The following is a 57,671-nucleotide window of genomic DNA, read 5'->3' as shown; positions in this document are numbered from 1 at the left end:
GCTAAAACCAAAAGCATTCTAAGCTTAAATGAACCAAGGCGCGAAAGGCTTACATCAAAGAGTTTTGACTTATAAAATTCACCCTCATTTAAAAATATCTCCCACTCTTTTAAAAATGCGTAGTTTTCCTCGTCGCCTAGGTAACTTTTAATGTTTTCATACTCTAAATCTAGAGCCTTTTGCACAAAATAGATAGGCTCGTTTGCATGTTTTTGCTCGTTTAAAAAGCTTAAAAATACATCCAAATCTCGCTTTTTGTTTGTCGAGTTTGCAAGCATTTTAAAATTCTCACCAAAAAAAAGTGTCACTTTCTCATCAAAAACGCCGTTAAAAATTTTAAGGATCGACCTAACCTTTCTTAAATTTATGCGAAGTTCATGCAAAACTTCTTCATCTTTGTCTATCAAATACTGGCTTTTTAGCCTTTTTATTACTTTAAAAATACTAACAAAAAGGACTCTTAGCGCCTCGCCGCTTTTTAGATTTGCAGCAAAATTTGGCAGAATTTCTTTTTCTTTTATAATCTTATAGGCTCTTTTGTAGTCGATTTGTTCATTTTCATTAGCATGGATGGCAAGAAATTTATTCTTATATCTTTTATCACAAGTTACGTCACTTAGGCAAAAATTTTCTAAAAATGGTGGTAGATTGAAAAAGACGGCCTCATTTTCATCGCTAAATTCGATTTCAAATGTACAAAGCCCGTTTAGTTCATTTTTAAAAATATCGATATTGCAAGGATTATTATTTAGTTTAAAAATATATCTATCTTTTAAGATGACGCTACCGATGCGATTTTTAAGAGCCTTTTTAAACTCCGCTTTTTCACAAAATTCTTCATTTTCTTCTCTAATTAGATCTTTGCCGATCTTTACAGTTTTGATAAATTTATCCTCTTCGCTTCTATAGCGAATCTCTTCATTTTGCGTTATCTTGGTATAAAACTGAGAAATTTCAAGATGTTTAAAGACTACTCCAGCTTCTTTTAAAAAATCTAGAATTTGAGAATTTTTGAGTAAAAATTTACGCTCTATCTCTAAACTCACATTTTTCTCCAAAATTTTTTGTTCATTTTAGCAAGTTAGTGCTTAAAACAATGAGAAAGATGCTAAATTTAGGCTTATTTTAAAAGTATTTTTATTAGAAAAAAAGATGGAATTTATGTTGCTAAATAGCAACATAAATTTTATTTACAGTGTTTACAGCTTTTTACGCTAGCTACGATATTTAGACGTTCTATTATATTTCCAATCTTCTTTTCTAGTGCCTCTTGATATTTGCCAAGCTCAGCATCATCGTAGCTCACGTCCTCGACGCTTCCACAGCTTTCGCAAACTACATGGATATGTGGATATTCGTAGATGTCGTATCTAGCCTTTTGATTGACGATATTTACTTCGACTACGAGACCTTCATCTTTTAAAGTATTTAAATTTTTATAAACCGTTGCTAGAGAAACCGATGGGCTCTCTTTTAAAATTTCATCATAAAGCTCATCAATCGTTGGATGCGTGTGGCGATCAAGAATTCTTAAAACGCTAAGGCGTTGTGGCGTGACTTTTAGCCCAGATTGCTTTAATAATGATACGTATTGCATAATGCTTTTCCTTGTTTTTATTTTGGCTTATGCTAGCAAAAATAATATTAAACGTTACTTTATTAAATGATATTAATTATTTTCTAGTAAATTTTTGGTAATTTGCTCGGCACTTATACCAAGATACTTCTCGACCTCAGCAGTTGAACCATGGGGGATAAATTTATCTTCATACTCGAAGCTAATGACGCTTATATTTGAAATTTTATTTTCTTGTAAAAATGCACTTATTATCTCACCAATACCGCCTTTTTTGGCACTATCGCTAAAGATGTACCACTTTTTAGTGCGTTTTGTGAGATCCAGTAAAAGCTCACTATCAAGTGGTTTTGCAAAGACAAGGTCAACTAATACCACATCAAGCTTGTCAGCTAGTAAATTTCTAACCAAATTTGCCCTACCAACGCCGTTGCCATAGCCTAAAAATACAATATCACTATTTGCATCAGCTAAAATTTCACCCTTGCCAAACTCAAGTGGCTGAGCTTCAAACTCATCTCTTAAGATAAACGCTCCACGCGGATATCTAAATGCGCTAACACCCTTGTAAGAGTAGGCAAACTCCATAACATTTTTCATAGTCTCTTCGCATCTTGGGGCAAAAAGAACCATGTTTGGCACAGCATTTAAAAAGCTAATATCAAACGCACCTTGATGCGTTTCGCCATCTTCGCCCACTATGCCCGCCCTATCCATCGCAAAGGTGATATTTAAATTTAAAATAGAAGCGTCATGAATGACCTGATCATAGGCTCTTTGCATAAAAGTCGAATATATCGCGACAAATGGCTTAAAGCCCTCTTTTGCCATGGCTGACATCGAGGTAACTGCGTGCTGCTCAGCTATCGCCACGTCCCAAAAACGATCTGGAAATTCTTGTATCAAAGCATCCATGCCAGTGCCTGTTGGCATAGCGGCTGTGACACCTACAATATCACTATGCTCTCTTGCCATCTTTAAAAGCTGTTCGCTAAAGATCGCAGTGGCTGACTTGTTTGACTGTCTTTTGATAAATTCGCCACTTTTTAGATCAAATGGCCCAACTCCGTGCCAATTTTCATAATACCCCTCGGCAAATTCATATCCTTTACCCTTTAGCGTCTGCACATGCACGATGACTGGCTTTTTCATACTTTTAGCTGTCTCAAAGGTACTAAGAAGCGCCACCAAATCATGCCCATCAACTGGGCCTATATATTCAAGTCCAAGCTCTTCAAAAAACATGCCTGGAGTAATTAGCCTGATACCCTCCTCCATGCGCCTAGCCATATAAGCTGCTGAATCTGGCATATAGCTTAGAAATTTCTCAACTCTGCCTTTAAATTTTTGATAAAACTGACCTGCCATCATCTGGCTTAGATACTTACTAAGCGCGCCAATGGGCTTACTAATGCTCATCTCGTTGTCATTTAAGACGATAACGCAAGGGTATTTTCTATCGCCCAGCTCATTTAGCGCCTCGTACGCCATGCCGCCACTTAGCGAGCCGTCACCTATGACAGCCACTGGCAAGCGATCTTCGTTTTTGAGTTTTATCGCCTTTGCAGCACCTACTGCGAGCGATATGGATGTCGAGCTATGTCCTGCTACAAAGTAGTCAAATTTACTCTCGCTTGGCTTTGTATAGCCACTGATGCCATTAAATTTTCTAAGCGTATCAAAGCTATCCCAGCGCCCAGTTAGTAGTTTATGTGCATAGCTTTGGTGGCTCACGTCAAAAACAAATGGATCTTTTGTGACGTCGAAAATTTTATGCATTGCAACGATGATCTCAACCGCACCGATATTTGAGCTAAGATGTCCGCCATTTTTACTAACAGTGGCTAAAATTTTATCCCTGATGTCATGACAAAGTGCATTTAGGTCATCAACATCTAAGCTTTTTATGTCTTTATTCATTATTTACCAACATTTTTAGCTTTTCTAGCCTTGTTTGCATTGTTGCATCAATATTTCCGCCATCACTTATAATAACCACGCCACCTTTGCTTATAGCATCATCAGCGCTTATTTTGACGTGTTCATTCTTACTAAATTGCTCTTTTATATATTCGCTATCCTCAGGATTTACGCGAATTTCTATATTTTTGACGTTACTTAGCTCTTTTATAAGCGAGCTTGCTAAATGATGAGCGATCTGATTTGAAGAGGTTGAAATTTCTTTATCGATTACTTCTTTTGCGATTTTTATAGCAGTTTGCCCGAGCTCTTCTTCGATCTTCTTTAAAAACTCATCAAATTTAACGTACTGCTCATCTAGCTTTGCAGCTGAAGTGTTAAATCTAGCCTCTAACTCATTTATCCTTGCTTCATTTGCTGCATTTGCCTGGGCGATACCCTCATTTTTACCATCTTCTTTTGCACGAGAAATTTCAGTCTCAAGGCGTTTAGCAAATTCGCTCTCTTGATTTTCTATTTGCATTTGAAGTTTAATGATGTTGCTACTTAGCTCGTCTGTTTTTTTAAGCAATTCTTCAATAAAGCTTGACTCGCCTGCTTGCTGTATTTGTTGACTTTGAGCCTGAGAAGCAAAGTGGTTTTGTGGGCTTGCTTGTGTTTGGTGGCTAGCTTGAGGAACAAAATTTTCACCCTTTTGCCCAAAATTTTGCTCGCTTAGCTCTTCACTAAGATTATTTTCTTCTATCAATACAGGAGCACTATCTGCGGCTCGCTCTCCAACTCCAAGCACCTTAAATCTGTAATTTTCTATAAAGTGAGCCGGAGAAGTCTCACTGGTTATTACGCTGCTTTTCATTCTATCATCTCATCTGCCTCGCCGACTTGGAATACACCTTGATCAGCTAGAGTTTGCACTGTCTCCACTATACGCCTTTGGGCCTCTTCAACATCTTTTACACGCACCGCGCCAAGATATTGCATCTCCTCTTTAAAGGCTTCTGCTGCACGCTGAGACATATTTGATAAAAATTTATCCTTTATGCCATCGCTTGAGCCTTTAAATGCGACCATAAGGTCTTTTTTATCGACATTTTTAAGAATTTCTCTAATCGCAGTTGCGTTAAGGTTGATAATATCTTCAAAGGTAAACATAAGCTCTTTAATCGTTGTTGCAAGTTTATCATCGCTTTGTTCGATGCGTTCGATCGTGCTTTTACTAGCTTTTTGTCCGAGTCTATTAAGCACTTCTGCCACAGCTCTTGGACCGCCAACTTCAACTTTGTATGATGTAAGACTTTCGAGTTTACCCTCAAGCACGGTTGAAACACGCTTAATTACCGATGGGCTAATATCACCAAGATTTGCCATTCTAATGACAACTTCACTTCTTAGCTCATCTGAGAAGAAGCTAAGCGTTTCAGCAGCACTTGTTGAGTCCATGTGAGCTAGTATTAGTGCTATGGTTTGAGGGTGCTCTTTTATGATAAAGTCTGCAAGCTGTTGTGGTTTTATCTTATCAAGATAGCCAAAGCTTTTTGAGTTTTCCATGCTTTTTGCAAGCTTGTCTAAAATTTTCTGAGCAGCCTCTGGACCAAATGTGCGGTATAAAATTTCTTTTGCGTACTCTAAACCGCCACTTCTCATATATTGATTTGACTGCATTAGCGCGTAAAATTCTTCTAGCACGGCACTTGCAACTTGTTTGTCTATATTTTTTGCAGTTGCAATATAGCCTGAAATTTCAGTGATGACATCAACATCCATGTGAGAAAATATAAGAGCAGTTGCCTCTTCGCCAAGCTGAATCAGCAAAATAGCAATCTTTTCAGGCATCGATAGATCATCATAAATCATTTTTTGCTTGTCATTTAGCTTTATTGACATCAAATTTCCTTACGCATATTAAAGTCGCTGTCATTTTTTACCATATCTTGAAGTAGCATTGCTATCTCTTCATTTCTTTCTGTGATGACCGCTCTCATTTTCTCAAGTAAAACATCATATTTTAGTTCATCTTCATTAAACTCGCCACTAAGCCCTAGTTGTTCTTCAACCTTTTTGCGAGCAGCTTTAAATTTCTCAAGTGTATCTTCAGCATCTACCTCAATATCCTCAAGACCATCTTGAACTTGTTCCTCTTCTTCTTTTGTCTCTTCAAGCATCTTTTGCATAAATGGCACAATGACTTTTTTGTAGAAAATATAAAGCAACAATGCTGCAAAAATATATTTTAATAGCGGCATAAATGGCACTACATAGTTATTCACAAAGCCATCCATCTTCTCGCTAGTGCTTATATCTTTGCCAGTTTTAAACTCAAAGTTATCTAAGCTTACTTCATCGCCCCTATTTTGGTTATAGCCGATTGATTGTTTGATTAAATTTGTGATTGATTCTCTTTGCTCTTTGGTAAGTGGGGCAAATTCAAGCTCGCCAGTTGGCTTGCCGTCGCTATCTTTTTTACTCTGATAAAGCCCATCTATAACGACAGCTGCACTTACTCTGTTTATGCTAGCAAACTGCCCTTTAATGCTTGTTACTTTCTTTGAAATTTCATAGTTTGTCTGCTGTGAGCTTTTGTTGTACTGCTCTTTTAAAGTGCTGTCATCTAGCCCTTGAACAGGGCCAATGTTGCTAACCGCACCTGGGACACCACCTACTTCATTTGGTGCTGAGCCTTGACGCTTTTCTTCGATATTGCTTTCGCTTCTAACGACGTTATTTGGGTCATAAACTTCACTTTTTGTATCTTTTTTGTCAAAGTCAAAGTCAATATTTACCTTTGCTACGACCTTATCTGCTCCGCCTACGATAGGAGCTAGCACATTTACGATCTTTTGCTCGTAATTATTTTCAAACTCACGTTTATAGCGTATCTGCTGAGCTATAGCCTCACTATCAAACTCACCATCTTCATCGCCAAGTGCGACTCCGTCTTGATTTACGATTTTTACATTTTCTGTGCTCAAGTTTGTAACAGAGGCAGCGACAAGGTTTTTAATACCAAAAATTTGCTTCGCATTTAAACTAACGCCTGGTTTTAGCTCAACGACAATAGAAGCGGTCGGCAGTGCTTGTCTTTCAGTAAAGACGCTCTCTTTTGGTATGGCTATTCTTACGGTTGCTTTTTGGATAGAAGAGAGACTCTCGATCGTTCTAGCTAGTTCGCCCTCAAGCGCTCTTTGAAATTTTACTCTCTGCTCGGCATCAGTCGCTCCAAATTCTTGCTTGTCAAAAATTTCAAAGCCGATTTTACTCTCTTTTGGTATTCCAAGCGTTGCAACAGCTATGCGCTCTTTATAGACATCGCTCGTTGGCACAAGGATAGTGCCTTCGTTTGCTAATTTATATTTAATGCCATCTTTGTTTAGCTGATCAAGTATTAAGGCAGAATCATTTGGGCTAATATTTTCAAAAAGGACGCTGTAGCCTGCAAAATTTTCATTTTTGCTTTTATAAAGTGTTAAAAATACCAAAAATGCCACGACCAAGACGATCGAGCTAGCTGCAACTATTTTTTGCTTTAATGAAAGCTTTTGATAAATTTGACTTATTTGATGAAGTAATGCTTTAAAATCCATATTCCTACTTTAAAATTTGCTTTAATTCTTCAAAAACTCTATCATTTTGCCAGCTAAGGCCGATGGTGATTCTCACCGCATTTAAGGCGTAGCTTTTTAGATCTCGCAAAATTATACCCTTTTTTAGCATCTTTTCGCATATCTGGCTTGATTTTGGCTCGTTAAATTTAAAAGTTATGAAATTCGTATAGCTTGGGATAAATTCTATGCCATTTTGCTTTGCAAATTCTTCATATCTCTTCATTTGCTCGAAGTTATTTTGCATGGTTTGCTGCACAAACTCATCATCTCCAAGTGCTACTATCGCTGCTCTTAAGCTTGGAGTTGTGATGTTAAACGGAGCTCTTAGTTTTGAAAGAGCGCCTATGATCTCTTCATTTGCCACGCCGTATCCAACGCGCATGCCACCAAGTGCATAAGCTTTAGAAAATGTTCCAAGATAGATGGCATTTTTAAATTTCACCACCTCGCTTGGCTTTATCTCTTTTTTGCTATCTTTAAATTTTGCAAATTCATTGTAGGCACAATCAAGCACAACAAGCGTATTTTCATCAACGCTTTTTATAAATTTAAAGACCTCATCTGCGTCCAAACACTCGCCCAAAGGGTTATTTGGCAAGCAAAGAAAGATGACAGAAATTTCATCTTTATACGCATTATAAATTTCTAAAAACTCACTCAAATTATGCTCCACACTCTTTGTGCGGTAAATTTTAGCCCCAGTTTGTTTTGCATAAATTTCATACATCGCAAATGTCACGCCAGCCATCAAAACACCACTTTGTTTGTTCGCCTTTGCGTGAAGCGCGTATTCTATGATCTGGTCGCTTCCAGAGCCGATGATTAGATTTTTGCTAGTTACGCCAAATTTCTTAGCCAGTCCCTCTTTTAGCTCAAAGTAGCTATCGTCTGGATAGAGATGCGCTTTTTTAGCAACCTCTTTTAGCGCCTCTTCTACACGTTTGCTAGTGCCAAAAGGATTTTCGTTGCTAGCTAGCTTTATCACATCTTTTGCCTCGATGCCAAACTCTCTAACCACAAGCTCAATCGGCTTTCCAGCCTCGTAATTAACTAAATCATCTAAAAAATCATTAAACTTCATTACTCTTCTCCGTTTAAATAACTCCCTAACCAGCTTATCTCAGCACCGCTCTCTTTTGCTAATTCAAAGGCATTTTGCACCTTCTCATCGTCGATATGCCCTTCAAAATCAAGATAAAACATTGACTTAAACTCGCGTTGCTTAATAGGGCGTGACTCAAGTTTTGTGATATTGATATTTTCATTTTTAAAGATAGAAAGCAGATCAGCAAGGCGTCCCGGACTATGATCAGTCTTTGCAAGGATCGAAGTTTTCGAGTTTTCAACTCTTGCGTTTTTAAAATCGCTAAGAATGAGAAATCTCGTTCTATTTGCCATATTGTCTTCAATCGTCTCATAAACGATCGGTACGTTATAAATTTTTGCTGCGATCTTTGAGCAAATGGCAGCTGAGTTTCTATCCATTGATGCCATATATGCAGCTGCTGCGGTTGATTTTGCTGGAACAAATTCAATTTCGTTTAGCATATGATCTTCTAAAAATTTACGGCATTGATTATACCCTTGCGGATGTGAATAAATTCGCTTTATCTCTTTTAAATTTTCATTTATGCTAACAAAGCTGTGATGGATATCCACATAAAGCTCAGCAACTATTTTTATATCACTAAATTTACTCAAACAATCAAGCGTAGCGCCAACAGCGCCTTCAGTGTTGTTTTCAATAGGCACAACGCCGTATTTTGCCTCTTTTTGAGCTAGCTTTGTAAAAACCGCCTCGATGGTCGCAAGTGGCAAATATGAACTCATCGCACCAAATCTACTCTGAGCCGCCTGATGCGTGTAAGTGCCTTCAGGCCCTAGATAGACGATCTTTTGAGGCATTTCTAAATTTCTACTTACAGCAAAAATTTCAAGATAAATGGCTTCAATAGCAGCTTTATTTAAAGCTTTGTCTTTGCTAAGACTAGTTAAGCGGTTTATGATAGCTCGCTCACGCTCAGGACGATATATAGGCGTTCCGCTAGTTTGTTTTAGCTTGCCGATTTGTTCAACTAAAATCATCCTTTCATTTAGTTTATTTAAGATGAGATCATCGATCGCATCGATCTCTTTTCTAAGCTCATTTAGCTCTTGCATCAGCGCTCTCCAAAAATTCTCTCTCAAGTGCCACGACATCTTCAAAGCTCTCACGTCTTCTTATGAGTCTATCTTTGCCATCAAGCACGCAAACTTCAGCGGCTCTGTTTCTTGTGTTGTAGTTTGAGCTCATACTAAAACCATAAGCTCCAGCACCTTTTACCACGATAATATCTCCGCTCTCAGACTCTGGCAACTCTATATCTTTTGCTAAAAAGTCACCACTTTCACAAACTGGACCAACCACGTCGCAAACACCTAAATTTTTATCTTTTCCGCAAACAAAAATTTCATGATGAGCACCATAAAGGCTTGGCCTAATAAGATCATTCATCGCACCATCAGTTATGACAAATCTCTTTTTGCCGTTAAATTTTTCATATAAAACGCTTGCGACAAAGTAGCCAGCATTACCTACAATAAAGCGTCCTGGCTCGCATACGATAGTCACGTCTTGACCCTTTAGCGCAGCTAAAATTCCTTGAGCGTAGTCGTATAAATTTATCTCTTTTTCATCGTTATAAATGATGCCAAGTCCGCCACCAACATCAAAGAATTTGATATCAATCTCAAGTGCTTTTAGCTCTCTTAAAAGCTCGCTAACGATATTTGTAGCATCGATTATCGGGCTAAGCGAAGTTAGTTGCGAGCCGATATGAAAATGTATACCAGTTGGATCAAGAGAGTTAGAATTTTTAGCGTGGATGTACATTCTTTTGGCTGTTTCCGCATCAACGCCAAATTTATTTTCATTTAGCCCTGTCGAGATATATGGGTGAGTTTTTGCATCGACACCTGGATTTACCCTAATGCTAATTCTTGCCTTTAAGTTTAGCCCTTTTGCGATCTTTTCAAGTCTTAAAAGTTCAGCAAAACTCTCGACATTTATGAGTAAAATTTCATTTTTCAAAGCCTCTTTTAGCTCATCATCGCTCTTGCCAACGCCACTAAAAATGATCTGATATCTCTTTGCACCTGCTAAAAGCGCTCTTTTTACTTCGCCAATGCTAACACAATCAAATCCAGCTCCAAGATCAGCTAGAAATTTTAAAACACTTAAATTTGAGTTTGCTTTCACCGCATAGCAAATGAGAGATTTTCTAGCAAAAAATGCATTTTTTAGTGCTTCATAGCGGTTTTTTATGTGGTTAAAATCATAAATGTAAAGTGGGGTTTTGTATCTACTTGCAAGCTCTTTAAAATCCATAAAATAGCCTTTATTAAAATGGCTTGATTTTACAAAAAGCTTGCCAAAATTTGGCTTAACGATGCGATTTTATGAGATAAATGGCGTATGCAAAAAGTAAAATAACTGGCAAAACTATACCAATCTCTGGCAAGATCACGGAAGTTTGTGCAAATTTTGCAAGAATAAAGAGCAGCCCCCAAACGACAAGAGTTATCACAACAAAGATAAAAGTAGAAAGTGCAAGATTAAAAAATCTACCAGTTACAGGCAAATGATAGTAAAAAATGAGCAACAAAAATGGTGCAAAAAATGGTGCGATAGCAAGGTTGTAAAAAGCTGTTTTTGCGCTATCAAGGCCTATGCCTTCATTCTTAAATGTCTTTATAAAATTTATCGCATCTGGGATATTAAATTTTGAGTTTTCAACGCTAACAGCGCTTTCAATACTCTTTGGCTTAAAGCCTTTTAATGCATCTAAGCTCTCGCTTTGTATTTTATTAAAACCAGCCTCACCAAGCTCTAAAATTTGAGGCAAAAGAGTTTGATTAACATCTTTTAAAATCCACTCATTGTCTTTAAAATTAGCATGATTTGCAAATGTAGTTGAGAGTAAATTTGTGCCATTTATCTCAAAAATTCTAACATCATTTGCTATTTGATTAACAGAATTTAGCTCCTTTATGTAGATAAATTTGCCTTCAAATTTTAAAAATGAATCATTTGTACTTTTTGAGAAAGCTGTATTTTTAGCGATACTTTTTTGATAGTCGTGCGCATAGGCAAATGGAGTAAAATTTAAGCCAACATAAAAAATAGTTACAAAAAGTGCAATAAAAAATGGTGGAAAAATTAAGTTATTTTTACTAATGCCAAGCGCATAAAAGCTGATTAGCTCGTTTGTCCTGACCATATTTACATGCAAAATTATTAGTGCAAAAATAAGCGAAAGTGGCAAAACGTAGCCAATAGCACTAAGCGATGTAAGCCCAACATAAAGGAGCTGAAGGTTTGCAGATGGCGGCAGATCTTTTAAATTTGTAAGTAGATCGATACCAACATAAAATAGTTCAAGCGCTAAAAATACGATAAGAAAAGATTTTATATAGACCCAGCCAACGTATCTGGCGTATAGTTTCATTTGATAAGACCTTTTTTTACCGTAAATTTTTGCGAAATTTCGTTAATGTCGCTCTTTAGTAGCTCACAAACTGCATTTTTTGTGTAGGCCAAAATTTCATCTAAAGCCTTTTTTTCCTCATCACTAAACTCTCCAAGAACAAAATTTTTAGCATCACCAAGGTGCCCAATGCCAACACGCACCCTTTCGTAGTCGTTGCCTATTAGTCCATCGATCGATTTTATGCCGTTATGCCCGCCGCTACTACCGCCTTTTTTAAATTTAACTGCACCAAAACTAAGATCAAGATCATCATGTATTACGATTATTCTATCTGGTTTATAAAAGTCTTTTACCGCTTTTACACTTTGTCCTGAGAGGTTCATAAAAGTTGTTGGTTTTAGCAAGATAATGTCGTTAAATTTAAAAACTTCGCCTTGGAATTTGGCTGAGCTAACATCTTTGTAATTTGAGTCTTTTAGGAGATCTATAAGCATAAAGCCTATATTATGTCTAGTGTTTTCATATTTGGAGCCAGGATTTCCCAGCCCCGCTATTAGTGTCACAAAAGCCCTTTTTATTTAGCTTTAATAACTCCAAGTACCGCAACACGGTCAGCGTCGATGATAGTGACGCCTTCTGGAGCTTTGATATCGCGAACTAGGATAGTATCGTCAATGTCAAGCTTGTTTACATTTACCTCAAATGAATTTGGTAAATTTTCAGCTGTGCATTTTACGCAAAGACGTCTTTTCGACTGGATCAAAACGCCCTTGTTTTTAAGACCAATAGGTGTTCCAACTGGCTTAACTGGGATCATATATTTTGATAAAACGCCAGGAATTGCTACTTTTAGATCTACGTGTTTAAGATCGCTTGTAACAACATCTCTTTGGTAATCAACAATAACGACATTATAAACCTTTCCGCCTACTTTTACATCAAAAGCAAGGCTCTCTTTTTTGCGCGCTTCTTTAATAAAGTCATTTACTTTAAAAGCAGCTGCAACATTCTCTAATCCCTTGCCATAAATGTTGGCGATTAGATAACCATCTCTTCTCAAAGCCTTTGCAGACTTCTTACCGATACTCTCTCTAACGATTCCTTCTAACATCGTTTTCCTTTCATAAAAAATAGGTGCTGATTCTATCCAATACTTTATAAATTTCAAATAAAGCTTACTTGGGAATGATCGCTTTTTCTATTTGTATTATTAGTTTAGTTCTTTGTTTAAAGTGATTTCATAATATCATCAAATGCTGATACAAACTGCTTTAATCCATCCTTTAGCAATTCTTTATAAATAATATTTATGTCTATATCATTATTTTTTATAATTTGAAAAAAACTTAAGATATTTTCTTTACTAGGCACATTTTTTATCTCTGATTTTGCTTTGATAAATTCTTTTATAGTTTCGATTGGTGCTGTATTGATGGAGTTTTTATACATTAGTTCTCTAACGTAGTAATCCCCTCTTAGTCCACCACCTTTTACACCTGTACTTGCAAAAAGTGTTCTTACATTTTCTAATCCAAAATCTTCAATCATGTGATATATATTTGCAGCATTCATGATTCCAACCTGTCCGGTAGGCAAACTCTTTGCAGCCATTGTATCGTCAAGTTTTCTATCAAATCTACTAACAAAAACACTTACTACACCTTTTGGCATAGTTGTATTTACGAAGCAACTCGTGTAAATTTTAGAACCTTCACTAAAAGCCTCAAGACATTGTTTTGCTTGATCTGGAGAAAAAATGAGTGTTGCATTTACACTAATACCCTTTGCCATAAGTGCACTCATTGCCTCATAGCCCTCTTTTGTGGCTGGAATTTTTATCATGACATTTGGCATTGAAATTAAACTGTGAAGCCTCATGCCTTCTTCTATTGTAGCAGCTGTATCTTCGCATAAATTTGGATCAACCTCAATGCTAACAAAGCCATCATCTCCGTTTGCATAGTGCTTTAGCATCTTACATGCAGCGATCTTTATATCTTGTGTCGCTAAAATTTCATAAAGATCTTTTGGATGACGTTTATTGCTACTTTCTATAATCTTTTTGTAAGCTGGCGAAGTAAATGCTGTTTTAAAAATAGCTGGATTGCTTGTTGCTCCGTTTATAACACCATTTTCTAGCATGGTACTAAATTCATTTTGTACAAAATCTCTTTCTATAAAGTCACACCAAAGAGAAAATTTAGCTTCATTATCGTACATTTTTTACCTTATAAATTTTAAAATTTCACGCAAATCTTTGATATCTACGCAATGTGTCGCCTCTTTTTTTAAAATTTCTTTTGCGCAAAAGGCGATCTTTATATCACATTTTCTAAACATCGACACGTCGTTAGCTCCGTCACCAACGCACATAATCTCACTTTTTTCTAAATTTAATAGCCCTTTTAAGCGATCTATCATCTCACCTTTTGAGCTACCAAACATCATTTCTCCACCAACTTCACCAGTCAAAACTCCATCTTTATGATGCAAAATATTTGCGAAATTTGCATCAAATTTAAGTTTCTCTTGCATGACGTCAGTTGCTATGTGAAATCCGCCACTAAAAACCACGATCTTGATACCTTTTTGCTTTAAAGTACCGATTAACTCGCTGGCTCCTGGCATGATGGGTAAATTTTTACAAATTTCATTTGCCTTTGAAAGTGGCATGCCTTTTAAAAATTTTACCCTTTTAGTAAGGCTTTCAAAAAAATCAAGTTCGCCGTTCATCGAACGTTTTGTTATGCTGGCTACCTCATCGCTGGCATTGTTGACAGCGGCGAGAATGTCTATCGTCTCGCCGTCCATTATCGTAGAATCAAAATCAAAAACACAAAGTTTTATCAAGATGAGTCCTAAAAATCACGTTTTAAAAGGCTTTCAACCTTTAAAATAGTAAGGATATTTTGATCACGTTTACCAATGCCATAGATCATGCCTTTGTCTTTTACTAAAGTCTCTGGTGGCGGATCAATCCTATTACGGTCTATTCTGATGGCCTCAGTCAAGCGGTCTATCACAAAGCCAGCGATATTATCCGCATCTTTCATAACGATATATCTTGTGCTTGGGCTTTGTTTTGTGACATTTAGTGAAAAACGCTTACGCAAATCAATAAGCGGAATAACATTTCCGCGTAGGTTAAACACGCCAAGAACATAATCAGGCACACTAGGAACACGTGTATATTCAATAGGTTTGATTATCTCTTGGATATTTAAAATAGGTATCGCGTACTCTTCCTCACCGACAACAAATCCTACTAGCTGAACTATATCCTCATTATTTTTTAACTCAGGACCATTCATTTGCTGTTTTTGTTTGCTTAAAACTTGATTTAGTTTATTGTTCATCCCTTACCCCTAAGCTAATTTTATATTCTTTCTAACGACATTTTCTAAGTACTCGGCTGAATATGGTTTTGTAATATACTCAGTCATTCCAACTTCTACACCACGCAATCTATCTGTTTTTGACGTCCTTGATGTAACAGCAATAAGTGGTAAATTTCTATACTTAGAGTATTTTCTAATTTCGCCAGCTAGTGTATATCCATCCATTCTTGGCATCTCAATATCTATCAAAATCGCATCAAAGGAGTGTTCTCCAGATTTTACGATATTTAATGCCTCAACACCGTTTGTGGCTTCTATTATCGTTACCCCAGTTGGTTCAAGTGCTTTTTGCATGATAGTTCTATCCATTTTTGAGTCATCAACTATCAAGACTTTATAATCACTTGGTTTTTCCTTTGCTTTTGTGCTATCTTCTATTTCGGCTCTAATGTCTACCTTGATATCTTTTGCCATCTCCATCATAGCACCAACATCTATAATCAATGTCACACGGCCATCACCTCTAATAGTCGCACCGGCAATACCTGGGATATTTTGTAAATAATCACCCATTGATTTAATAACAATCTCTTCTTGTCCAACCAAAGTATCGACGATAATACCTAGTTTTGCTTCAGCAACACCGATTATTACGACATAAGTTTGATCTCCACCATCAAATGCTTTTTCTACACCAAATACATCAGAGAGTCTAACAAGAGATAAGACTTCATCTCTTAGTCTTAGTACATTTTTGCCATCGATCGTGTAGATATCATCAATCGGCACGCGAACAGTTTCAAGAACGCTAGCAAGTGGAATAGCATAAAATTCTTCTTGAGTTCCAACAAGTAGCGACTGAATAATCGCAAGTGTGAGTGGAATTTTAAGCTTCATAACTGTGCCTTTTCCAACTTCACTTTCAATATCAATGATACCGTTTAGTTTTTCGATATTTGTCTTAACAACGTCCATACCAACACCACGACCAGATACGTTTGTAACTTTTGCCGCAGTTGAAAATCCTGGTCTAAAAATAAGTCCAAATGCCTCTTTTTCACTCATCGCATCAGCTTCGCGTTCAGTGATAATGCCTTTTTCTATCGATTTAGATTTAAGCATGTCAGCATCTAAACCCTTACCATCATCAACTATCTCAACAACGATGTGATTACCTTCATTGTAAGCTTTTAGCTGAACAAGACCTTTTTCTGGCTTGCCTGCAGCCTTTCTTGTCTCAGGATCCTCGATACCATGATCGCATGAATTTCTGATGATGTGAACTAGTGGATCGCCGATCTCTTCTACGATTGACTTATCAAGCTCAGTCTCTTCACCTGAAATTTCAAGATCGATTTGCTTACCAAGGTCGCGGCTAAGATCGCGTATCATACGTGGGAATTTATTAAAGACTTTTGCTATTGGAAGCATTCTTGTCTTCATAACGGCAAGCTGAATGTCAGTCGTAACTAGACTTAGGCTTGAGACTACTTGATTTAACTCTTCAAGGAATTTCTCACCCTCATATCTCTCTTCCACGTCATCATAAATTTTTAATAAGCGGTTTTTACCAAGAACAAGCTCACCGATTAGGTTCATCAAATGATCAAGTCTTTTTACTTCAACGCGTATAGTTTGTTCCTGCGCTACTGCACCACTACTTGCTGCTGGGACCTTTTTATCTCCCTCTTTTTCTTTACTCTCTGCTTTTGCAGCTGGAGCTGAAGTACTACTTGCAGCCGGGGCTATCTCGCTAGGAGATTTTGGGGCTATACCTTTTGAAGCACGCCTTGCTTGATCCTCAGCCTTTCTAACCTTTAAGAGTCTTTCTATCTCTGCTTCGACTTCTGAATCACTTAGCTTTGAAAGCTCAGCATCACTTATCTCTGGTGCCTCTTCGGCAGGCGTGGCCGGCTCTGGCTCTTTTGCCGGCTCTGGTGTTGGCTCAGATACTGGCGTGGCAGGAGCTTCAGGAACTGCTGCTGGAGCCTCACCTTCAGAAATTTGAGTAAGTCTTGCGCAAATATTTTTAATATCAATGCCAGCAGCCGTATCATTTCCATGATCTCTAATGCTACTTAACAAGCCTTTCATCATGTCAACTGACTCAAGAACTACGTCCATAATGTCTGGAGTGATCTTTAACTCACCTTTTCTAGCTTTATTTAAAACATCCTCCATATGGTGAGTAAGCTCTGTTAAAACATCAAAATTTAAAAAGCTTGAACTACCTTTTACTGTGTGAGCAACACGGAAAATTCTATTTAATAATTCCAAATCTTCAGGGTTTGACTCAAGCTCAACAAGGTCGTGATCTATCTGCTCAATAAGTTCGAAAGCCTCTATTAAAAAGTCTTCCATTATTTCTTTCATATCATCCATGTTTCACCTCATTTTGCAGATTTAGAATGTGCTTCAATAACTTTTAGCACTTCTTGATAAAATATGCTTGCATCAAATTTTGTAAGATACGCCGCACCACCAGCTTCTTTGCTCTTGATTTCACTAAAATCATTACTCAATGAGGAGTTAAATACTATTGGAACTTCTTTAAATCTTTCATCATTTTTAAGAGTTGAAGCAAAGCGGTAGCCATCCATCTGTGGCATTTCGATATCACTTAAGATAACTCTAAGCTCTCTTGATAAGTTATCTCCATATCTTTGATAAAGCTCTTCCATTCTCTCCAAGCCCTCAACGCCATTTTTAGCCTCAACTACGCTAAGTCCCATCTTCTCAAGTGCATCTTTTACTAGTTTTCTAGCAGTTGAGCTATCATCTAAAACTAAAGCAGCACCTTTTAATTTTTGATCGTCTGTTACATCAAATTCGATCTTTGGTGAGTAAATTCCAAGCTCTTCTACTATGCTTTCAAGATCAAGAATAAGCAAAACTTCATCATTTTCTATTCTTGTTACGCCTGTTATTTTACCTTTGTCTAAAGCGCCAGAACCTGAAGCAAAATTTGCAGGCTCGATATCTTTCCAGCTTATACGCCTGATCCTTTTTGCCTCATGGACGATAAAACCGATCAAAATACCACTAAACTCAGCAATAATAACACGTGGCTTTATAACTACGCCTTCAGTTGGCTCGATAATATTCATCCATCTTGCCAAATTTATAACAGGGATCACCACGCCCCTTAAATCAAAAATTCCCTCGATATACTCGGGAACGCCAGGAAGCTCTGTAAGATTTGGCATCTTAATGATCTCCCGCACCTTTGCGACATTGACTCCGTATATTCCTTCATATACTTTGTTTTCGGTCTTTTTAAAGATACGAAAATCAACAAGTTCCATCTCGTTTGAGTCCGTTTTTAGTACGTTATCTCCAAACATCAATGTCCTTTCAAACTCATTTTGAGCAAATTTAATTTTTGCTGGGCGTATTCTACAACAAAATAACTTTGCTCACATGCAAAACAAGGTAAATTTATATAAAACTTATCGTAAATGTTAAATTGCTCGCCTTGATGATAGTGTCCTTCTATCACAATGCCGGCCTCATATCCTTGCAAATGCTTGCTCATTAGCTCCTTAAAATTAGGAATTTTATAGTCTAAATTTTTCTTGGTAAGTTTTGCTAATATCGCTTTTGATATTTTAAAATTTAAAAATTTATCCAAAGCATTCATAAATTTTAAAAACCATTTTAAACGCAAAAATCTAAGTGCATATTTATCTACAAAAGGTAAAAATATATCGCCATGCGCGATCTGGACGTGCTCTTCATTGATCATTTTGAAATTTGCTGGCTGATCGTAAATATCATAAACCATAACGCTTTTATAGCGCAGCATCTCGTGCCCATCCCAAATTTCTCTTGTTTTATTAAATAAATTTGAAAGTCTAAAATCGTGGTTGCCCTCGAAGTAAAAAATTTCTACCTTTTGTGAAATTTTATTTATAAGGCTTAAGTGCTCAGCGTAAAATTCTCTTGTGTATTCGCCCTCGCCCGTTAAAAAATCAAACATATCGCCTAATAAAAAAATTTGTGGCGGCTCTTTGATCTCCCCGCTATCAATGGCTCTTAAAAATTTTAAAAAGCCATTTCGGTTTACATTTTCATGCGCATCAGCTATAAAGATCGCGCCTTCTTTTATAATGGGGGCATATAGATATTCGCTCAAATTTTGCCTTAATTAAAAATTAGCAGAGCCAAAAAGCAGTTTCTAGCTCTTTGTCCCATCTTTTTAGTCAAATTTTATAGGCTTATAGCAAATTTTTACAATCTCAACATCGCTTCTGCCTTTTGGTAAATTTAGCACTACCTCATCGCCCTCGGCCTTGCCCAAAAGCTGCTTTGCAAGAGGTGAGTTTATCGAGATATAGCCTTTGTCGATGTCGCTTTCACTAATGCCAACTATCGTATATGTATGCTCTATTTCGGTTTCCTCGTCCATTATCGTAATACTTGAGCCAAACCTAACTCTATCGTGCTCGTAGCTACTTGGATCGATCACTTCAGCATTTGCCAGAAGCGCGCTTAGCTCTGCGATCCTAGCGTCTATAAAGGCTTGCTTTTCTTTTGCTGCGTGATACTCAGCATTTTCTTTTAGATCGCCGTGGCTTCTTGCGATGTCGATCTCAGTTACTATTTGAGGGCGTTGCACCAGCCTTAGGTCTTTTAGCTCAGCTTCTATCTTCTCATATCCGTGCATTGTCATTGGTTCACTCATTTTTTTACTCCATATTCTTTAAAATTTTTACTACATTTTTACTGCTGCCATACCCTAAATAAGTCCTTAATTCATCGCAACCTTTTAAAAATTTCTGCCTATCGCAGCACTCATAAGCTCTTAGCAAATTTTCAGCCGTTGCAAACTCTTGGATAAATTCCTCATGAAGTGGCTCTTTGCCCATGAAGTCAAACATTATATTTGCAAGTCCTGCATGCTTGATCTTTACAAATTTCCTAGCAATGAAAACGTCTATGGCTTTTGCCTTGTAAGCTAGCACAAATGGCGTACCAATGAGCGCTGCCTCAAGCGTAGCAGTGCCAGAGCAAACAAAGGCAAAGTCACTATCGTACAAAGCTTCAGGCGTGTTTGAGACGACCTCAAAATTGCTCACATCACCATAGATTTCACCCACTTTATCAAGCAAAAATGGTGGCACAACAAGCAGCCTTTTTGCTTCTATCTTTTTAGCAAGCTCTCTATAAACTGGCATCAGTCTTGAAATCTCTGACCTTCTAGACCCCGGCAAAAACGCCACTTTGCCACTGCTACTTATGCTAGTTTTTTTTAGCCTTATCTCATCCATCAAAGGATGTCCCACGTAGGTCGAGCGACTATAAAATTTCGCATCAAATGGCAAGATCGAAGCTAGGTTGTCACAATACCTCTCAACCGCGCTCACTCTTTTTGGCTTCCACGCCCAAACTTGAGGCAAGATGTAGTATGTCACGGCTGCTTTTGCACCAGCTTCTTTTATCGCCTTTGCAAGCGGCAAGTTAAAGGCTGGACTGTCTATTAGCAGCACCGCATCAACCTCTTTTGCCATCTGGCTCATCACTTTTATCGCCTTTTTTGCTTTAAAGATGAGCGGCAAAACCTCGACAAAACCCATCGCTGAAAACTCGCTACTTTTCATATATGGCGTGCCAAGCTCTTCGCTAAAAATTCCCATTAGCTCAAATTCACCCTCGAAATTTTTCAAAATTTCTTTTAAATGCAAATTTGCCGATGGCTCAAGAGCGGAGACTAAAATTTTCATTTACACACTTTCATCAGGTCTTTTTTTAGGGGCATTATACGCAAAAATTCTTTAAAATTTTAAGAAAGCTGTGATAAAATCCAGGCCTTTAAAGGATAAAATTTGAAAGAAATTTTGATAACAAATGACGATGGATTTGAAGCGACTGGCTTGCTTGCTTTAAAAGAAGCTTTAAGCGAGCTAGATAGCGTAAATGTCACGATCGTAGCTCCAAGCTCTGAAAAATCAGCCTGCGCTCACTCTTTGACGCTCACAAGGCCTCTTAGGTTTATAAAACTTGATGATGGCTTTTTTAAACTTGACGACGCAACGCCCAGCGACTGCGTCTATCTCGCACTTCACGCACTTTATAATAAAAAACCAGATCTAGTGATAAGTGGCATAAATCACGGGGCAAATTTGGGCGAAGATATCACCTACTCTGGCACGTGTGGAGCGGCGATGGAGGGCGTTTTGCAGGGCATTAGAAGCATCGCTTTTTCGCAGTTTTATGAAAACAACTCACTAAATGAACTTGGCTTTGAGCTAGCAAAAGAGGTCGTGAAATTTATCGTACCAAAGGTGCTAGAGGGTGAAATTTTACTAAATCAAAGAGAATTTCTAAATGTAAATATCCCGGCTGTAACTAGCAAAAATTTCAAAGGCTACTCCGTAGTGCCAGCTGGCAGACGCACCTACGCCACGCATGCCACACTTAATCGCAACCCAAGAGGCATCGAGTACTACTGGCTTGGAAATGCTGCGCTTGAATACGAAAAAGGCGAGCCAAGTGACATCAGCAAGGTAAATGAGGGCTTTGCGACGATAACGCCCATAAAACTAAATATGACTTCATACGAGAGCTTGGAGAGCTTAAAGGGGAAATTTTGATGCAAAATGATAGATTTACGAGGATAAGATGGCTCTTTGGCGAGGATGGTTTTAACAAGCTTCAAAGCGCAAAAGTGCTAGTTTGCGGAGCTGGAGGCGTTGGCGGGATGTGCGTGGATGCACTTGCTAGAAGCGGGGTTGGGCACATCACTTTAATCGATAAAGATATCTTTGACATTACAAATCAAAACCGCCAAATTTACAGCGAAAACGTGGGCGGTGTAAAGGTGGAGGAATTTGCCAAAATTTATCCTTGCATCACGCCTATTCAAGCACTGATTACACCAGAATTTATTGCTGGTTTTGACTTTAGTAAATTTGACGTGGTGATCGATGCGATCGATGATATCACTGCTAAGATTGCCCTTGCAAATGCGGTAGATCCTAGCAAATTTATAGCCTCGATGGGTGGGGCAAAAAGGATCGATCCAACTAAGATAAAGGTGGCTAGCGTGTGGAAAACCTCGGTCGATCCGCTAGCTAGAAAATATAGATATGAGCTCAAAAGATCAGGCTTTAGCGGTAAATTTGATGTGGTCTTTTCAACAGAAGAGCCACTTTGCAAGCCACTTGGAAGCTTCATGGGCGTGACTGCTTGCTTTGGGCTAAATTTAGCCTCATTAGCTGTTAAAAAGATAGTTGAGCAGTAAGTCTAAAATTATAGGCAAATTTTAAAATTAGAGTTAGCGCGTCACGACTATAAAATTAATAGCCAACTCTGCAAAATCTAAATTTAACAATCTGCGATGAGCATTTATAAATTTTAAAAATTTCGTGAACGAGTAATTTTAGTAGTCAATTCTTAGGAGTGAATGGAATTTTAAAATTTGAAAATGGAGTAAATTTAAGTCTTTGTCTAAAGAGTAGCTAAATTTAAATTAGCCAGCTGCAAATTTAGCAGCCAGCTAAAATTTTAGTTTTTATGGATGCGAAGGTAGCTATTTAGTGCACCAACATAGGCTTTTGCACTTGCCATCATAGTATCTATGTCAAGTCCATGGCCTATTACAGCCGTTTTGCCCTCAAACTCGACCTTTACATCAACCTTTGCAAGTGCGTCTTTACCTTGAGAAACAGACGCCACTTTATAGTCTTTGAGCGTGCCACTAATGCCACTAATGCGATCAACTACCTTAAATATCGCATCGGCAGTACCATTTCCTAGAGCTGAGTCGCTGATAATCTCATCATTGTGTTTTATGCTAATTGAAGCACTCGCAAGGCTTCCGCCGCTACTTTGAAGAAGAGCCGTGATCTCATAAGCTTGTGGAATTTTTGTAATCTCTTCAGCCACAAGAGCTCTAATATCATCATCAAATATCTCTTTTTTCTTATCAGCTAGCTCTTTAAATTTTTCAAATGCCTTATTAAGAGCATCGCTATCAAGGTCAAATCCAAGGCTAGCAAGCTTATCTTTAAACGCGTGACGACCGCTATGCTTACCTAGAACGAGAGAATTTTTCTCAAGGCCTATACTCTCAGCGCTAATTATCTCATAGGTCTCTTTGTGTTTTAGCACGCCGTCTTGATGTATGCCACTCTCATGAGCAAATGCGTTTTTACCAACGATAGCTTTGTTTGGTTGAGGCTCAATGCCTATAATACTAGCAATCAGTCTTGAAGTTGGATAAATTTCTTTTGAAATAATGTCTGTATAAAGTGGAGCAAAGACGTCTTGGCGAGTTTTAATAGCCATCACTATCTCTTCAAGCGCAGCATTTCCAGCACGCTCACCTATGCCATTTATCGTGCCTTCAACCTGCCTTGCACCAGCTTTTATAGCCGCTAACGAGTTTGCTGTAGCCATGCCTAAGTCATTGTGATTATGCACAGATATTATGGCTCTATCGCCTACAAATTTTACTATTTCACTAATGCGAGCAGTTATCTCTTCAGGATATAAATAACCAACTGTATCAGGAATATTTAAAGTTTTTGCACCCGCATTTATGGCAGCATCACAAATTTCTTTTAAAAAGCTCATTTCACTTCTACAAGCGTCCTCGCAACTAAACTCCACATCATCGCAAAAGGTTTTTGCGTATTTTATAGACTCGACTGCACGTTTTATTACTTCATCTGGGCTCATTTTTAGCTTGTACTCCATATGAATTGGGCTTGTCGCTATAAATGTATGAATTCTCTTATTTTTAGCTGGAGCCAATGCCTCGCCAGCTGCCTTGATATCACGCTCAACTGCGCGTGCAAGAGAGCAAACTATGATATTTGAGGCTTGCTTTGCTATTTGATTTACCGCATCAAAATCTCCTGGGCTTGCCGCTGCAAATCCAGCCTCCATAACATCCACGCCAAGCCTTTCAAGCTGAAGTGCGATCTGTAGTTTTTCAGCTGTATTCATCGATGCACCAGGGCTTTGCTCACCATCTCTTAAAGTCGTATCAAAGATTATAATTTTATTCTTATCCATTTTTGTCCTTTTTTTATTTTTTATATTTAAATTTTAAATTTGATGAGTTAAGTAAAGAGAAATTTGCTACCTAAGTAGCAGCAGTAGAGAGTTTTTGATTTCGATTTTTGGTAAAAATTTACGTGATTTTATGACGCCATTTTCGCTCATTCGCTCTCCTTTTTTTTAGAATTTTTACTAAACATTATAGTGGCTCTTACTATGCCATAAAGCATATAGATGCTCATAACCAAAGTCGCACTTTCAAATGGATATAGATAAAGCATCGAAAACGCAACGACAAGAGCTACTAAAATTCTTATCACATGGGTTTGTTTTAAATTTATTTTTTTAAAGCTTGGATAGCGAATGTTGCTAACCATCAAAGCTGCCAAAGTAGCTTCAAGTAGCATCAAGCACCACTCAAATCCCTCTAAAAAAGTATAGTCGATATAAATTCCAACCCAAAGTACGCTCACAATAGCTGCTGATGGTATAGGAAGCCCGATAAAAACATTTGGCTCATATGTACCAGTAGTGACATTGAAGCGAGCAAGCCTAATAGCTCCAAAAACCACAAACATAGCAGCTATAAGTGCCCCAAATCTGCCAAAATTTTTACCAATAGTCAAATAAAATAAAATCGCTGGTGCTACACCAAAAGCAACAAGATCTGCAAGGCTATCAAACTCTACCCCAAATTTACTAGTTGTCTTTGTAAGTCTAGCCACACGTCCATCAAGTCCATCTAAAATAAGCGATAAGATTATATAAATAATGGCTTTAAAATAGTTACCTTGAATAGATGAAATAATACTAATAACACCCAAAAAAGCACTAGCTGCTGTAAATAAATTTGGCAAGATATACATTAGTTGCATCTTTTGTATGTTATTCATCTATTTTTCCCTCTTCAAAATATCCCAAAAGTGAAGCAGCCTTTACGCTTTCTCCAACGCTTACACATATCTTAGTATCTCTTGGTAGGTATAAAATCACCTCACCACTTCCTAAAAAACCAAATTTTCTAGATGCTTTCAGGCTAGTAACATTTGAAATTTCTAAACTTCTACTGAAAGCCCCAGCTATAATTTTCATAACAAATTTTATATTCTCTTTTTCAAAGTGAATAATCGCTCTTTCATTTAAAAATTCTGAAATTTTCATAGCTTGGCATAAGAATAAGCCATGTCTTTTACGTATTTCAGCTACTTTTACATCACTTACAGCCCTTAATGTACCAACATCAAAAAAAGATTTTTTTATAACGATCTTAGCTACTTCATTATTATCAAAATTTGAAGCACTAATCTCTTTTATCTTACCATCAATCGGCGATAGTAAAGCCAATTTATCATCAGAAAATGGCTCTCTCTCAGGATCTCTAAAAAAATAAAGTCCCAAAAAAAGTAAAATAGCAAAAAGCAGTGGCAAGATCCCAAACAGCAAAGATAAAACAAATAAAATTAGAAAAAATAATATAAATTTATATCCTGCTTTCGCGATATAGCCACTCATTTTTATTCCTCTTTTTTACTCTTTTCGTCTTCTTCGGTCTCTACAAGTCTGCTCTCTAGACTATTTTCGATCTCATAGTTTTTAATGATCTCTCTAACTCTTTTTCCTTCGATTGTTTCTTCTTCATAAAGTGCTGATACCATATTTTCAATAGCACCTTTATAAATTTCAAGCAAACCAAGCACAGCTGTGTATCTTTCATGAAGAAGCGTTTTTACAAACTCATCAACCTTTTCAGCCATCTTATCACTGTAATCTTTGATGCTTTGACCACCATTTAAAAACGTAGCACGTTGCTTTTCAAGTACCATAAGACCGGCGACATCGCTCATACCATACATACTAACCATAGCTTTTATGATATCAGTCGCACGCTCTAGGTCGTTGCTAGCTCCGGTTGAAATTTCTTTAATAAACACCTCTTCAGCAGCTCTACCAGCCAAAAGCACATCCACTTCTGCTATCAGCTCATGCTTTTGCATCATAAATTTATTCTCTTCAGGCGTATTTAGAGTATAGCCAAGTGCTGCAAGACCACGTGGCACGACTGAGACTTTTGTTACCCTTTTTGCACCTTTTGTTAGCTCAGCTATCAAGGCATGACCGCACTCATGATAAGTGACGATTCTTTTTTCTTTTGGATTTACGCGGCGAGACTTTTTCTCAAGTCCAGCGATCGATCTCTCAACGGCCTCCACAAGATCGGCCTGCTCGACAAAGGTCTTTGACTTACGTCCTGCAAGAAGTGCAGCCTCATTTATGATATTTTCAAGATCAGCGCCTGCTAAACCAGTAGTAAGCCTTGCGATATCCTCGATATTTACATCTTTGCCAATCTTTACATCTTTCATATGAACTTTTAAAATGTCGCAGCGTCCTTTAAAATCAGGCTTATCAACAAGCACTTGCCTGTCAAATCTACCTGGTCTTAAAAGCGCAGCATCTAAAACTTCAGGTCTATTTGTAGCTGCTATAACGATGACTGGTGATTTATCCGCATCAAAGCCGTCCATCTCAGAAAGAAGCTGATTTAGCGTCTGCTCTCTCTCGTCGTTGCCACCCATTGGACCAGAATTTCTACTTTTACCGATCGCATCGATCTCATCTATAAAAACAATCGCTGGAGCCTCTTTTTTAGCATTTTCAAAAAGATCTCTAACCCTACTTGCGCCAACACCGACAAACATCTCAATAAAACTTGATGCCGACATAGAGAAAAATGGCACGCTAGCCTCGCCCGCAACTGCTCTTGCAAGAAGTGTTTTACCAGTACCTGGAGGGCCAACTAGTAAAATACCTTTTGGAATTTTTGCCCCAAGTCTTAGATATTTATCAGGACTTTTTAGATAATCAACTATCTCTTGAACCTCTTCTTTTGCCTCTTCGACACCTGCAACATCGTCAAACTTAACTTTTGGTTTTTCAGAATTTATAAGTTTTTTTGCACTTCCTATGCCAAGTATGCCGCCGCCGATATTCTTTTGCATACGACTAGCAATAAACATCCAAATAGCAAAAAATATAAATACCGGGATGATCCATGAAAATATAAGATCACCAAACCAGTTATTTTCGCTATAAACGCTATAAGTTATGCCATTTTGCTCAAGTATGCCAATGAGCGTTGGATCATTTATACGTTTTGCAAGATAGATAGTTTTGTCACTACCTATACCTTTTATGGTAGTTTCTGAGATAGCAACCTCATTTAGTTGCTTATTTTTTAACATATCTTTAAACTCAGAATAAGCTACCATTTTACTCTGAGCATTACTATTTAGCCCAAAAGAGCTACCAAGTCCGTCTCCACTAAAGCTTCTAAAAGCTAAAACTATAACTATTGCAAAAATGGCAAAAATGAAAATAGGATTTTTATTAAAAAAACCGTTATTGTTACCATTGTTTTGGTTATTATTTTGGTTATTCATCTATTTCCTTATAAACAAAGCTACTCCAATCGTTACTTTGTTTTATCTCAATTATCTCCAAATCCTTAAATGTATCTTTAATCCTATCTTCGTATTTGTTTAAAATTCCTGACAATACCAAGTAGCCGCCTTTTTTAAGCGATTTTTTTAAGTCATTTGAGAGCATAAAAATGACATCAGCGATGATATTTGCTACGACAATGTCATATTTTTGCTCTAAATTTGCGATAGAGCCTGTCCAAATTTTATTAAATTTAACCTCATTCAACTCGGCGTTGCTAAGTGAGCTTTGCGTGGCTTGCTCGTCTGTATCACAAGCATCGACCCTACAGCCAAGCTTTGCTAAGGCTATGCTTAATATCCCGCTTCCACAACCTACATCTAAAGCAGTATTGCCACTTTTTGCATATTTTTGTAAAAGTTGCAAACAAGAATTTGTGCTTTCATGGTGCCCTGAGCCAAAGGCTAGAGCTGGGTCAATTATGATATTTGTTACGCCATTAAGTGGCTCTTCCCAGCTAGGTCTAACATAAATTTTATCAACCAAAATGGGCTTAACTGCCTTTTTATATTCGCCTAGCCAGTCTTTATTTTCTTTTAAATTAAGAGAAATTTTTAAATCATTTGAAATTTTACGAACACTAGAGAGCCCTTTTGCATACTCTTCGATACCCCAAGCTATATCTTTTAGATCATACTCTTCCCTGATGATAATCTCGTGATCTAGCTCTTCAACACAGGTAACTCCAAAAGAGAAAACTAGCTCTAAAATTTCATCATAAAAATTTGATGTTTTTATGCTTAATTCGTAGAATTTATCTTTCATTAACCAAGAACGTCTTCAAGCTTCTCTTTTAAAACTTGTGGCGTAAAAGGTTTAACGATGTAGTTATTAACACCTGCTTTTAAAGCTGTTATAACTTCGGCTTTTCCGCCCTCTGTTGTTACCATTATGATAGGCATATCAACATACTTTTGCTCAGCTCTTACCTTTTTAACAAGCTCAAGACCGTTCATCTCAGGCATGTTCCAGTCAGTAATAAGAACTTCGATGCCTTCATTTTGAGTTAAGATATTCCAAGCCTCAAGACCGTGCTCAGCCTCAAGAATTTCTTGATGTCCTAACCTTTGTAAAGTATTTTTTATGATTCTTCTCATTGTTGAACTATCATCTACAACCAAAATCTTCACATAATATCCTTTTAGTAAAAATTGCCCTATTCTAGCTAATTTAAATTTATAAAAGCTTTAACGCTATCTAAGTAGTTTAAAGGCCTCTTTTAGGTCAAGCAACCCTTCATAGTAGGCTTTCCCAACTATTACGCCACTAATCTCATTTGTGGCTTTTAGCATCAAAACATCATTTATATCACTCACACCGCCACTTGCTATCGTCTCAAGCTTGCTATTTCTAGCTATTTGCAAGCTAAACTCAATATTAACTCCGCCAAGCATTCCATCCTTGTTAATATCGGTACAAATCACAGCTTCCACGCCAACATCTGCAAATTTTCTTGCAAGATCAATTGCTTTTATATTTGAGATCTCGCCCCAACCTTGCACGGCCACGTAGCCATCTTTTGCGTCAATGCCGACTACAACTCTATAAATTTCAGCCATTTTTGCTGTAAATTCTGGATCATGAAAGGCAACTGAGCCAAGGATCACCCTGCTAACTCCAAGGTCTAAATAGCGTTTTATTCGCTCTTCATCTCTTATACCACCACCCACTTGGACGCTTAAATTTGTAGCCTTTGTAATTTTTTCAATTGTTTTAAAATTTATCGTCTCTCCAGCAAATGCACCATCCAAATCAACCACATGAAGCCATTTTGCGCCATAATCTTCAAATTTCTTAGCAAGTTCACTTGGCTCGTTGCTATAAATTTTTGCACTTTGCATAAGACCTTTGCTTAGCCTAACTGCTTGTCCCTCTTTTAAATCAATCGCTGGAAAAATTTCCATCATAACCTCGCAAAATTATCTAAAATTTTAAGTCCAGCTTCATGACTTTTTTCTGGATGAGGCTGAAAGCCAAAGATATTTTCATGCCAAACCGCACTTGTAAATTCATATCCGTAAGTTGTCTTTGCCAGTGCAAATTTATCATCACAAACCACATGATAGCTGTGTACAAAATATAAATACTCAAGCTCTTTTAGTCCTAAATTTAATGGGCTATTTTGCTTAAATTCCAAAGCATTCCAGCCAATGTGAGGTATTTTTAATGGCTTATCGAAATTAGTTTCATTAAATTTTACGACCTCGCCAGCTATCAGTCCAAGCCCAGCATGTTCGCCAAATTCAAAACCTTTTTCAAATAAAAGCTGCATGCCAAGACAAATACCAATAAATGCTTTACCGCTTTTTACTGCTTCTCTTACAGCTTCGTCCATGCCGTTATTTTTTAGCTTTGTCATCGCCTCACCAAAAGCTCCAACGCCTGGCAAAACGATGTGAGAGTACTCTTTTAAACTATCAGGCTCACTTACTAAAACGCACTCATATCCAAGAAATTTAAAAGCATTTATCACGCTTTTGATATTGCCCGCACCATAATCAATAATAGCGATCATCTGTTCTCTTGTCTTTTTACGCTGAAAAGATAAAAGCTAAGTGCCGCCATCAGCATCGCCACACCGCCTATTAGATAGATAGCATTTATGATATTTTCAGGTGCAGTGATAGCAAATTTAAAGACTAGCATGAGCGCCTCGATTGCAAGTGCGATGATAATTGAGCCGATAAATCTCACCATCGTTTTATAAATAACGCTATTTTCCTCGTGATTTTTACCTAACACCTCTTCTTCAAATATCGTCTTAACAAGGTCAAAAATGGCGAGGGCTAGCGTTAAAATGATAGTTGATTCAAAAATTTCTTCGACATTTATATGCTCGATGCTCTTTGAGATAAAGCTCTTTACACCGTGCCAAAACAAAAATGCGCAGATCATAAAAAGCGATGCACAAAAAAGTGTATAAATAGTCTTTAAAAATCTACCAAAATGCTCCTCAACAAAGCCGCTATCGACCATATTTAGGATATTTTCTAGGCTTATATCGATGCAGGCGATAAATTTAAGCTCATTTTTTTCATTATAGATAGGCACGCTTGCTGTGACGCATAAACCTCCATTTAGGCTTGATGGATATGGATCGCTTAAAACGCATCTTTTCTCACGCACTGCAGTGTAGTAGTAGGCTTTATTTGCGCGGTTTTCGCCCTTTGGAATTTTATACTTCTCATTTAGGCTGATCGAGTCTTCGATCTGCACGCCATTTTCGTCTAAGATATACAGTGCGTCAAAATTTTCTATCTCGTGGCTGATCTTATCAAAGCCAGCTTTTATGTTCTCTAAACAAACTCCGGGCAGTCTATTTGGCAAATTTCTACTAAATAAATAACAAATATACGCCCTTGCCTTATATCTCGTGTCACTAAATCTCTTAATATCTTTTATAACCAAATTTAACCTTTTAAATTTAATGCGTGATTGAACTCAGGAACGATCTTTTTAAGTGCAGGTGCTACCTCATCATCTTCAAGCTGCAAAAGCTCACTTATCTGCGAGTTTAAAAGCGCTAAATCGTAAGGCTCTGAATGTGTCACAAAGATCGATTCATATTTTGTTTGCACATCATCTTTGTTGATAAGTAGCTCTTCATAAAGCTTTTCACCTGGTCTAAGACCCACAAATTCTATACCCAAATGCTCTTTGTTTGAAAGAAGAAGCATCTTTTTAGCAAGATCAACGATCTTAACAGGCTCGCCCATATCAAGCACGAAAAGCTCGCCACCTTTTGCGATAGAGGCTGCCTGAAGGACTAGCTGACAAGCTTCTGATGTAAGCATAAAGTATCTTGTGATCTCTGGATGAGTGACGCTTAGTGGCCTATTTGTAGCGATCTGCGCTTTAAATTTAGGTATGACAGATCCGCTTGAGCCAAGGACGTTACCAAAGCGCACGCAAACTATCTCGCATACACCTGCTTCATTTGAATTTAGTGCGTAAAGCTCGCAAACACGCTTAGTTGTACCCATTATGTTTGTTGGGCGCACAGCCTTGTCTGATGAGATCATGACAAATTTCTTAACGCCATATTTTTTAGAAAGATCGACTGCATTTTTTGTGCCAAGGATGTTGTTTTCAACTGCTGAGCGAGGATTTAGCTCGCAAAGTGGCACGTGTTTGTAGGCTGCAGCGTGGATGACGATCTCTGGTCTAAATTCTTCAAAAACCTCTTCAAAGTCTTTTAAATTTGTGATATTTACAAGCTTGCTAACAGTTCTTTTATCTTTTGTGTCTTCGCCTATTTTATAAAGATTAAACTCGCTGTGCTCAACCATTATAAGCTCACTTACACCATATTTCAAACACTGCTTACAAATTTCACTTCCTATACTACCGCCAGCTCCGGTGACAAGTACTCTTTTATCTTTTAAGAAATTTGAAATAGCCTCTGGGTTTAAATCTTTTGGCTTTCTAGCAAGTAAGTCTTCGATTGAGATATCCTTGATCGGCTCATTTTCGATAAGAGAGAAGAGCTTCATATCTCTTATGCCATATCCGCTTAGCTCATCAACTAAGGCTTGAAGCTCATCTTGATCTAGCGCAAGCGCGATGATAGCGGTCTTTGCATCATAATCTTTTAGAAGGCTTGGTATCTCTTTTTTATCTTGCACTAAAAAACCATCACAATAAGTACCAACAAGATCACTCCTGCCATCTACCACTCCAACCGCGTAGTAGTCAAGATACCCTTGTTTTAAGCCACGCAAGACGTGAAGCGCTTTTGACGTTGCGCCTATAACGATACAAGGCTCACCTTTGTGAGGTTTGTTTGAAAAGTCAAGCACCATGCGTTTTGAAATTCTTAAAAGCCCAACAAGTAAGCATGAAATAAGAAGATCAATGAAAATAACGCTTCTTGGATATGGATTTAAAAAATCTTGAATGATAAAAAAAATGATCGTAAATAAAACAGCTGAGCAAACGTGAGCTAAGAAAATTTTTCTTGCTTCATTTAATCCAAAAAACCTCCACGGCACCTTGTAAATTTTAAACATCCACATAAAAAAGAGCTTAAATACGATCAAAAATCCAGCCGTTACAAAAAGCCCTTGCACGTAGATATCTGGGATGTCAGCGTTAAATCTTAAAAGATAAGCCACATATATCGAAAAGATAAATATAAAAACATCGCCAAGAAGGAAAAATACGAGCCTTTTTAACTTTGTTGCATGAAACATTACGCATTTTCCTTGACTATTTTTATCACTCTTTCTTGTGTCTGCTCACTCATATCGCTGCCACTTGGCAAGCAAATTCCTCTTGAAAATAGATCTTCGCTATATCCATCGATAAAGCTTAACGCACCATTAAATATAGGCTGCAAGTGCATAGGTTTCCAAAGTGGGCGACTCTCAATATTTTCATCAGCTAGTGCTTTGATAACTTTTAAATGTGCATCTTTTTTAGCAAAAACGCCAGTTGTCAGCCATCTGTTACCACGAGAATTTGGCAGTTCTGGCATAAATTCTAAAACGTTGCCAAGCTCTTTTTCATAAATTTCAAAAACTCTTCTCTTTTGCTCGACTCTTTTTTCCAAAACTTCCATCTGAGCCACGCCAATAGCACCTAGCACGTTACTTAAGCGGTAGTTGTAGCCATAGTCTTTGTGCTCGTAGTGAAGCAAAGGCTCTCTTGCTTGAGTGCTGTAAAACCTAGCTTTTTCTACAAATTCCTTGTCACCAACTAGCATACCGCCGCCTGAAGTGGTGATGATCTTGTTACCGTTAAAGCTATATGCACCCATTACGCCAAATGTGCCAAGTGCCTTACCGCCGTAAAATCCGCCGAGTGCTTCAGCTGCATCTTCAACCAAAGCGATGCCCTCATTTTGGCAAATTTCACAAATTTCTTTCATCTTTGAAGCTTGTCCGTAAAGATGAGTAACGACTAATACCTTTGGCTTTTTAGGTAAATTTGAGATTGCTTTTTTAAGTAGTTCTGGGCTTAAATTCCAACTCTCATCGCAGTCTATGAATACTGGAGTTGCTTTTTCATAAAGTATAGGTGAGACTGAAGCCATGAAAGTAAAGCTAGAAGCTAGTACAAAATCACCCTCTTTTACGCCAAGGACGCGAAGTGCTAGGTGAAGCGCCGCCGTTCCAGCGCTTAGTGCAAGAGCATCTTTTGCTCCGGTATAGCTTTTTATACTTTCTTCAAATTTATTTACATACTCGCCAAGTGGCGCTATATAGTTACTTTCAAAAACTTTTTTTATATATTCTTGCTCTTTTCCGCTCATATTTGGTGGAGATAAAAAAACCCTATCCATTTCATCCCTTTCGTGATTTTTTGGCGATTTTAGCACTTATTTTTAAATTTATATCTTAGCGCGCTCGCATGCTGGTACGCCGTAAGCCTTTGTGCCGTCCTTTATATCTCTAACGACCACACTTCCAGCGCCAATGATGCAGTTACTGCCGATGCTTATACCTTGAATGACGCTTGAGCCGATGCCAACATGTGTAAATTCGCCCACTCTAACGTTTCCAGCAAGGGCTGCATTTGGGCTAATGTGAGCAAATTTACCTATCACGCACTCATGCTCTATCACCGCACCAGAGTTTATGATAGCGCCCTCTTTTATGCGTACTTTTGCGTTTATAACGGCATTTGGCATGACAACTACACCTTTTTCTATCACAGCGCTCTCGCTCACAACCGCGCTTTTATGGATCAAATTTACTATCTCAAAGCCAGCAGCCTCTACTTTTTGGCTGATCTTTTGCCTAGTTTTGTTTTCGCCAATGGCTATTATAATGTCAGCTTTTTCAAGCTCTGGGCTAAATTTACGCTCGCTAGCGTCATCTAAAAAAACTATCTCATCATAGCCATTATTTCTAGCGATGTCAGCTACTACAAGGCCATGCCCGCTTGCTCCGTAGATGTAGATTTTCTTAGTTTTTGCCATTAAATTTCTCCGTCGTCGCCTGCCCCTCTTTGCTGACACCACTTCGTTTTAGCACCTTTTCGATGGTCTGTAAGGCAATCTTTACATCAAGCATAAAGCTTAAATTTTTAGCATAATAGACGTCGTACTCAAATTTTTTCTCCCAGCTTATGGCGTTTCTGCCATTTACCTGCGCTAGCCCTGTGATACCAGGGCGCACGTCGTGGCGGTGCTTTTGCGTTTCGTTATAGATGGGTAGATATTCGACCAAAAGCGGCCTTGGTCCGATAAAACTCATATCGCCTTTTAGCACATTAAAAAGCTGTGGCAACTCATCAAGGCTAAGCGAGCGGATAAGTTTGCCAAATCTACCAAGACGCTGCTCATCTGGCAAGAGCTCGCCATTTACGTCACGCTCGTCACTCATCGTTTTAAATTTATAAATTTTAAAAATTTTCTCATTAAGACCTGGTCTTGCCTGCGTAAAAATGACATCGCGGCTTACCTTAAAATAGATAAAAATCGCCGTTGCTATGATGATAGGCGATGTTAAAATAAGCAAAAACAAAGCCCCCAAAATATCAATCACCCTCTTTAAAAAATTTCTATACATCTATAAATTTCCTATAAATTTCTATATATCTTTTTGCGATTTGCTTCTCGTCAAACTCGCTAACCGCCCAGTTTCTGCCGTTTTGCCCAAGTCTAGCACAAAGCGCCTCGTCATCAAGCAAAATTTTTATTTTACTGGCAAGATCGCTTGCATCTTTTACCTTACATAAAAGCCCATTGTAACCATCCTTTACAGCCTCATTGCAGCCTGTCACATCGCTTGCAACGACTGCTTTTGCCATACTCATCGCCTCTAAAACCGTTCTTGGAAAACCCTCTTTATAGCTAGGAAGTGCTAGCAAATAAGAAGCCTTTAAAAGCTGCGGTATATCGTTTCTAGCGCCAAGATATCGCACTTTGCCACCTTTTAAAAAGCTCTCATCCGCAGTTGATTTATTGCCAGCAAATCCCTCGCCCACAAAGACAAATTCGCAGTTTTTGTAGCCATTTAAAATTTCTGCTGCCTTGTAAAATTCGCGAACACCCTTGTGCCACATAGCTCTTGCGATCATTAAAATCACCTTTTTATCGCCAAGATCAGCCGCCTGAGTGATGACTGGGTCAAATTTGATAGTATCCACGCCGACACTTTTTATGCGGTAAACTTTGCTTTTATCTATCAAATTTTGGCTTATCATATAATCAGCGTCCGAGTCGTTTACAAATACGCAAGCATCAGCTTTTGCAAAAGAGAGCTTATAAAGGCTCTCCATGACAAAACGCACAGCCTTTGTCTTAATATCATCGTCTATATAAAAACTACCAAGGCCTTCGACCAAATTTATCACGTGCTTTATGCCAGCGTTTTTAGCGGCAAATGTGCCAAAAACATTTGACTTGTGAGCGCCAGTTTGAAGCAGGTCTAAATTTAGCTCGCCCAAAATTTGAGATAGTTTTTTTGAGTTATTTATAACAGTTAGTGGATTTAGACTGGCTTTGTCAAGCTCGTAAGTGACGGAGTGAAAGCTTTTAGCAAGATCATTAGTAAAATTTCCTTTTGGAGCGATAGCAAAAACTTCATGCCCCATATCTTTTAAGGCTTGCATTATCGGCCGCCTAAAAAAGTGTATGCTCATATCAGCATGGCTTAAAAACCCTATCCTTGCCATCTCTACCTCTTTAGCCTATAAACTTTTGCCGCCCCATCAAGTATGACTGGCTCAAAGACCTTAGGATTGTACCTTTCAAGCACAAAAAGCTGGATGTATGCGCTATTTAAGATGCTTTCATCAAGGATGATAAACCTACCATAATCTCTCATAAAAATGACAGAAATATTTGAGCTTTCGTTGTTTTTATACTCTTTGACATTTAGCTTGCTAGCTTCGTTATAATCAGTCTCTATGAAAGATTTAAGAGGCAAGATGTTGCCATCATAGATTAAATTTGTGACATCACTTGTGAGCGTAAATCCACCATTTAGTCTAATGCCATTTTCATTTTGAGAGATCGCTCTTGTAACGATAAAAAGTCCATTGTTTAAATTTTTACCGCTTTTTAGATCGATCTTGCTAAATTGCAAAATGGTCGGGAAAATACTAAGCATCCTATCTGGAAGATAGTAATAAATTTCCCTTGTCTTTGCTGGCAGGCTAAAATTTGCCTCTTTTATATCACTAAAAAATTGATCAATGCTTGCATTTCTCTCTTTTAAAATTTGAGCCAAATTGCCATTAAATCTCTCTTTAAAATTTCTCTCTGTGTACTCAACATCAAGCCTTGCCATATTTGCCGAGCTCATCTCGTCGCTTCCAAGCGCAAAGCTCACGGCAAAATTTTCACGTCCAAGGTGCTTTCCACCATCAATGAGCGTCTTAACATCACTGTAATATCTGATCGGATATCCATAGTCCCACCACGCAACCACGTAGTCCTCGCGTCCTGCGATACCTTTTAGCTTATTTAAAATTTCAACCTCTTTGTGTACAAAAACCGGCTCAGCTTTGTAACCATAGATATGAATGAGAGCTGGAGTAAGAGCAAGCACGGTTATAAAAGCTCTCGCGAGATTTAGCACCGCTCCTTTTAGCTTTAAATTTGAAAGTATAAACTCCACTAAGTAGCCAAAGCCAAGTGCCATGATAGGCACAGCATAAATGGTAAATCTAAGTCCACTTTTAAATGCTAAAAAGCCAAGTGCAAGCATGCCAAGCGAGACGGCAAATGAGCGGTATTGAAAGCAAAAAAGAGCAACGCCAGCAAGCGAGATCAAAAATGTGATGACATTTGCGCTGATCCTCTCGCAAAATAGCGTAAAATCAACGATGCTTGACTCTTGGATGGTTTGATTAACATTAAAAAAGTGAAAGCTCATGCCTCCAACTTCAGGCGCGTCCCTAAAGACGTAAAATTTAAGCTGAAAGATTATCGGATTTAGTCCGCCACGAATTACAAAAACAATAAAAACAACTGCCAAAATACCAAGAGCAAATTTTAAATTCATCACCTCTTTTTTAAAAAGACAAAACGCATAAATAGCGATGACAACAATAAATTTAAGAGTTAGATCAAGGTTTGAGATAGCAAGTAAAAGCAGTGAAATTTCAAGGTAAAAAAGTGGATTTTTCCTATCAAAAATGAGCGTGTAAAGTAAAAATAGCCCAGTTAAAATGCTAATAAGCGAAAAGGCGCTCATATACCACCACATATAGATAAGCACGCTTAAAGGTGCTATTATCAGGCTCTTTACGTCCTTTTTCTCAAGCACTCTAACAAGCCCCCAAACGACAAAGACGCTAAGTGGGATGATGAGCATGTCAGTGTCGTAATATCCTGCCATTGTGCGGTTGTAGTAGCTATTTGCGATCACTGCAAGAAGTGCAGCGATGAAGCCAGCCATTTTTACTTTGTATTCATTTGCGATCAAGATAACAGGTACAGCGACAAGCGATGAGAAAAATACGCTCATATAAATCATCGCCGTCTCAAGCTTGACACCTAGAAATTTCACGATCCAGTAAGTAAGCGTCGAGAGCGGATAGCCGTAGTAGCTAAGGTCGTTTTCTTGGTGAAAGCCAGCTAGCATATCCCTTGCACCCTCGGCAAATGCATAGCCGTCGTTTGTGCTGATCATTAGCTCGTTGTTCCAGAAAAATACCGGATATTCACTCGCCCAAAAGACCCAGTAAAGCCTACAAACTATACCAAAAACAACTGCGACAAATATCATCAAGTATAAAGAGTAATTTTTAAAAAATAAATTTCTATTCATTAGGATTTTCCAAAAAATTTATAAGCTCGCTCGCTATATTTTCACTATCAAAAAATTTAGCCCGATTATACGCAACCTTTTCAAAATTTTGCCTTATTTCAGGCGCATTAAGCACCTTTATCATCGCCTCTTTCATCGCATTTTCATCATCAACAGGTACCAAAATACCAAACTCACTCTCGCCCAAAAGCTCCCTTGCGCCACTTTTATGCTCGGTTGAGATGATAGTTTTTTCGCACGCTAGTGCTTCAAGCAAGACATTTGAAAAGCCCTCAAAACGCGAAGCACAAAGCAAACAAGAGGCGTTTTTTATATGCCTAAATGGATTTTTATCAGTGCCAAGAAGCCTTACTCGCTCGCCCACGCCAAATTTGTCTATCAAATTTTGCAGCTCATCCTTTAAAGGACCTTTACCAAGGATGCCAAGCGTAGCACGAGGATCGTTAATTGAAGCTATTATTTTTATTAGCATGGCTTGATTTTTACCGCTATCAAGGCGGCCGATATTTATGAAAAATGGCCTAAAATCGCTCTCTAGCGGCTCATCTTTTAGCAAATTTATAGTTTTTAGATCAAGGGCGTTATAAAGCACCTTTGTTTTGTCCTCACTCATGCCAAAATTTCGCACTAGATCCTCTTTGTTACCAACTGCATTTGCAAGGATGAGATCAGCTTTTTTATAAAGATGAGTGAGTAAAAATTTATTAACCCTACCGCTTAGATCGTCTTTGTATAGGATCGACGGACAGCTTCGCTCGCTGATAACTAGCCTAGCCTTTAGCCCTAAAATTCTAGCAAGCCCAGCAATATAACAAGGGCGGTTCATAAGCACAAACTGCGTGTCGATGCCTAAGTTTTGACAAAGTTTTTTATACTTAAAGGCAAGCATTGGCATCGCTAAAAAGAGCCTTGCAAGCTTCTTTAGCCCACTCTCGTAAGGATCGCTATTTTCTATAAAGTGGATCTGCACCTCGCTTGGGATCTCGTAGGCGATGACCTTGCTCATTAAGATGAGATGAACTTCATAACGTCTGATCAAAAATGGCAGTAAATTTGCCACATTTCGCTCAGCACCACCAGGCCCCATCGAGTATAAAAAAACGGCTAATTTCTTCACTTGCTAACAACCTTTTTTATAAATTCTCGCCACTGCTTAATGATATTTTCTTTGCTAAATAAATTTGCATTTTTACTAGCGTTTTTTGCTAGTTTTTGCCTTAAATTTTCATCTTTTAAAAGCATCTCAAGCTTATCTTTTAGATCATTTGCATCGCCATTTTTAAAGATAAGCCCGTCTATGCCGTCTTTTATAAGCTCTCTTGCGCCCACAGTGTCGCTACTTAGCCTAGCGCAGTTAAAGGCGCCTGATTCTATTAGCACATTTGAAAGCCCCTCGCTTCGTGAGCTAAGAGTAAAAATTTTTGCCTCGCTATAAAGCTTGCTAACGTCGCTCATATGACCTAGAAATTTGATATTAAGCCCTAAATTTGAGGCCGTCTCTTTTAGCTGCGCTTCTTGCCTGCCACTGCCTGCGATCTTTATCTCCCAGCCATCAAGCAAGCTCTTATCCGCCTTGCTAAGCGCCTCAAAATAGATATCATAGCCCTTTACCGCCTCCAGCCTAGCCACGCTCAATATAACGTTTTGCTTCTCGCAAATTTCAGGCACGCCGATAAAAAGTGGGTTGTGGATGACCTCGCGATTTTTGGCAAATTTATAGTAGTCGTAGTCGCTTTTACTTAGCACGCTTAAGCCATCTACAAAGCGGTAGGCAAGATCACGCATAGCGCTTGCGATTTTGCTTTTTAAGTAGCTATGCTCGTGATGCTCAGTTGCTATTAGTTTGCTCTTTAGCCCAGCATTTGCCAGCACGCAAGCGACGTTCGTCCAGTCGATAAAGCTCATTATCAGATCAGCTCTTTGCTCCTTAAAAAGCGCTCTAAGGGCAAGGATTTTTTTAAATTTTAAAGCGACACCCAAGCCAGTGACGCTAAGATTTATGATATTTATCTTTTCACTAAATTTATAAAGTCCAAGATCCTCTTCAAGAAGAGTGATAGTGATCTCATTGTCTTTGCAAAGCTCATTTGCAAGCACGTTTAGCACACGTTCAGCCCCACCATTTCTAAGCGCAGCTATGACAAAAAGAATTTTCACTTCACACCTCCAAGCCTTAAAAGCTCCAGCCATTTTTTATAAATTTGCTCCACGCTAAACTCATCAAGTCTAGCCCTTGCATTTTTAGCAAATTCACCCATTTTTGCCTCATCTTGCAGTATTTTTGCAAGCTTTTCGCTCATCTGCCCAGCGTCATTTATCTCGCAAAGCAAGCCATCAAAGCCATCTTTTATAAGCTCTTTTGCCCCGCTAGTTCTTGTCGCAACCCGCACGCAGTCATAGTTTATCGCCTCTATCAATGTGTTTCCAAGACCCTCGAAATTTGAGCAAGAGAGCAGCACCCTTGCCCTTTTATAAAGCAAAGCTATGTCGCTTACATTGCCTAAAAACTCTACATCAGCGCCCAAGCTTTTGGCTAAATTTTCTAAATTTGCTCTCTCTCCGCCATCTCCAGCGACAGCAAATTTATAGCCGCTTTGTTTTAAGCTTGCAGCCACTCTTACAAACATTTCGCAGTTTTTTATCTTATTTAGCCTGCCAACAAAGATGACTAAATTTTCTTTAGCAAAGCTCTCACTGCGCACCTCTTCAAAGAGTGGGTTGTAAATTTTCATCACATTTTTGCAAAATTTCGAGTAATGTCCTAGATCCTCTTCGCTTAAGACGCTAAGTGCGTTTGCAAATGGATAGCTTATGCGTCTTAACACCTTAAAAATGGCTCTTTTTGGCGCAAGATAGTTTGTGTGCTCGCTTATGATTATAGGCGTTTTTAGTCCAGCTGAGCTAAAGAGCACCAAGGTATTTACGGCGTCTAAAAATGATATCACGGCGTCAAATTTGCCCTCTCTTATGAGCGCCCTTAAAGCAAGCACCTTGAAAACTCTCTTTTTTAAATTTCCAAAAAAGCCAAGCTCATCAGCCCCAACGCCTAAATTTATAAGCTTCACACCACTTGCTAGCTCGTAAAATGGCTCATCCCTATCAAATTTAACAATACTCACCTCGTGATCCATGCTAAATCTTGATGCGATCACCGCGCAAACTCGCTCCGCACCACCACTTCTAAGCGTTGATGTGACAAATAATATCCTCATACGCCAATCCTTTGTTTTATCTTCACTCTAAGCTTTGAGAGTGCCGGTAAAATGCCACTTGGAAGCGGACTAAGTAGCAAAAAAATAAACGCCTCTTTACTAAATTTAATGCTAAGACTTTTAAAGATACACCTTAACATCAGGCCATATTCGCCAGCGATTTTGGCGTAGTAAGCGGCGTTTTTATACTGCAAGGCTAGAAATTTTGGCTCATGCTTGATGGCTATATCGTAGTGCATATTTGCCGTTTTGATGTAGGCGTTTGCGACATTTAAAGCATGCTTGCCTGCATTTAGCGTAGCACTATCACTTCTTGCGATGCGGTAGATGTAAAGTGGCTTTTTAAGATAGAAGACATTTTTTTCAAAAAAGCGGATGTAAAGCTCATTTTCGCCGCCAAAACTGCTCTCATCAAACCTAAAACCGTCTATAAATTCGCGCGAAAAAAGTTTAAAATACTCGCCATTTATCCGCCCGCAGTGATAATCAACCTTACTCATCGCCCCACTCTTGCTATATGGGCTTCTACCAGCCATCACCTCAGTCATCACGCCATATTTTTCGCAGATCGCGTCTGCAAAAACGCACGAATACTCTCCACTTTTTAAAATTTCATAGCACTCAGCAATCGCTTCTGGCAAAAGCTCATCGTCATCGTCAAGCAAGCAGATAAACTCGCCTGTTGCGTTGTCAAAGCCATTATTTTTATTACCATTTGGGCTCTTTTTGTGAGCGCTGTTTTTTACAAATTTGATCCTAGCGTCATTAAAACTCTTGCAAATTTCACTCGCACTCTCGTCATCGCCGTCATCTGTTACAACTATCTCTAGGTTTTTGTAGCTTTGGGATAGAGCACTTTTGATAGCCTTTTTTAAAAGTTCTGGACGCTTATAAGTCGCAGTTACAATGCTGATTAATGGCTCGCTCATCTAGCCCCTTTTAAAAATTCTCTCATAACCTTGAAGCTTTTCAAGCCGTGAGAAAAATATAAATTTAATTGTTTTTATGTAGGCCTTTAAATTTGCTCTGTATCCCCTCTCAAGGCGCTCATCCTCGATGTTTGAGCCACTAAGATCAGTTGGGTGCGAAAAGAGATCGCAAAAATACATCTGCATATCATTAACACCAAGCAAATAGTCCCAAATATCGGTCGTGCAAAGCGCACGTTTATGAATTTCAAGCAAATTTTTAGCACTTTTTTTAGTTAGCACATAAGCCCCTGCTCTATAAATGCTTGAAAATGAGTACTTTGAGACCTGCCAAAGTGGCCTACTTAGGCTACTATCCACCTTTTTGCCAAAGGCGCTAAACCTACCCTCTAGCCCATCTTGCATGCCACATATCAGCACGCTATTTTCAGACATCTTGCTAGCTGCTAAAAAGGCCTCTTTTATGGCATTATCATCTCCTATCACATCATCTTCAAAGATGAGAGCAAATTTAGCCTCACTTACCAAAAACGCCTCGTAGGCTTTCACATGCGAGAGCGAACAGCCAACCTCTGCTGGGCTTAAAATTTTCCCGTAAGCTTTAAATGATGGCGAAATGATCTTGTAGTACTCCCTCGCGTTTAGCTCCCTGCCATCCACTGCGTCTATTAGCTTAAAGCTATCATAAGAGCTAAATTTCTGCTGCAAAAGCTCGCGTCTTTTGGTGTCTTTAGCCAAAGAGATCAGATAAATTTCATTCATTTAAGACCTTTTAAATTTTTTTAAAATTTTACGCCAGACTATGTCTCGCTCGTAAGCATTAAAAAATAAAAAATATCCCAAAACATAAGCTGCGCCGGCGTAGATCGCAGCAAAGATAGTAAATTTTAGCCAGTTATCTAAGCTCACAAAGTCCTTGCAGGCAAACATCACAAGCACGCAGAGCGCAAAAACGGCTAAATTTTTAAAATAAACCCCATAAAACGTGGTGAACTTTACCTCTAAATTTAAAGCAGCATTTATAAGGTCAAAGCCAAGAATTCTTATGCTATAAAAAATGGCTGCAACGATGACAATGCCATAAACGCCGTAGCCACTAAATTTAAGCAGCGCGATCTGCGCTATTATCGTACTAACGCCAAGGATAGTGTTGGCAATGGCTGGGCGGCGAAGCTTGTTTGTCGCGCTATCAAGGTTAAAAAGCGAAAAAACAAAGCTTATAAAGACGATAGGCACAAGCGTGATCATCGAGACGCTATAGATAAATTTGACCTCATCTGCGCTTTTAAAAGGTAGCCAAAGCGTGTAAAAATCAAGCCCAAAAACTACGAAAAATGCAGCCGGAGCGCTCATCACAAAGGCGATCACCTTCATAGAAAATTTAGCCTCTTTTATGAGGTCCGTGATCAAATTTTTTGAGTAAAGCTCGACAAATTTTGGCGCAAAGATACCGCTAAGCTGTGCCACAAAGCTCTCAAGTATGATAGGGGCGGCCTTGGCGACTGAGAGAAGACCAGTGGCGTTTGCATTTACGAAAATGTTGCAGATAAATAGGTCCATGCCTGTTAAAAGTATGCGGTTTAGCGCATTAAAGCTATTCCAAATGCCAGAGCTTAAAAGCTCTTTGATCTTAGAAAAGTCAAATTTACTAAGGCTAAATTTTAGCTCTGGCGTGATGCGAGCTGACATAAAAATGGTACTAAAAAAGACAAAAAGGCTAGCAACTAGCGCTGAAATGGCGATGTATGAGATAAATGGCTTAAAAAAGAAAAAGAGCGCCACGATGAGGGCTGCTAGGATCGCGCTTGAGATGGCGTTTCTGATGGAGAGTAGATAGAGCTTGTTTGTCACAAAGGCACAGACCGTTAAAATGCCGTTAAATAGCCCAACGCAGAAATTTATAAAGTAAAAAACAAGGGTCATTCTCACGTCAAAGAGTAAATTTTCAGGGACGTTTAAAAAGCTTTGCAAATTTAGTATAAAAACGGAGCTAAGCACCACGACAACGGCGCAAAAGAAGATATTTACAACAAGCACTGATGAGTAGTAGGTGTTTGCAAGGCTTAGGTCATTTTTGTGCCACGAATGAGCGACAAAGCGCCCACTAACCGAGTTTATCGCCACGCTCACGACTGCTGCGTAGCTAACTATGGCGTTGCTAAGGCCCACAAAGCCAAAAGCTTCGTTACCAAGGCTTTTTAAGATAAATGGCGTAAGAAAGAAATTTATGCCCATTGATACGACAAAAACGACGATCGAGCTTATTAGATTGATTAACATTAGATTTTTAACCTGTAAATTTTTACGCCATTTGAAATGATAAATGGCTCAAAGTATCGCTCATCAGCTCGCTCAAATATAAAAAGCTGCACAAAAGATGAGTTAAAAGTATTTTCATCAAGCAACAATATCCGCGCATAATCTTCCAAAAAAATGACATAAATTTTAGCGTTTTCATCTATGATTTTTTCATCTATTCGCAAATCTCTTCCGGCACCTTTTACTTTATAAAATGATTTTACGGCTATTTTTTCGCTGTTATGCATGATAAATTTTTGCTCATTTGTAGGCAAAGTATAGCCATCTCCAAGGTCGATACCAGCTTCGCTAACGCCATTTAATGCACTAACATGATAAAAATACTCTTTTTGCCTTTTACCAGTTGTAATATTGATATAGCTATATCTAAAGATATTTGGTACGATGTCAATCATATTTGGTACAAGATAGTAAAAAATATCTTTTTTTGCAGCTGGCAGAGTGAAATTTTTGCTTTCAAGCTGACTTAAAAAAGTATTTATGTCGCTTGTGTTGTAGTCTTTTAAAATTTTATCTATTGGCCTTATATTTTGCTCAAGCGAGATGCCATTATACGTAACTGCCACTCTTGTAAGTCTAGCCGAAAATGCCTCATCTTTTCTTAAGGCAAGGCTAACAAAATAATTATTTTCACCACCTTGTCTGCCAGGATCGTTTAAAGTCATAACATCAGCAAAATACCTTATAGCATACCCGTAATCCCACCATGAAAATACATAATCATCGCGCTTTGTGATCTTTTTGAGTTCATCAAGTGCTACTGCTTCATCACGGCTAATTACAGTCTTTGGCCTATATGAATAAGCAAAATCTAAATTTATAGCAAGAGCGGCTACGACAAAAACCAAAAGTGATAAATTTTTAATAGAATTTCTAAGATCAAATAAATTTAAAAAAAAATGCAAAAAATACCCAAAACCAAGCGCAACAAGTGGTGTTACGTACATAACAAATCTAACTCCACCAAAGAAAGATAGGAGTCCAAGTCCAAGCATTGGCAATGTAAGTAAGAATGGACGAAATTTCAAGCAAAGTAGCAAGTATCCAATAATAGCTGCCAGTAATATAAGAATATTTCCCGACATGAAATAGATAAAATACAAAGGACTGGCACTTTTTACTTCACTGATGAAATTATATTCATTTATAAAGTGAAATTTATCGCTAAGAATTTCATTACCTTTAAAAACATAAATACCCATTTTTGAAGTAATGAAATCAAAACCACCAAAATAGATAAAAATAGCTAGCATTAAAGTAAGAAAAATGGCTAAATTTCTAGCTGAGAGTAAATTTTTATATTTGCAAAAAAGAGAGAAAAATAAAGCAATAACCACTAAATTAAAAATCAAAATTTTATTTGCTATTAGTGGATCTTTAGTAAAAATATTTGAGCTTACGATGCTTATAAACATAAAAAATATCGCTTGATAATTTTGTAATCTATCTCGCATAAAAACTAGCGTATATAGTAAAAACATAAAGAAAATGCTTAAAATAAGTGCATATGAGCTTTGATACCACCAAAGATAAAGTGATGCAAAAACTCCAGGCAAAACGATAAATTTTTGTTCATTTGTGCTTAAAAGCCTGATCAAAAAATAGATGATAAAAAGCGCAAATGTGACATTTAACATATCACTATCAAAATATCCAGGCGATGTCCTTGAAAGATAGCTTGGTAAGATAACGCTCATAAACGCTGCCACAGCCCCAGCTTTTAGTGCCTTAAGCTCATTTGATATCAAAATAACTGGAAGTGCGATAAGAGGAGCTAAAAAGATGCTCATGTAAAACATCACGCTTTTGATCTTAAAAGGAAAAACTTTGCAAATATAAAAAACTATAGTTGAGATTGGGTGATTAAATGGGCTAAAGTCATTTTGCTGATGAAAGCCAGCCAGCATATCTCTAGCACCCTCTGCGTAATAGTATGCGTCATTTGTCGTAAGCATAAATTCGCCATTAAAGTAAAACTCTGGCATATCCTTTGCCCACAATACCCAGAGCATCCTAGCCGCAAATCCAAACAGATAAGCAACCAGAAATATAAGTAAAATTTTACAATTTACGCTTACTTTGTGCACTAAATTCCTTACAGCCTAGCGTCAGCCTCTGGGTAGATATTTTTTATATCGTAAACTAAATGGCCTTTTAAATTTAGCTTTTTAAACTCATTGTGAGCTACGGCGATCACTATGCAGTCATAGTCATCTAGGTTATACTCTTTCACTAGATCAAAGCCGTACTCGTGTTTTACCTCAGCACTATCAGCCCAAGGATCGGTCACATCGACCTTGCAGCCAAAGTCTTTTAGCTCATCAACCACGTCTATAACGCGAGAATTTCTTATATCTGGGCAGTTTTCTTTAAATGTCATACCAAGAACAAGCACGCGGGCTTTGTTGATAAGCACACCTTTTCTTATCATTAGTTTTATAACCTGATCAGCTGCGTATCTGCCCATATCATCGTTTATACGGCGACCTGCTAGGATCATTTCAGGGTTGTAGCCTACCTCTTGAGCTTTGTGAGTGAGGTAGTATGGATCTACGCCGATGCAGTGACCGCCAACTAGTCCTGGGCGGAAATTTAAGAAATTCCACTTCGTACCTGCAGCCTCAAGCACGTCGATAGTGTTTATGTGAAGCTTTTCAAAGAGCATCGCAAGCTCGTTTATAAAGGCGATGTTGATGTCGCGTTGGGTGTTTTCGATAACCTTTGCGGCCTCGGCTACTTTGATGCTTGAAGCTTTGTGAGTGCCAGCTGTGATGATAGAGCGGTAAATTTCATCGACCTTCTCAGCGATCTCTGGAGTTGAGCCACTTGTGATCTTTTTGATCTTTGTCACTGTGTGCTCTTTGTCGCCTGGGTTTATGCGCTCTGGAGAGTAGCCGCAGAAGAAGTCTTTGTTAAATTTAAGCCCACTCTTTTCAAGAAGTGGCACGCAAATTTCTTCTGTAACGCCTGGATAAACGGTGCTTTCATAGACAACAATGTCGCCTTTTTTAAGCACTTTTGCCACGCTCTCAGTCGCTTTTACCACTGGAGTTAGATCAGGGCGTTTGTTCTTATCTATCGGAGTTGGGACGGTTACGATGAAGAAGTTGCAACTTCTGATGTCATCTAAATTTAGACTAAATTTCATGCCATTATCGATCGCTTTTTTCATCTGCTCGTTGCTAAGCTCAAGCGTTCTGTCATAGCCACTTTTAAGCTCTTCTATACGTTTTGCATTTACGTCAAAGCCGACTACTTCGTACTTTTCACTAAAAGCTGCTGCTAGTGGAAGTCCCACATATCCAAGTCCTACTACTGCTATTTTCATTTACTTTTTCCTTTCTTTTTTTGCTTCTATCTTTTTTACGCGTTCATACATTCTTATTTCCGCACTTACACCTTTTGGAGTTATGATTCTAATAGGGCTAACGCCTGGTAAAATTTTAGTGAGCTCATAATAAACCCGCCTCTTTTTCTTTCCGTCCTTGCAGAGCATCATCGTTTGCGCCAGCTCATCCCCGCCGCTAAATTCGTAATAAATCCCGCGTGCGTCCTCTTTTTGTTCAAGCTTTCCGCCGAGTAAAAAGGCGAAGTTGCAGTCGATTTCTATTTCTTTAAAAAACGCGACTTCGTATTTAAAATAATCAGGCGGCATCTTTGAGATAGGTAGCTCAAAAATATTTTCCTCGGTTTTAGTCGCATTTTCGCCTGCCAAAAGTGCAAAGGGAAGCATGCAAGCTGCGATAAAAAGTAAAATTTTTCTCATGCCTTTACTCCGATTTGAAAATACTTAAATCCATGCTCAGCTAAAATTTTAGCGTTGTATTGGTTACGTCCGTCAAATATAACGGCATTTTTTAGCCTCTCTTTGATCTCCATAAAATCAGGTGATCTAAACTCGCTCCACTCGGTTACAAGCACCATAGCATCGGCGCCATTAAGAGCGTCATATTTATTTTTAGCATATTTTACATCTAAATTTGGCATATATTTTTTAGCTTCTTCGCTTGATTTTGGATCATACGCCACCACTTTTGCGCCAGCTTCGTCTAAAAGTTTTATCAAAGTTAGCGAGCTAGCTTCGCGCATATCGTCTGTGTTTGGCTTAAACGCAAGCCCCCAAAGCGCAATCGTCTTGCCCTTTAGATCGCCGCCAAAGAAGTTATAAATTTTATTAAATAGCACTCTTTTTTGAGCCTTATTTCTTGACTCGACCGCGTTTAAAAGCTCTGGCTCAAATCCGTTTTGTCTAGCGGTGTATATAAGCGCCTCGACGTCTTTTGGAAAGCAGCTGCCGCCGTATCCGCAGCCAGGATAGATGAAGCTATATCCGATCCTCGAGTCGCTGCCGATACCTTTTCTTACTAAATTTACATCAGCGCCCACGCGTTCGCAGATATTTGCTATCTCGTTTATAAAGCTTATTTTGGTTGCCAGCATCGAATTTGCAGCGTATTTTGTCATCTCGGCTGACTTTACATCCATACAAATGAGCCTGTCGTGATTTTTCATAAATGGCTCATAAAGCTCTCTCATCACGCTAAAGCCCCACTCACTACTAGCTCCGATAACCACGCGATCTGGCTTTAAAAAATCCTCAACCGCAGCGCCCTCTTTTAAAAACTCTGGGTTTGAAACGACTTCAAATTTAACCTCTACATTTCTCTTTTTAAGCTCAGTCTCGATCACCTCGTGCACCTTAGCTCCAGTGCCCACTGGAACGGTTGATTTATCAACTACGATTAGCGGTTTGCTTAAATTTTCTCCGATAGATTTAGCAACTGAAAGCACATATTTTAAATCCGCCTGTCCATCAGCGCCCATAGGCGTACCAACTGCGATAAATAGCACATCCACATGCTCCAGCGCCTCAGCTATCTGCGTACTAAATTTAAGCGAGCCATTTTTGTAGCACTCACTTACGATATCAGCAAGCCCTGGCTCATATATCGGTACGACGCCGTTTTTTAGTGCCTCGATCTTTTTGCTATCGACATCGACACAGATCACGCTATTGCCCATCTTAGCAAAGCATGCGCCACTTACTAGCCCAACATATCCAGTTCCAATCACAGCTACTTTCATGCTTATCCTTAAATTTTCTTTTCCCACTCAAGGGCGGTTTTTATGATGAGAGCTAGATCATCTCTTTTTGGCTTCCAGCTTGTTAGCGAGCGCAGTTTGCTTGCGTTTGAGATAAGAATAGCTGGGTCGCCGTCCCTTCTTGGCGCATTTAGCACCTTAAAATTTACCCCACTCACCTCTTTTGCGGTCTCGATGACCTCTTTTACGCTAAATCCTCTGCCGTATCCCACGTTAAAAGTTTCACTTCCATTTTGACCGATATACTCTAGCGCTCTTATGTGAGCGTCTGCTAGGTCACTAACGTGAATGTAGTCTCTTACACATGTACCATCTTTTGTCGCGTAGTCATCGCCAAAGATGCCCATACTCTCGCGCTTGCCAAGTATAGTTTGCACAGCTACTTTGATAAGGTGCGTGGCATTTGGATAGTTTTGACCGATCAGCCCCTCTTCGTCTGCGCCTGCTACGTTAAAGTAGCGTAAAATCGCAAATTTAAAATTTTCATTTGAAGCGGCGTAATCTTTAATGATCTGCTCGCTCATAAGCTTACTTCTGCCGTATGGATTTATCGGGTTTGTAGGCGTTGTTTCGCTCACCTCCGCCACGTCTGGCTCGCCATAAACTGCGGCAGTTGAGCTAAATATAAATTTATTTACATTGTAAGCTTTTGCGTATCTTAGCACCCTTGCGACGTTTGCGGTGTTGTTTAGATAGTATTTTAGTGGCTCACTCATACTCTCAAAAACCTCTATAAACGCTGCAAAATGGATGATCGCATCAAATTTGCCATTAGCAAAAATTTCACTTAGGTCATCTTCTAGATTTGCGTTTATAAATTTAAAATTTCCGATTTTTTGAAGTGCCTCAAGTGCTTTTTGTGAGCCTTTGCAGAGATTATCGATGATGGTTATCTCATCTTTACCTTGCCTTAAAAGTGCTTTTACTACGTGGCTGCCGATGTATCCAGCACCACCTGTTACTAAAATTTTCAAGTTTAAGCCTTTCGTAAAAAGTGGTTAATTTTATCAAAAATAGGGTAAAGCAAAAGTAAAGCAAGGCTTTTGAATAAATTTTAATCTTCTCTAACCCTTAAAAATATTGGAAATCTTGGCTTGCCATTGGCTGTTAAATTTTGAAATTTATATGTGATGATGGAGCCTATCTTTGGGGGATTTCGGCGCTTTTCATCGCTTAGTCCTGAGCCTATTTTAAAGATAGTGCCAGGTTTTGGCTCGCCAGCTTTTTCTTCTTTATCTTTGCCGCCAAGCGCCTTGCAAGTAAGCGAGCCAGCAGCTTTTGAATATTTACCGCTACCTTTATTTATAGCGATTATTTTGCACTCGGCATCTTTAAATTTTTTAAATTTCAGTGCATTTTTGCTTCTTTTTCGCTCGTACGGCGTATTTGGGTCACGCACGACTGCTCCCTCTCCGCCTTTTGCAATAATGTCCTCTGTAAATTTTAAAAATTGAGCGTTATCACGCATTTTTATCTGTTTTATGATGATCAAATTTTCATTTGGCTCATTTTTTAGAAATTTAGCCAGAACTTCAAGCCTATCAAGCAAGCCACCACTTGCCTCTGGCACATCAAAAATATGAAATTTTAACCTCTGCCAAGCTTTTTCATTGGGTAGCTTATCCATCACGGTCGCTTGAATTTCTTCAAACTTAAGTTCCTTTGCGTAAAGCTCGCCATCGAGTGCAAATTTTGGGAAATTTTTAGTAAAACTTCGCGGTGTATTCAGCTTTTTGCCCTGTCTTAGAGCAAATTCTCTCCGTCCCAGTAGGCACGCACGCCATCAAGTTTCTCGCTAGCTAGCCAGCCACTGACATTTTGATCTTTATACTCACTAAGGCGCAGCAAATCAAGAGAAAATGCAAAATTTAAAAGGAGTAAAACCGCAAAAATTATTCTAATCAAGCTTTTGCCTTGCAAAAACAATAATCCATATGATCATCTACAACGCCCACACTTTGCAAAAATGCATAGGTGCTAACAGAGCCTAAAAATTTAAACCCTCGCTTTTTTAGCTCCTTTGCCACAAAGTCTGACATAGGCGTAGTGGCTGGCACTTGTTTGATATCTTGATAGTGATTTATGATCTGCTTGCCGTCAAATTTGGGATCAAATTTTCTTAGCAAATACCCCCACAAATAGTTATAAAAGCTGCCAAATTCTTTGGTTACTGATAAAAATGCAAAGGCGTTTGCAGAAAGCGATTTTAGTTTTAATCTGTTGCGAATCAACCTCTCATTTTGCATAAATTTCGCTATTTCATCCTCACCGTAAAATTTGATCTTCTCTGGATCAAAGCCGTCAAACGCCTCTCTCATAGCCTCTCTTTTTTGAAGCACTCCATGCCACGAAAGTCCAGCCTGAAAGCCTTCCAGAACTATCATTTCAAAAAATTTTCTATCATCTTTTACGACTTTGCCCCACTCGTTATCGTGGTAAGCTATATCAAGCTCGCCTTTTGCCCATTCACATCGCCTCATTTGCTTTCCTTAAATTTTAACTCCGTAAAACTCGCAATACCACTCGACAAATTTGGCCACGCCGTCGTTTACTTTTGTATTTGGCTTGTAGTCAAAGTCAGCCACCAAATCGCTCACATCAGCAAATGTTGCCGGCACGTCGCCTGCTTGAAGTGGGAGGAAATTTTTCTTAATCTCACGGCCTATCTTTATCTCAACCGCCTTTATGTAGTCCATGAGCTCGACTGGGCTGTTGTTGCCGATATTATAGACCTTAAACGGCGCTTTTGAAGTGGCAGGGTCTGGGTGCTTCGCATCCCAAGCTGGATTTGGCTTAGCAGGGTTGTCGATGCATTTTATGATGCCCTTTACAATGTCGTCCACGTAGGTAAAGTCACGCTTCATCTTGCCGTAGTTAAAGACATCAATGGTTTTATCTTTAAGCGCTGCATCAACAAACAAAAATAGCGCCATATCAGGGCGTCCCCATGGTCCATACACCGTAAAAAAGCGAAGTCCAGTCGTTGGCACATTAAATAGATGACTATAAGTGTGCGCCATCATCTCGTTGCTCTTTTTGGTCGCTGCGTAGAGACTTATAGGGTGATTTACCGCCTCGTGCGTAGAAAATGGCATGTTCTCATTTAGTCCATAAACCGAGCTAGAGCTTGCATAGACTAAATTTTTGATCTCATTGTGGCGGCAACACTCTAGGATATTCACAAAGCCTGTGATGTTGCTATCTATGTAAGCTTTTGGGTTTATTAACGAGTAGCGAACGCCAGCTTGTGCGGCTAAATTTACCACTACGTCAAATTTTTCTTTGCTAAAAAGCTCTTTCATTGTCTTTTCATCAGCGAGGTCGGCTTTTATAAATTTTAAATTAGGATGCGTCTTTGAGGCGATCAGCTTACCATAATCTATCTCACTAACATCAAAGCCAGCCGTTTTTAGGCGTGCAAGCTTTAAATTTACGTCGTAATAGTCATTTATCACGTCATACCCAACAACCTCATCGCCACGTGCCACAAGGGCATTAGCAAGATGAAATCCTATAAATCCAGCTGTTCCAGTTACTAAAATTTTCATATTTTTCCTTTCATTTTTGGCTTATTTTAGTGCAAAAATGTAAATTTACGTATTTAGATCAGGGTAGTCCCAAGCGTTAAATTCAGCTCTTAAGTCGTCATTTTTCCAACCTTTGCAACATAACCACTCAAGCCCTGCACGTCTTTCCATAACGACCTCTTCGTCAAGTCCAGCAACCTTTTTACCATTTATCCTAGCATTTACACACGCCCAGTGATAACGATAAACTAGGTCAAGTTTGCTTAAAATTTCATCCAAACTGCGCAGTTTTGAGCGGTTTTTGAGCCCACCCTCTCTAAAAACATTCATCACAAACTCGCAGTCACAAATTTTATCCATCTCACCGATATCTTTAGCTATGCCAAGCGCCCAAAGCAAGATCCAAAGCGACTCATACTTCCAGCCCATATTTACGGCCAAATTTATATCGGCTCTGCCCTCTACGACCTCTTTTTCTTTTACACTTAGATCATCATAAAAATCGCCCAAAAAGTCTTTAGCCCAAGCTATCTCATCTTCACTTAAGTGGCCATTGTCGCGGATAGTGCAAGCGCACATGATCGCTGTAAATGAGCAAACCGCACGAGCAATGATCTCATCAACGCTTCTTGGCGTAACTTCACTATTGTCATACCTTAGTGGTAGACTCTCAAGCACAGCCACACCCTCTTTTTTTAAAATTTTTATACTCTCATCTTTTCTTTGTTGCGCTGTTTTTGGCATATCCGCACCCTTTTTAAAAATATCAAACACTCCCATTTTTACCCAAAAAACTCAGCGTTAAATTTCTCTTCGTTAAAATTTTTACCTAAAAATTTACAGGCTTCGATCATATCAGTTCTTGCTATTTCAAAGCAACTCGTAGCCCCAGGGCTTGGAGTCATATTAAAACTTATGCCCTCGCCTGTGCTTATCTTGCCCTCGCCAAGCTCAAGGCACTTTTTATTACGGTCGATAACTTGCGGTCTTACGCCGCCAAAATTTATAGCATAGCTTAGGTCATTTTCACTTAGGCTTGGTACGATCTTTCTAGCATCTTTTACAAATTCTTTTTTATTGATAAATGGCACTTCAAATAAGAAATTTCTTAAAATATAAGATCTGATGTCGCTATCTTTTAAGAGATTTGTAAAGACTTCAAAGACATTTTTATCAAATTTTAGGCATTTACAAAAGTCAAAAAAGCTTGAACAGCCGTGGTATCTCTCTAGTTTTGGTATGACAAGAGCTGTTGGGCCAAAGCGGGTGTTTCCATTAGCTAGGATATCTGGATCGCCGTGAAGAGCGGCAAATGGTAGCTTATCGTTTTGCACCATATAAACTTTGCCATTTAGCAGGCGTTTTTTTGCGAAATAAAAGCTTCCAGCAACGGGCAGCGTGCTAAGATGAAGCCCATAACCCATCTTGTGAGCTAAAAATAGCGAATGCCCTCCAGCATCTACTACGACGTAGTTTGCAGTGATCACTTCGCCATCATTTATCTTTATGTGAAATGTATCACCCGCCTTTTTTATATCAGTTACTTCTGAGTTTAGACTGATCTCGTAGCCATCTCCGCCTAAATTTAGCGCATTTTGCACAAGTGAGTTTGCTAAGCCACCAAAGTCCATCGTCGTAAACTGCCCATTTTGCGTGCCTATGGCGATGATGTTTTCTGGCCTCTCATTGCCATTTGCGTCAAAAACGACGTTTGGCTCGATTTGTTTTAACTTCTCTTTGTCATAAATTTCAAGATAAGGAAAAAGCTCTTTAAAACTCTCATATCTCTCTTTCATGCACTCTACTTCGGCATCTCCGATAGCTAGTGCCATCTTTTGATGAGCGAACATATATTTGCCATCAAGATTGTATTTTAGAGCATATTTTACTGGCATATTTGCCACACGAGAGACTTTTTTTGCTTTTTCTAGTGTGTAGTTTGTCTCGATATCGCCACAATGAATGGTTTGTGAGTTGCCTTTGCCGTTTGAATTTAGAGTAGCTACGCCGTCATATTTTTCTAAAAGTGCGACCTTTTTTATATCACTAAATGCAGCCAACTCATAAAAGAGCGCCGTCCCACTAATGCCTGCTCCGACAATTACCACTTCAAAGTGCTTCTGCCTCATTTTTTCTCCCAAAAAGTTTAGTCGCCAAAATGATACTATATTAATTTTAAAACAAACAGCATAGTGAAAAAAGCTAGAATTTTTATATAAAAGAGAAATTTGGCAAGGCTCTCACCTTGCCTTGAAGTTAAAATTTATAAGATACGTTTACTTTGAAATTTCTACCCGGCTCCCAGTCTACATAGTCTGGATTGCCTGTATAATCAGCCATTCTTTGAGACTGCGAAGCATAAGTTTTATTAAAGAGGTTGTAAATTCCAGCATTTATCTCTAGCCCTTTAAATTTGCCGCTACTTGGCGTATAGCTAGCATAGATGTCGCTAACTGCATAGCTTGGTATCTTGGCATTTTCACTATCGCCAGCTGATATGGTATTTTTTGAAGCGAAGTAGATTAGGTTGTAGCCTATTAGCGTATCGATGCTAGAAAATGCGTACTCTGCGTTAAATGTGTATTTATCGCCCTGATCGCGGTAGCCGATGATGTTTGAGGTGTAGTAGCCGCCACTTGCCTTAGCAACCCTATCTTTATATTTTACATTTTGATGAGTGTAGCTAGCAGCTAGGCTTAGTGCGTCTAAATTTAGCCTTGCAAGTAGCTCGACGCCACTTATATCAGCTCCACCAGCGTTTATACGTCTGGATATAGTTATTCTATTTGGCGGCGTTCCAGTCACATAAGAGCCATTATCTACGATTAAGTTTTTATATTTTGTCATGAAGTATTTTGCAGAGAGGCTATATGAGCTAGCTTCGCTTATATCGCCATGATATTTAAGACCAGTTTCATAGCTATTACCAGTCGTTGCTTTTAGATCTTTATTTGCTTCAAAATTTTTTGCTCTACTAGCATACATAGACTCCATGACATCAGGCCCTCTAAAGACTCTTGCATAGCTTGCAAAAGCGTTAAGACCTTTAAGTATCTCATAATCAAGTGCAAGTGCTGGGGTAAATTCATTGTATTTATAAGTGTAGCTCTTTACATTTCCGGCTCTACCATCGTAGCTTTTTAGCTCGTGATGAGTGTATCTGATACCAGGAGTAACGGTTAGTGAGCTAAAATTTAGCGCATCTTCTGCGTAGATAGAGTAGTTATTTACCTTTTCTGGGTAATGATTGTCTGGTTTGTTGAAATTTTTACTTTGGTAAAACTCAGCGCCGTATCTAAGCGTCTGCGTCAAAGTGCCGGTCTCGACTATACTCTTAGCCTTTGCATTTATACCGTTTGTTTTTACGCCTAAAATTTTTAAGACCGGGTCATCTTTTTTATGCTCGGTATTGTATACCGTTACATCTAAATTTAGAAGATTGCTTGGTTTGTACTCGTATTTTAGCGTTGTAGTATCACGTTCATATTTTCGGTTATCAACAGGAAATTGACCAGTATACCAGCTGCCAAACTCGGCTCTCATCGGATACATGCCCTTAAATTCATTGTGCTCTCTTGAGATAGAAATCCTATGCGCGTCAAGGAAGCTGTAACCAAGCTTTAAAAGATAGCTAAGGTCGTTTCCGTCGCCGCCTATCTTTCTTTTGTTGCCGCTTTTGCCGTAGTCGTAGCCCTTGTGATTAATAGCGGCTATAAAATCAAGCCCTTCAATAGGTGCGGTAAAGATCATAAGACCTTGCGAAAATTCGCTGTTATTTGAGGCGTAGCCCGTTTTGATTTTTGCGCCGATGATCTCACCACTTTCTAGCAAGTCTTTTGCATCAACCGTTTTAAAGGCGACCGAACCGCCAAGTGCGCCTGAGCCATTTACCACTGATCTTGAGCCAACCTCGACATCGACTGCTTTTATAAGATCTGGATCGATCAGCAAGTCGGCGTTGTGGTGAAATGTATTTCCGTTTTGTTTTGCGCCATCTACCGTGATATTTAGACCGCGATCGCTAACGCCCCTCATATAAATTTTTTGATTCATGCCGTTCGTTCCGCCTACATAAATGCCAGGAATATCTCTCATCACGTCTTTTACTAGGCTAGCATTTCTAGTTGAAATTTTGATGTCATCAACGCCGTATCCGCCACTGCTACTTGTTACCTCAACTCCGCTTAATACGCTCTCGTCTGCCCCATTTGCACAAACTGCTATGCTTGCCGCAAGAGAGAGTTTAAATAAGCTTTTAAATCTCATATTTTCTCCTAATTTGGTTATTAAAATTACTATTTTAATTTTATAGCATAATTTTGAGATTGAATATTATAATTTTAAATATAAATTTTGGATGAATTTTCGGGTTTTTAGACAAAAATATAAATTATTTTTAAATTTTTAATTGTCCATTAATTTAATTAAATTCTGATATAAAGGAC

General features: G+C 38.6%; 53 protein-coding genes and 1 pseudogene (1 of these 54 cut by a window edge). 2 read left to right on the top strand and 52 right to left on the bottom strand.

All coding sequences use genetic code 11. The features are described 5' to 3' along the window. The 20 genes from FZ949_RS02690 to lpxB all read right to left on the bottom strand — a co-directional run. A protein-coding gene (locus FZ949_RS02690) for a CYTH and CHAD domain-containing protein (RefSeq protein WP_103580488.1) crosses the window boundary here: on the bottom strand, positions 1-1,046 show its 5' portion. 361 nt of this gene lie to the left of the window's left edge; the window shows 1,046 of its 1,407 coding nt (coding positions 1-1,046); its start codon is at positions 1,044-1,046; the stop codon falls past the left edge of the window. Between the two features lie 140 nt (positions 1,047-1,186). Next, entirely contained in the window at positions 1,187-1,597 is a 411-nt protein-coding gene (locus FZ949_RS02685; RefSeq protein ID WP_054197019.1) for a Fur family transcriptional regulator, read from the bottom strand. A 72-nt stretch (positions 1,598-1,669) separates the two neighbouring features. Further along, positions 1,670-3,496, bottom strand: a complete 1,827-nt coding sequence (gene dxs / locus FZ949_RS02680) for a 1-deoxy-D-xylulose-5-phosphate synthase (RefSeq protein ID WP_103580487.1) — start codon at positions 3,494-3,496, stop codon at positions 1,670-1,672. Beyond that, positions 3,489-4,352 (bottom strand): flagellar assembly protein FliH, encoded by an 864-nt coding sequence (gene fliH, locus FZ949_RS02675; RefSeq protein WP_103580486.1) that lies wholly within the window; start codon positions 4,350-4,352, stop codon positions 3,489-3,491. Before fliH ends, dxs begins: the two co-directional genes overlap by 8 nt. Next, positions 4,349-5,380: a flagellar motor switch protein FliG gene (gene fliG / locus FZ949_RS02670; RefSeq protein WP_021091747.1), complete on the bottom strand. Its 1,032-nt coding sequence runs from the start codon at positions 5,378-5,380 to the stop codon at positions 4,349-4,351. Before fliG ends, fliH begins: the two co-directional genes overlap by 4 nt. Further along, a complete protein-coding gene (gene fliF, locus FZ949_RS02665; protein WP_103580485.1) occupies positions 5,380-7,077 on the bottom strand; it encodes a flagellar basal-body MS-ring/collar protein FliF in 1,698 nt (565 codons plus the stop codon). Before fliF ends, fliG begins: the two co-directional genes overlap by 1 nt. Positions 7,078-7,081: 4 nt before the next feature. Further along, positions 7,082-8,179 carry a histidinol-phosphate transaminase gene (gene hisC, locus FZ949_RS02660; RefSeq protein ID WP_103580484.1) on the bottom strand — a complete coding sequence of 366 codons (1,098 nt, stop codon included), beginning with the start codon at positions 8,177-8,179 and terminating at the stop codon, positions 7,082-7,084. Then, the gene (pheA, locus tag FZ949_RS02655; protein ID WP_084042224.1) at positions 8,179-9,258 is read right to left on the bottom strand and encodes a prephenate dehydratase; all 1,080 of its coding nucleotides are present in this window, start codon (positions 9,256-9,258) and stop codon (positions 8,179-8,181) included. Before pheA ends, hisC begins: the two co-directional genes overlap by 1 nt. Next, positions 9,242-10,465, bottom strand: a complete 1,224-nt coding sequence (lysA, locus tag FZ949_RS02650; protein ID WP_103580483.1) for a diaminopimelate decarboxylase — start codon at positions 10,463-10,465, stop codon at positions 9,242-9,244. Before lysA ends, pheA begins: the two co-directional genes overlap by 17 nt. A gap of 55 nt (positions 10,466-10,520) precedes the next feature. Beyond that, on the bottom strand, positions 10,521-11,585 hold the full coding sequence (locus FZ949_RS02645; RefSeq protein WP_103580482.1) for an LptF/LptG family permease: 1,065 nt from the start codon (positions 11,583-11,585) through the stop codon (positions 10,521-10,523). Next, positions 11,582-12,130, bottom strand: coding sequence for an aminoacyl-tRNA hydrolase (gene pth, locus FZ949_RS02640; protein WP_103580481.1), 549 nt, complete (start codon positions 12,128-12,130; stop codon positions 11,582-11,584). Before pth ends, FZ949_RS02645 begins: the two co-directional genes overlap by 4 nt. Before the next feature lie 11 nt (positions 12,131-12,141). Next, positions 12,142-12,678 carry a 50S ribosomal protein L25/general stress protein Ctc gene (locus FZ949_RS02635; RefSeq protein WP_103580480.1) on the bottom strand — a complete coding sequence of 179 codons (537 nt, stop codon included), beginning with the start codon at positions 12,676-12,678 and terminating at the stop codon, positions 12,142-12,144. A 116-nt stretch (positions 12,679-12,794) separates the two neighbouring features. Continuing rightward, positions 12,795-13,787: a transaldolase gene (locus FZ949_RS02630; protein WP_148790099.1), complete on the bottom strand. Its 993-nt coding sequence runs from the start codon at positions 13,785-13,787 to the stop codon at positions 12,795-12,797. A 3-nt stretch (positions 13,788-13,790) separates the two neighbouring features. Beyond that, complete coding sequence (gene serB / locus FZ949_RS02625; RefSeq protein WP_103580478.1) at positions 13,791-14,417, bottom strand: phosphoserine phosphatase SerB; 627 nt, start codon at positions 14,415-14,417, stop codon at positions 13,791-13,793. 8 nt (positions 14,418-14,425) lie between these two features. After that, complete coding sequence (locus FZ949_RS02620; protein ID WP_072594427.1) at positions 14,426-14,923, bottom strand: chemotaxis protein CheW; 498 nt, start codon at positions 14,921-14,923, stop codon at positions 14,426-14,428. Between the two features lie 9 nt (positions 14,924-14,932). Beyond that, entirely contained in the window at positions 14,933-17,287 is a 2,355-nt protein-coding gene (locus FZ949_RS02615) for a hybrid sensor histidine kinase/response regulator (protein ID WP_107952764.1), read from the bottom strand. Positions 17,288-17,295: 8 nt separating this feature from the next. Continuing rightward, positions 17,296-18,249, bottom strand: coding sequence for a chemotaxis protein (locus FZ949_RS02610; RefSeq protein WP_021091802.1), 954 nt, complete (start codon positions 18,247-18,249; stop codon positions 17,296-17,298). Next, positions 18,249-19,040: a UDP-2,3-diacylglucosamine diphosphatase gene (locus FZ949_RS02605; RefSeq protein ID WP_148790098.1), complete on the bottom strand. Its 792-nt coding sequence runs from the start codon at positions 19,038-19,040 to the stop codon at positions 18,249-18,251. Before FZ949_RS02605 ends, FZ949_RS02610 begins: the two co-directional genes overlap by 1 nt. A 63-nt stretch (positions 19,041-19,103) precedes the next feature. Further along, positions 19,104-19,589 (bottom strand): transcription elongation factor GreA, encoded by a 486-nt coding sequence (greA, locus tag FZ949_RS02600; RefSeq protein WP_021091879.1) that lies wholly within the window; start codon positions 19,587-19,589, stop codon positions 19,104-19,106. Positions 19,590-19,593: 4 nt separating this feature from the next. Next, entirely contained in the window at positions 19,594-20,628 is a 1,035-nt protein-coding gene (gene lpxB, locus FZ949_RS02595; RefSeq protein WP_103580475.1) for a lipid-A-disaccharide synthase, read from the bottom strand. A gap of 102 nt (positions 20,629-20,730) precedes the next feature. On the opposite strand from lpxB, the gene surE reads away from it, so the two are divergent. After that, a complete protein-coding gene (gene surE / locus FZ949_RS02590; RefSeq protein WP_103580474.1) occupies positions 20,731-21,498 on the top strand; it encodes a 5'/3'-nucleotidase SurE in 768 nt (255 codons plus the stop codon). Continuing rightward, positions 21,498-22,148, top strand: coding sequence for a tRNA threonylcarbamoyladenosine dehydratase (locus tag FZ949_RS02585; RefSeq protein ID WP_103580526.1), 651 nt, complete (start codon positions 21,498-21,500; stop codon positions 22,146-22,148). The genes surE and FZ949_RS02585 overlap by 1 nt, the downstream gene beginning before the upstream one ends. Positions 22,149-22,411: 263 nt before the next feature. On the opposite strand, the gene FZ949_RS02580 is transcribed toward FZ949_RS02585, so the two are convergent. The 32 genes and pseudogenes from FZ949_RS02580 to FZ949_RS02425 form a co-directional block, all read right to left on the bottom strand. Continuing rightward, entirely contained in the window at positions 22,412-23,926 is a 1,515-nt protein-coding gene (locus FZ949_RS02580) for a 2-isopropylmalate synthase (RefSeq protein ID WP_103580473.1), read from the bottom strand. Positions 23,927-24,072: 146 nt separating this feature from the next. Beyond that, positions 24,073-24,804, bottom strand: coding sequence for a CDP-diacylglycerol--serine O-phosphatidyltransferase (gene pssA, locus FZ949_RS02575; RefSeq protein WP_021091822.1), 732 nt, complete (start codon positions 24,802-24,804; stop codon positions 24,073-24,075). Beyond that, positions 24,797-25,423: a phosphatidylserine decarboxylase gene (locus FZ949_RS02570; RefSeq protein ID WP_103580472.1), complete on the bottom strand. Its 627-nt coding sequence runs from the start codon at positions 25,421-25,423 to the stop codon at positions 24,797-24,799. The genes pssA and FZ949_RS02570 overlap by 8 nt, the downstream gene beginning before the upstream one ends. A gap of 2 nt (positions 25,424-25,425) precedes the next feature. Beyond that, positions 25,426-27,351 (bottom strand): ATP-dependent zinc metalloprotease FtsH, encoded by a 1,926-nt coding sequence (ftsH, locus tag FZ949_RS02565; RefSeq protein ID WP_103580471.1) that lies wholly within the window; start codon positions 27,349-27,351, stop codon positions 25,426-25,428. Continuing rightward, on the bottom strand, positions 27,344-28,177 hold the full coding sequence (locus FZ949_RS02560; protein ID WP_148790097.1) for a 50S ribosomal protein L11 methyltransferase: 834 nt from the start codon (positions 28,175-28,177) through the stop codon (positions 27,344-27,346). The genes ftsH and FZ949_RS02560 overlap by 8 nt, the downstream gene beginning before the upstream one ends. Further along, entirely contained in the window at positions 28,177-28,542 is a 366-nt protein-coding gene (locus FZ949_RS02555; RefSeq protein WP_002939933.1) for a chemotaxis response regulator CheY, read from the bottom strand. Before FZ949_RS02555 ends, FZ949_RS02560 begins: the two co-directional genes overlap by 1 nt. Positions 28,543-28,605: 63 nt before the next feature. Then, on the bottom strand, positions 28,606-29,316 hold the full coding sequence (hisA, locus tag FZ949_RS02550) for a 1-(5-phosphoribosyl)-5-[(5-phosphoribosylamino)methylideneamino]imidazole-4-carboxamide isomerase (protein WP_148790096.1): 711 nt from the start codon (positions 29,314-29,316) through the stop codon (positions 28,606-28,608). Beyond that, entirely contained in the window at positions 29,316-29,927 is a 612-nt protein-coding gene (gene hisH, locus FZ949_RS02545; RefSeq protein ID WP_148790095.1) for an imidazole glycerol phosphate synthase subunit HisH, read from the bottom strand. Before hisH ends, hisA begins: the two co-directional genes overlap by 1 nt. Then, on the bottom strand, positions 29,924-30,820 hold the full coding sequence (locus FZ949_RS02540; protein WP_103560684.1) for a PDC sensor domain-containing protein: 897 nt from the start codon (positions 30,818-30,820) through the stop codon (positions 29,924-29,926). The genes hisH and FZ949_RS02540 overlap by 4 nt, the downstream gene beginning before the upstream one ends. Before the next feature lie 2 nt (positions 30,821-30,822). Next, positions 30,823-32,604, bottom strand: a complete 1,782-nt coding sequence (gene pglF / locus FZ949_RS02535; protein ID WP_103580467.1) for a UDP-N-acetylglucosamine 4,6-dehydratase (configuration-retaining) — start codon at positions 32,602-32,604, stop codon at positions 30,823-30,825. After that, positions 32,604-33,695, bottom strand: a complete 1,092-nt coding sequence (pglE, locus tag FZ949_RS02530; protein ID WP_087586203.1) for a UDP-N-acetylbacillosamine transaminase — start codon at positions 33,693-33,695, stop codon at positions 32,604-32,606. Before pglE ends, pglF begins: the two co-directional genes overlap by 1 nt. Before the next feature lie 48 nt (positions 33,696-33,743). Then, on the bottom strand, positions 33,744-34,334 hold the full coding sequence (gene pglD / locus FZ949_RS02525) for a UDP-N-acetylbacillosamine N-acetyltransferase (protein ID WP_087586202.1): 591 nt from the start codon (positions 34,332-34,334) through the stop codon (positions 33,744-33,746). Continuing rightward, on the bottom strand, positions 34,321-34,926 hold the full coding sequence (gene pglC, locus FZ949_RS02520) for an undecaprenyl phosphate N,N'-diacetylbacillosamine 1-phosphate transferase (protein WP_087586201.1): 606 nt from the start codon (positions 34,924-34,926) through the stop codon (positions 34,321-34,323). The genes pglD and pglC overlap by 14 nt, the downstream gene beginning before the upstream one ends. Next, entirely contained in the window at positions 34,919-36,034 is a 1,116-nt protein-coding gene (gene pglA / locus FZ949_RS02515; protein ID WP_148790094.1) for a N,N'-diacetylbacillosaminyl-diphospho-undecaprenol alpha-1,3-N-acetylgalactosaminyltransferase, read from the bottom strand. The genes pglC and pglA overlap by 8 nt, the downstream gene beginning before the upstream one ends. 2 nt (positions 36,035-36,036) lie before the next feature. After that, a complete protein-coding gene (locus tag FZ949_RS02510) occupies positions 36,037-38,136 on the bottom strand; it encodes an STT3 domain-containing protein (RefSeq protein WP_148790093.1) in 2,100 nt (699 codons plus the stop codon). Continuing rightward, positions 38,129-39,253, bottom strand: a complete 1,125-nt coding sequence (gene pglJ / locus FZ949_RS02505; protein ID WP_103580463.1) for an N-acetylgalactosamine-N,N'-diacetylbacillosaminyl-diphospho-undecaprenol 4-alpha-N-acetylgalactosaminyltransferase — start codon at positions 39,251-39,253, stop codon at positions 38,129-38,131. Before pglJ ends, FZ949_RS02510 begins: the two co-directional genes overlap by 8 nt. Further along, positions 39,250-40,293 (bottom strand): glycosyltransferase, encoded by a 1,044-nt coding sequence (locus FZ949_RS02500; RefSeq protein ID WP_103580462.1) that lies wholly within the window; start codon positions 40,291-40,293, stop codon positions 39,250-39,252. Before FZ949_RS02500 ends, pglJ begins: the two co-directional genes overlap by 4 nt. Beyond that, on the bottom strand, positions 40,290-41,348 hold the full coding sequence (locus FZ949_RS02495; protein ID WP_103580461.1) for a glycosyltransferase: 1,059 nt from the start codon (positions 41,346-41,348) through the stop codon (positions 40,290-40,292). The genes FZ949_RS02500 and FZ949_RS02495 overlap by 4 nt, the downstream gene beginning before the upstream one ends. Continuing rightward, positions 41,345-42,277, bottom strand: coding sequence for a glycosyltransferase family 2 protein (locus tag FZ949_RS02490; protein ID WP_103580460.1), 933 nt, complete (start codon positions 42,275-42,277; stop codon positions 41,345-41,347). Before FZ949_RS02490 ends, FZ949_RS02495 begins: the two co-directional genes overlap by 4 nt. Beyond that, on the bottom strand, positions 42,278-43,039 hold the full coding sequence (locus FZ949_RS02485; protein WP_148790092.1) for a glycosyltransferase family 25 protein: 762 nt from the start codon (positions 43,037-43,039) through the stop codon (positions 42,278-42,280). Further along, positions 43,040-44,557, bottom strand: a complete 1,518-nt coding sequence (locus tag FZ949_RS02480; RefSeq protein WP_148790091.1) for an MATE family efflux transporter — start codon at positions 44,555-44,557, stop codon at positions 43,040-43,042. Beyond that, positions 44,557-46,683 (bottom strand): STT3 domain-containing protein, encoded by a 2,127-nt coding sequence (locus FZ949_RS02475; RefSeq protein ID WP_148790090.1) that lies wholly within the window; start codon positions 46,681-46,683, stop codon positions 44,557-44,559. The genes FZ949_RS02480 and FZ949_RS02475 overlap by 1 nt, the downstream gene beginning before the upstream one ends. An 8-nt stretch (positions 46,684-46,691) precedes the next feature. Further along, a complete protein-coding gene (locus FZ949_RS02470) occupies positions 46,692-47,924 on the bottom strand; it encodes a nucleotide sugar dehydrogenase (RefSeq protein ID WP_103580004.1) in 1,233 nt (410 codons plus the stop codon). Continuing rightward, complete coding sequence (locus FZ949_RS02465) at positions 47,925-48,362, bottom strand: ecotin family protein (protein ID WP_103580005.1); 438 nt, start codon at positions 48,360-48,362, stop codon at positions 47,925-47,927. It abuts the gene before it with no gap. Next, the gene (locus FZ949_RS02460; RefSeq protein WP_103580006.1) at positions 48,359-49,681 is read right to left on the bottom strand and encodes a UDP-glucose dehydrogenase family protein; all 1,323 of its coding nucleotides are present in this window, start codon (positions 49,679-49,681) and stop codon (positions 48,359-48,361) included. The genes FZ949_RS02465 and FZ949_RS02460 overlap by 4 nt, the downstream gene beginning before the upstream one ends. Positions 49,682-49,689: 8 nt before the next feature. After that, positions 49,690-50,673: a UDP-glucose 4-epimerase GalE gene (gene galE, locus FZ949_RS02455; RefSeq protein WP_103580007.1), complete on the bottom strand. Its 984-nt coding sequence runs from the start codon at positions 50,671-50,673 to the stop codon at positions 49,690-49,692. Positions 50,674-50,753: 80 nt separating this feature from the next. Beyond that, positions 50,754-51,601: pseudogene (locus FZ949_RS02450) on the bottom strand (DNA ligase). Beyond that, positions 51,601-52,179 (bottom strand): DNA-3-methyladenine glycosylase I, encoded by a 579-nt coding sequence (locus FZ949_RS02445; protein ID WP_103580008.1) that lies wholly within the window; start codon positions 52,177-52,179, stop codon positions 51,601-51,603. The pseudogene FZ949_RS02450 and the gene FZ949_RS02445 overlap by 1 nt, the downstream one beginning before the upstream one ends. A gap of 9 nt (positions 52,180-52,188) precedes the next feature. Continuing rightward, on the bottom strand, positions 52,189-53,247 hold the full coding sequence (locus FZ949_RS02440; RefSeq protein WP_103580009.1) for an NAD-dependent epimerase: 1,059 nt from the start codon (positions 53,245-53,247) through the stop codon (positions 52,189-52,191). Positions 53,248-53,292: 45 nt separating this feature from the next. Next, positions 53,293-53,970, bottom strand: coding sequence for a DUF4272 domain-containing protein (locus FZ949_RS02435; RefSeq protein ID WP_234401468.1), 678 nt, complete (start codon positions 53,968-53,970; stop codon positions 53,293-53,295). 38 nt (positions 53,971-54,008) lie between these two features. Then, entirely contained in the window at positions 54,009-55,355 is a 1,347-nt protein-coding gene (locus tag FZ949_RS02430; protein WP_107952806.1) for an FAD-dependent oxidoreductase, read from the bottom strand. Between the two features lie 127 nt (positions 55,356-55,482). Further along, positions 55,483-57,492 (bottom strand): TonB-dependent receptor domain-containing protein, encoded by a 2,010-nt coding sequence (locus FZ949_RS02425; protein WP_148790089.1) that lies wholly within the window; start codon positions 57,490-57,492, stop codon positions 55,483-55,485. Positions 57,493-57,671: the final 179 nt, after the last annotated feature.

The sequence above is a fragment of the Campylobacter concisus genome (assembly GCF_902460545.1).
GTDB classification, from domain to species: Bacteria; Campylobacterota; Campylobacteria; order Campylobacterales; family Campylobacteraceae; genus Campylobacter_A; species Campylobacter_A concisus_AE.
Note: the sequence above shows the minus strand (reverse complement) of the source record. Positions and strands in the feature narration are given on the sequence as shown.

Excerpts from the sequence above, each read along its gene's own strand:
- FZ949_RS02685 (WP_054197019.1), bottom strand. The coding sequence starts at position 1,597 with ATGCAATACGTATCATTATTAAAGCAATCTGGGCTAAAAGTCACGCCA.
- dxs (WP_103580487.1), bottom strand. The coding sequence starts at position 3,496 with ATGAATAAAGACATAAAAAGCTTAGATGTTGATGACCTAAATGCACTT.
- fliH (WP_103580486.1), bottom strand. The coding sequence starts at position 4,352 with ATGAAAAGCAGCGTAATAACCAGTGAGACTTCTCCGGCTCACTTTATA.
- fliG (WP_021091747.1), bottom strand. The coding sequence starts at position 5,380 with ATGTCAATAAAGCTAAATGACAAGCAAAAAATGATTTATGATGATCTA.
- fliF (WP_103580485.1), bottom strand. The coding sequence starts at position 7,077 with ATGGATTTTAAAGCATTACTTCATCAAATAAGTCAAATTTATCAAAAG.
- hisC (WP_103580484.1), bottom strand. The coding sequence starts at position 8,179 with ATGAAGTTTAATGATTTTTTAGATGATTTAGTTAATTACGAGGCTGGA.
- pheA (WP_084042224.1), bottom strand. The coding sequence starts at position 9,258 with ATGCAAGAGCTAAATGAGCTTAGAAAAGAGATCGATGCGATCGATGAT.
- lysA (WP_103580483.1), bottom strand. The coding sequence starts at position 10,465 with ATGGATTTTAAAGAGCTTGCAAGTAGATACAAAACCCCACTTTACATT.
- FZ949_RS02645 (WP_103580482.1), bottom strand. The coding sequence starts at position 11,585 with ATGAAACTATACGCCAGATACGTTGGCTGGGTCTATATAAAATCTTTT.
- FZ949_RS02635 (WP_103580480.1), bottom strand. The coding sequence starts at position 12,678 with ATGTTAGAAGGAATCGTTAGAGAGAGTATCGGTAAGAAGTCTGCAAAG.
- FZ949_RS02630 (WP_148790099.1), bottom strand. The coding sequence starts at position 13,787 with ATGTACGATAATGAAGCTAAATTTTCTCTTTGGTGTGACTTTATAGAA.
- FZ949_RS02620 (WP_072594427.1), bottom strand. The coding sequence starts at position 14,923 with ATGAACAATAAACTAAATCAAGTTTTAAGCAAACAAAAACAGCAAATG.
- FZ949_RS02615 (WP_107952764.1), bottom strand. The coding sequence starts at position 17,287 with ATGGATGATATGAAAGAAATAATGGAAGACTTTTTAATAGAGGCTTTC.
- FZ949_RS02610 (WP_021091802.1), bottom strand. The coding sequence starts at position 18,249 with ATGTTTGGAGATAACGTACTAAAAACGGACTCAAACGAGATGGAACTT.
- greA (WP_021091879.1), bottom strand. The coding sequence starts at position 19,589 with ATGAGTGAACCAATGACAATGCACGGATATGAGAAGATAGAAGCTGAG.
- lpxB (WP_103580475.1), bottom strand. The coding sequence starts at position 20,628 with ATGAAAATTTTAGTCTCCGCTCTTGAGCCATCGGCAAATTTGCATTTA.
- FZ949_RS02585 (WP_103580526.1), top strand. The coding sequence starts at position 21,498 with ATGCAAAATGATAGATTTACGAGGATAAGATGGCTCTTTGGCGAGGAT.
- FZ949_RS02580 (WP_103580473.1), bottom strand. The coding sequence starts at position 23,926 with ATGGATAAGAATAAAATTATAATCTTTGATACGACTTTAAGAGATGGT.
- pssA (WP_021091822.1), bottom strand. The coding sequence starts at position 24,804 with ATGAATAACATACAAAAGATGCAACTAATGTATATCTTGCCAAATTTA.
- FZ949_RS02570 (WP_103580472.1), bottom strand. The coding sequence starts at position 25,423 with ATGAGTGGCTATATCGCGAAAGCAGGATATAAATTTATATTATTTTTT.
- ftsH (WP_103580471.1), bottom strand. The coding sequence starts at position 27,351 with ATGAATAACCAAAATAATAACCAAAACAATGGTAACAATAACGGTTTT.
- FZ949_RS02560 (WP_148790097.1), bottom strand. The coding sequence starts at position 28,177 with ATGAAAGATAAATTCTACGAATTAAGCATAAAAACATCAAATTTTTAT.
- hisA (WP_148790096.1), bottom strand. The coding sequence starts at position 29,316 with ATGGAAATTTTTCCAGCGATTGATTTAAAAGAGGGACAAGCAGTTAGG.
- hisH (WP_148790095.1), bottom strand. The coding sequence starts at position 29,927 with ATGATCGCTATTATTGATTATGGTGCGGGCAATATCAAAAGCGTGATA.
- pglF (WP_103580467.1), bottom strand. The coding sequence starts at position 32,604 with ATGTTTCATGCAACAAAGTTAAAAAGGCTCGTATTTTTCCTTCTTGGC.
- pglE (WP_087586203.1), bottom strand. The coding sequence starts at position 33,695 with ATGGATAGGGTTTTTTTATCTCCACCAAATATGAGCGGAAAAGAGCAA.
- pglD (WP_087586202.1), bottom strand. The coding sequence starts at position 34,334 with ATGGCAAAAACTAAGAAAATCTACATCTACGGAGCAAGCGGGCATGGC.
- pglC (WP_087586201.1), bottom strand. The coding sequence starts at position 34,926 with ATGTATAGAAATTTTTTAAAGAGGGTGATTGATATTTTGGGGGCTTTG.
- pglA (WP_148790094.1), bottom strand. The coding sequence starts at position 36,034 with ATGGCAAGGATAGGGTTTTTAAGCCATGCTGATATGAGCATACACTTT.
- FZ949_RS02510 (WP_148790093.1), bottom strand. The coding sequence starts at position 38,136 with ATGAATAGAAATTTATTTTTTAAAAATTACTCTTTATACTTGATGATA.
- FZ949_RS02495 (WP_103580461.1), bottom strand. The coding sequence starts at position 41,348 with ATGAGGATATTATTTGTCACATCAACGCTTAGAAGTGGTGGTGCGGAG.
- FZ949_RS02490 (WP_103580460.1), bottom strand. The coding sequence starts at position 42,277 with ATGAGCGAGCCATTAATCAGCATTGTAACTGCGACTTATAAGCGTCCA.
- FZ949_RS02485 (WP_148790092.1), bottom strand. The coding sequence starts at position 43,039 with ATGAATGAAATTTATCTGATCTCTTTGGCTAAAGACACCAAAAGACGC.
- FZ949_RS02480 (WP_148790091.1), bottom strand. The coding sequence starts at position 44,557 with ATGTTAATCAATCTAATAAGCTCGATCGTCGTTTTTGTCGTATCAATG.
- FZ949_RS02470 (WP_103580004.1), bottom strand. The coding sequence starts at position 47,924 with ATGAAAATAGCAGTAGTAGGACTTGGATATGTGGGACTTCCACTAGCA.
- FZ949_RS02465 (WP_103580005.1), bottom strand. The coding sequence starts at position 48,362 with ATGAGAAAAATTTTACTTTTTATCGCAGCTTGCATGCTTCCCTTTGCA.
- FZ949_RS02460 (WP_103580006.1), bottom strand. The coding sequence starts at position 49,681 with ATGAAAGTAGCTGTGATTGGAACTGGATATGTTGGGCTAGTAAGTGGC.
- FZ949_RS02445 (WP_103580008.1), bottom strand. The coding sequence starts at position 52,179 with ATGAGGCGATGTGAATGGGCAAAAGGCGAGCTTGATATAGCTTACCAC.
- FZ949_RS02440 (WP_103580009.1), bottom strand. The coding sequence starts at position 53,247 with ATGAAAATTTTAGTAACTGGAACAGCTGGATTTATAGGATTTCATCTT.
- FZ949_RS02435 (WP_234401468.1), bottom strand. The coding sequence starts at position 53,970 with ATGCCAAAAACAGCGCAACAAAGAAAAGATGAGAGTATAAAAATTTTA.
- FZ949_RS02430 (WP_107952806.1), bottom strand. The coding sequence starts at position 55,355 with ATGAGGCAGAAGCACTTTGAAGTGGTAATTGTCGGAGCAGGCATTAGT.
- FZ949_RS02425 (WP_148790089.1), bottom strand. The coding sequence starts at position 57,492 with ATGAGATTTAAAAGCTTATTTAAACTCTCTCTTGCGGCAAGCATAGCA.